The 57,671-nt window shown below is 65.9% G+C and carries 51 protein-coding genes and 3 rRNA genes (2 of these 54 cut by a window edge); 41 read left to right on the forward strand and 13 right to left on the reverse strand.

All coding sequences use genetic code 11. The features are described from left to right. From G6N09_RS14325 to G6N09_RS14415, 19 genes are all read left to right on the forward strand, one after another. Positions 1–1,077 carry the 3' portion of a homoserine dehydrogenase gene (locus tag G6N09_RS14325; protein WP_083027868.1) on the forward strand. 243 nt of this gene lie to the left of the window's left edge, so 1,077 of the gene's 1,320 nt are visible here — the last part of the coding sequence; its start codon lies off the left edge, out of view; it ends in the stop codon at positions 1,075–1,077. Beyond that, the gene (gene thrC / locus G6N09_RS14330) at positions 1,074–2,156 is read left to right on the forward strand and encodes a threonine synthase (protein WP_083027847.1); all 1,083 of its coding nucleotides are present in this window, start codon (positions 1,074–1,076) and stop codon (positions 2,154–2,156) included. Before G6N09_RS14325 ends, thrC begins: the two co-directional genes overlap by 4 nt. Beyond that, positions 2,156–3,103 carry a homoserine kinase gene (gene thrB / locus G6N09_RS14335; RefSeq protein WP_083027846.1) on the forward strand — a complete coding sequence of 316 codons (948 nt, stop codon included), beginning with the start codon at positions 2,156–2,158 and terminating at the stop codon, positions 3,101–3,103. Before thrC ends, thrB begins: the two co-directional genes overlap by 1 nt. 268 nt (positions 3,104–3,371) lie before the next feature. Then, a complete protein-coding gene (gene rho / locus G6N09_RS14340; RefSeq protein WP_083027845.1) occupies positions 3,372–5,396 on the forward strand; it encodes a transcription termination factor Rho in 2,025 nt (674 codons plus the stop codon). Positions 5,397–5,618: 222 nt separating this feature from the next. Beyond that, on the forward strand, positions 5,619–5,852 hold the full coding sequence (rpmE, locus tag G6N09_RS14345; protein WP_083027844.1) for a 50S ribosomal protein L31: 234 nt from the start codon (positions 5,619–5,621) through the stop codon (positions 5,850–5,852). Between the two features lie 72 nt (positions 5,853–5,924). Then, complete coding sequence (gene prfA, locus G6N09_RS14350) at positions 5,925–7,001, forward strand: peptide chain release factor 1 (protein WP_083027843.1); 1,077 nt, start codon at positions 5,925–5,927, stop codon at positions 6,999–7,001. 32 nt (positions 7,002–7,033) lie between these two features. Next, entirely contained in the window at positions 7,034–7,930 is an 897-nt protein-coding gene (gene prmC, locus G6N09_RS14355; protein WP_083027867.1) for a peptide chain release factor N(5)-glutamine methyltransferase, read from the forward strand. Then, positions 7,927–8,586 carry an L-threonylcarbamoyladenylate synthase gene (locus tag G6N09_RS14360; RefSeq protein ID WP_083027842.1) on the forward strand — a complete coding sequence of 220 codons (660 nt, stop codon included), beginning with the start codon at positions 7,927–7,929 and terminating at the stop codon, positions 8,584–8,586. Before prmC ends, G6N09_RS14360 begins: the two co-directional genes overlap by 4 nt. Next, positions 8,583–9,761, forward strand: coding sequence for a glycosyltransferase family 4 protein (locus G6N09_RS14365; RefSeq protein WP_083027841.1), 1,179 nt, complete (start codon positions 8,583–8,585; stop codon positions 9,759–9,761). The genes G6N09_RS14360 and G6N09_RS14365 overlap by 4 nt, the downstream gene beginning before the upstream one ends. Positions 9,762–9,875: 114 nt before the next feature. Beyond that, positions 9,876–10,322, forward strand: coding sequence for an ATP synthase subunit I (locus G6N09_RS14370; RefSeq protein ID WP_083027840.1), 447 nt, complete (start codon positions 9,876–9,878; stop codon positions 10,320–10,322). Further along, positions 10,315–11,070 carry a F0F1 ATP synthase subunit A gene (gene atpB, locus G6N09_RS14375; RefSeq protein WP_083027839.1) on the forward strand — a complete coding sequence of 252 codons (756 nt, stop codon included), beginning with the start codon at positions 10,315–10,317 and terminating at the stop codon, positions 11,068–11,070. The genes G6N09_RS14370 and atpB overlap by 8 nt, the downstream gene beginning before the upstream one ends. Positions 11,071–11,131: 61 nt before the next feature. Then, the gene (locus tag G6N09_RS14380; RefSeq protein WP_019735417.1) at positions 11,132–11,392 is read left to right on the forward strand and encodes a F0F1 ATP synthase subunit C; all 261 of its coding nucleotides are present in this window, start codon (positions 11,132–11,134) and stop codon (positions 11,390–11,392) included. 9 nt (positions 11,393–11,401) lie between these two features. After that, entirely contained in the window at positions 11,402–11,923 is a 522-nt protein-coding gene (locus G6N09_RS14385; protein WP_083027838.1) for a F0F1 ATP synthase subunit B, read from the forward strand. Positions 11,924–11,931: 8 nt separating this feature from the next. Further along, positions 11,932–13,269 (forward strand): F0F1 ATP synthase subunit B/delta, encoded by a 1,338-nt coding sequence (locus G6N09_RS14390; RefSeq protein WP_083027837.1) that lies wholly within the window; start codon positions 11,932–11,934, stop codon positions 13,267–13,269. Between the two features lie 69 nt (positions 13,270–13,338). Then, the gene (gene atpA, locus G6N09_RS14395; RefSeq protein ID WP_083027836.1) at positions 13,339–14,988 is read left to right on the forward strand and encodes a F0F1 ATP synthase subunit alpha; all 1,650 of its coding nucleotides are present in this window, start codon (positions 13,339–13,341) and stop codon (positions 14,986–14,988) included. Between the two features lie 7 nt (positions 14,989–14,995). Beyond that, entirely contained in the window at positions 14,996–15,919 is a 924-nt protein-coding gene (locus tag G6N09_RS14400; RefSeq protein ID WP_163752813.1) for a F0F1 ATP synthase subunit gamma, read from the forward strand. Positions 15,920–15,943: 24 nt separating this feature from the next. Then, positions 15,944–17,374 (forward strand): F0F1 ATP synthase subunit beta, encoded by a 1,431-nt coding sequence (atpD, locus tag G6N09_RS14405; RefSeq protein ID WP_083027834.1) that lies wholly within the window; start codon positions 15,944–15,946, stop codon positions 17,372–17,374. 34 nt (positions 17,375–17,408) lie between these two features. Next, positions 17,409–17,774 carry a F0F1 ATP synthase subunit epsilon gene (locus G6N09_RS14410; RefSeq protein WP_083027833.1) on the forward strand — a complete coding sequence of 122 codons (366 nt, stop codon included), beginning with the start codon at positions 17,409–17,411 and terminating at the stop codon, positions 17,772–17,774. Between the two features lie 13 nt (positions 17,775–17,787). Beyond that, a complete protein-coding gene (locus tag G6N09_RS14415) occupies positions 17,788–18,231 on the forward strand; it encodes a DUF2550 domain-containing protein (RefSeq protein ID WP_083027832.1) in 444 nt (147 codons plus the stop codon). A gap of 24 nt (positions 18,232–18,255) precedes the next feature. Here G6N09_RS14415 and G6N09_RS14420 read toward each other — a convergent pair whose 3' ends face one another. After that, a complete protein-coding gene (locus tag G6N09_RS14420) occupies positions 18,256–18,846 on the reverse strand; it encodes a cob(I)yrinic acid a,c-diamide adenosyltransferase (protein ID WP_083027831.1) in 591 nt (196 codons plus the stop codon). Positions 18,847–18,946: 100 nt separating this feature from the next. Between G6N09_RS14420 and murA the strand changes: the two genes are divergently transcribed. The 6 genes from murA to G6N09_RS14450 all read left to right on the forward strand — a co-directional run bounded on the left by murA (position 18,947) and on the right by G6N09_RS14450 (position 28,438). Next, on the forward strand, positions 18,947–20,200 hold the full coding sequence (murA, locus tag G6N09_RS14425; protein WP_083027830.1) for a UDP-N-acetylglucosamine 1-carboxyvinyltransferase: 1,254 nt from the start codon (positions 18,947–18,949) through the stop codon (positions 20,198–20,200). A 369-nt stretch (positions 20,201–20,569) separates the two neighbouring features. Beyond that, positions 20,570–22,104 (forward strand): 16S ribosomal RNA (locus G6N09_RS14430). Between the two features lie 347 nt (positions 22,105–22,451). After that, a 23S ribosomal RNA gene (locus G6N09_RS14435) occupies positions 22,452–25,570 on the forward strand. Between the two features lie 146 nt (positions 25,571–25,716). Then, positions 25,717–25,829, forward strand: a 5S ribosomal RNA gene (rrf, locus tag G6N09_RS14440). The 16S, 23S and 5S rRNA genes sit together here, the layout of an rRNA operon. Before the next feature lie 259 nt (positions 25,830–26,088). Further along, complete coding sequence (locus tag G6N09_RS14445; RefSeq protein ID WP_234807102.1) at positions 26,089–27,147, forward strand: PE-PPE domain-containing protein; 1,059 nt, start codon at positions 26,089–26,091, stop codon at positions 27,145–27,147. Positions 27,148–27,271: 124 nt separating this feature from the next. Continuing rightward, positions 27,272–28,438 (forward strand): PE-PPE domain-containing protein, encoded by a 1,167-nt coding sequence (locus G6N09_RS14450; RefSeq protein ID WP_234807101.1) that lies wholly within the window; start codon positions 27,272–27,274, stop codon positions 28,436–28,438. Positions 28,439–28,448: 10 nt separating this feature from the next. On the opposite strand, the gene G6N09_RS14455 is transcribed toward G6N09_RS14450, so the two are convergent. Both G6N09_RS14455 and G6N09_RS14460 read right to left on the reverse strand, forming a co-directional pair. After that, positions 28,449–28,937 carry a methylated-DNA--[protein]-cysteine S-methyltransferase gene (locus G6N09_RS14455; protein WP_083027622.1) on the reverse strand — a complete coding sequence of 163 codons (489 nt, stop codon included), beginning with the start codon at positions 28,935–28,937 and terminating at the stop codon, positions 28,449–28,451. Next, the gene (locus G6N09_RS14460) at positions 28,934–30,439 is read right to left on the reverse strand and encodes a DNA-3-methyladenine glycosylase 2 (RefSeq protein WP_083027630.1); all 1,506 of its coding nucleotides are present in this window, start codon (positions 30,437–30,439) and stop codon (positions 28,934–28,936) included. Before G6N09_RS14460 ends, G6N09_RS14455 begins: the two co-directional genes overlap by 4 nt. Positions 30,440–30,534: 95 nt before the next feature. Between G6N09_RS14460 and glsA the strand changes: the two genes are divergently transcribed. Continuing rightward, positions 30,535–31,809 carry a glutaminase A gene (gene glsA / locus G6N09_RS14465; RefSeq protein WP_083027621.1) on the forward strand — a complete coding sequence of 425 codons (1,275 nt, stop codon included), beginning with the start codon at positions 30,535–30,537 and terminating at the stop codon, positions 31,807–31,809. A 6-nt stretch (positions 31,810–31,815) separates the two neighbouring features. Here the strand turns inward: glsA and G6N09_RS14470 are convergent, their stop codons facing one another. Continuing rightward, a complete protein-coding gene (locus tag G6N09_RS14470) occupies positions 31,816–33,420 on the reverse strand; it encodes an adenylate/guanylate cyclase domain-containing protein (protein WP_083027620.1) in 1,605 nt (534 codons plus the stop codon). A gap of 46 nt (positions 33,421–33,466) precedes the next feature. On the opposite strand from G6N09_RS14470, the gene nucS reads away from it, so the two are divergent. The 3 genes from nucS (at position 33,467) to G6N09_RS20120 (ending at position 35,674) form a co-directional block, all read left to right on the forward strand. After that, positions 33,467–34,141 carry an endonuclease NucS gene (gene nucS / locus G6N09_RS14475; protein ID WP_083027619.1) on the forward strand — a complete coding sequence of 225 codons (675 nt, stop codon included), beginning with the start codon at positions 33,467–33,469 and terminating at the stop codon, positions 34,139–34,141. A 126-nt stretch (positions 34,142–34,267) separates the two neighbouring features. Continuing rightward, positions 34,268–35,296, forward strand: a complete 1,029-nt coding sequence (locus tag G6N09_RS14480; protein WP_234807104.1) for an oxidoreductase — start codon at positions 34,268–34,270, stop codon at positions 35,294–35,296. A gap of 24 nt (positions 35,297–35,320) precedes the next feature. Then, positions 35,321–35,674, forward strand: coding sequence for an Rv1322 family protein (locus G6N09_RS20120; RefSeq protein WP_083027618.1), 354 nt, complete (start codon positions 35,321–35,323; stop codon positions 35,672–35,674). A gap of 31 nt (positions 35,675–35,705) precedes the next feature. Here G6N09_RS20120 and mce read toward each other — a convergent pair whose 3' ends face one another. Next, complete coding sequence (gene mce / locus G6N09_RS14485) at positions 35,706–36,197, reverse strand: methylmalonyl-CoA epimerase (RefSeq protein ID WP_083027617.1); 492 nt, start codon at positions 36,195–36,197, stop codon at positions 35,706–35,708. Between the two features lie 82 nt (positions 36,198–36,279). On the opposite strand from mce, the gene G6N09_RS14490 reads away from it, so the two are divergent. Beyond that, the gene (locus tag G6N09_RS14490) at positions 36,280–37,461 is read left to right on the forward strand and encodes an acetyl-CoA C-acetyltransferase (RefSeq protein ID WP_083027616.1); all 1,182 of its coding nucleotides are present in this window, start codon (positions 36,280–36,282) and stop codon (positions 37,459–37,461) included. Between the two features lie 144 nt (positions 37,462–37,605). Continuing rightward, the gene (locus G6N09_RS14495) at positions 37,606–38,514 is read left to right on the forward strand and encodes a tetratricopeptide repeat protein (RefSeq protein ID WP_083027615.1); all 909 of its coding nucleotides are present in this window, start codon (positions 37,606–37,608) and stop codon (positions 38,512–38,514) included. A 16-nt stretch (positions 38,515–38,530) separates the two neighbouring features. Here G6N09_RS14495 and glgB read toward each other — a convergent pair whose 3' ends face one another. Continuing rightward, complete coding sequence (gene glgB, locus G6N09_RS14500; protein ID WP_083027614.1) at positions 38,531–40,747, reverse strand: 1,4-alpha-glucan branching protein GlgB; 2,217 nt, start codon at positions 40,745–40,747, stop codon at positions 38,531–38,533. Next, on the reverse strand, positions 40,744–42,783 hold the full coding sequence (locus G6N09_RS14505) for an alpha-1,4-glucan--maltose-1-phosphate maltosyltransferase (protein WP_207563601.1): 2,040 nt from the start codon (positions 42,781–42,783) through the stop codon (positions 40,744–40,746). The genes glgB and G6N09_RS14505 overlap by 4 nt, the downstream gene beginning before the upstream one ends. Positions 42,784–42,931: 148 nt before the next feature. Here G6N09_RS14505 and glgP point away from each other — a divergent pair, with 148 nt between their 5' ends. Then, complete coding sequence (gene glgP / locus G6N09_RS14510; protein WP_083027612.1) at positions 42,932–45,514, forward strand: alpha-glucan family phosphorylase; 2,583 nt, start codon at positions 42,932–42,934, stop codon at positions 45,512–45,514. Positions 45,515–45,628: 114 nt separating this feature from the next. On the opposite strand, the gene G6N09_RS14515 is transcribed toward glgP, so the two are convergent. The 3 genes from G6N09_RS14515 to G6N09_RS14525 form a co-directional block, all read right to left on the reverse strand. Continuing rightward, the gene (locus G6N09_RS14515) at positions 45,629–46,999 is read right to left on the reverse strand and encodes a neutral zinc metallopeptidase (RefSeq protein ID WP_272937509.1); all 1,371 of its coding nucleotides are present in this window, start codon (positions 46,997–46,999) and stop codon (positions 45,629–45,631) included. 212 nt (positions 47,000–47,211) lie between these two features. Next, the gene (locus G6N09_RS14520) at positions 47,212–49,194 is read right to left on the reverse strand and encodes an ATP-dependent DNA helicase (protein WP_083027627.1); all 1,983 of its coding nucleotides are present in this window, start codon (positions 49,192–49,194) and stop codon (positions 47,212–47,214) included. Between the two features lie 44 nt (positions 49,195–49,238). Next, entirely contained in the window at positions 49,239–49,613 is a 375-nt protein-coding gene (locus tag G6N09_RS14525) for a nuclear transport factor 2 family protein (RefSeq protein WP_083027626.1), read from the reverse strand. 71 nt (positions 49,614–49,684) lie between these two features. Between G6N09_RS14525 and G6N09_RS14530 the strand changes: the two genes are divergently transcribed. Beyond that, positions 49,685–49,948, forward strand: a complete 264-nt coding sequence (locus G6N09_RS14530) for a YdeI/OmpD-associated family protein (protein ID WP_083027611.1) — start codon at positions 49,685–49,687, stop codon at positions 49,946–49,948. 8 nt (positions 49,949–49,956) lie between these two features. Here G6N09_RS14530 and G6N09_RS14535 read toward each other — a convergent pair whose 3' ends face one another. After that, positions 49,957–51,210 (reverse strand): nicotinate phosphoribosyltransferase, encoded by a 1,254-nt coding sequence (locus G6N09_RS14535; protein WP_234807103.1) that lies wholly within the window; start codon positions 51,208–51,210, stop codon positions 49,957–49,959. Positions 51,211–51,319: 109 nt separating this feature from the next. On the opposite strand from G6N09_RS14535, the gene clpS reads away from it, so the two are divergent. From clpS to G6N09_RS14575, 8 genes are all read left to right on the forward strand, one after another. Continuing rightward, entirely contained in the window at positions 51,320–51,634 is a 315-nt protein-coding gene (gene clpS / locus G6N09_RS14540) for an ATP-dependent Clp protease adapter ClpS (RefSeq protein WP_083027609.1), read from the forward strand. Between the two features lie 30 nt (positions 51,635–51,664). Beyond that, positions 51,665–52,252, forward strand: coding sequence for an oxidative stress transcriptional regulator AosR (gene aosR / locus G6N09_RS14545; RefSeq protein WP_083027608.1), 588 nt, complete (start codon positions 51,665–51,667; stop codon positions 52,250–52,252). A 5-nt stretch (positions 52,253–52,257) separates the two neighbouring features. Continuing rightward, complete coding sequence (locus G6N09_RS14550) at positions 52,258–53,328, forward strand: P1 family peptidase (protein ID WP_083027624.1); 1,071 nt, start codon at positions 52,258–52,260, stop codon at positions 53,326–53,328. Between the two features lies 1 nt (position 53,329). Next, a complete protein-coding gene (locus tag G6N09_RS14555) occupies positions 53,330–53,989 on the forward strand; it encodes a rhomboid family intramembrane serine protease (RefSeq protein ID WP_179959840.1) in 660 nt (219 codons plus the stop codon). Next, a complete protein-coding gene (murI, locus tag G6N09_RS14560; RefSeq protein ID WP_083027607.1) occupies positions 53,986–54,792 on the forward strand; it encodes a glutamate racemase in 807 nt (268 codons plus the stop codon). Before G6N09_RS14555 ends, murI begins: the two co-directional genes overlap by 4 nt. A gap of 80 nt (positions 54,793–54,872) precedes the next feature. Continuing rightward, a complete protein-coding gene (locus G6N09_RS14565) occupies positions 54,873–55,649 on the forward strand; it encodes a cyclic nucleotide-degrading phosphodiesterase (protein WP_083027606.1) in 777 nt (258 codons plus the stop codon). 23 nt (positions 55,650–55,672) lie between these two features. Then, entirely contained in the window at positions 55,673–56,452 is a 780-nt protein-coding gene (gene rph, locus G6N09_RS14570; RefSeq protein ID WP_083027605.1) for a ribonuclease PH, read from the forward strand. Then, positions 56,449–57,069, forward strand: coding sequence for a non-canonical purine NTP pyrophosphatase (locus G6N09_RS14575; RefSeq protein WP_179959912.1), 621 nt, complete (start codon positions 56,449–56,451; stop codon positions 57,067–57,069). The genes rph and G6N09_RS14575 overlap by 4 nt, the downstream gene beginning before the upstream one ends. A gap of 113 nt (positions 57,070–57,182) precedes the next feature. Here G6N09_RS14575 and G6N09_RS14580 read toward each other — a convergent pair whose 3' ends face one another. Together G6N09_RS14580 and G6N09_RS14585 are read right to left on the reverse strand one after the other, a co-directional pair. Further along, positions 57,183–57,524, reverse strand: a complete 342-nt coding sequence (locus tag G6N09_RS14580; RefSeq protein WP_083027603.1) for a DUF3817 domain-containing protein — start codon at positions 57,522–57,524, stop codon at positions 57,183–57,185. Then, positions 57,521–57,671: the 3' end of a hypothetical protein gene (locus tag G6N09_RS14585; protein ID WP_179959841.1), read on the reverse strand. It continues 221 nt past the right edge of the window; the window shows 151 of its 372 coding nt (coding positions 222–372); its start codon lies beyond the right edge, outside the window — the gene reads right to left on this strand; its stop codon occupies positions 57,521–57,523. Before G6N09_RS14585 ends, G6N09_RS14580 begins: the two co-directional genes overlap by 4 nt.

Raw genomic sequence — 57,671 nt, forward strand, 5'->3', positions numbered from 1 at the left:
CCGGTCGAGCCGGCCCGCAAGGCGATCCTGTCGGCAATCGCGCACGGCAAGTCCGTCGTCACCGCCAACAAGGCCCTGCTGTCGCGGTCCACCGGGGAGCTGGCCGAGGCCGCCGAGAACGCGCGGGTGGACCTGTACTTCGAGGCTGCCGTCGCCGGCGCCATCCCGGTGATCCGGCCGCTGACCCAGTCGCTGGCCGGCGACACCGTGTTGCGGGTGGCGGGCATCGTCAACGGCACCACCAACTACATCCTGTCCGAAATGGACTCCACCGGTGCCGACTACACCGCCGCGCTGGCCGACGCGAGTGCGCTGGGCTACGCCGAGGCCGACCCGACCGCAGATGTTGAGGGTTACGACGCCGCGGCCAAGGCCGCGATCCTGGCGTCCATCGCCTTCCACACCCGGGTGACTGCCGACGACGTCTACCGCGAGGGCATCACCGGGATCAGCCCGGCGGACTTCACCTCGGCGCGCGCGTTGGGCTGCACCATCAAACTGCTGGCGATCTGCGAGCGCATCACCGGAAGTGATGGGCAGCAGCGGGTTTCGGCTCGGGTGTATCCGGCATTGGTACCGTTGACCCACCCGCTGGCGACGGTCAACGGTGCATTCAACGCGGTGGTGGTCGAGGCCGAGGCCGCCGGCCGGTTGATGTTCTACGGCCAGGGCGCCGGGGGTGCCCCCACCGCATCTGCGGTCACCGGTGACCTGGTGATGGCCGCGCGCAACCGGGTCCAGGGCGGGCGTGGGCCGCGTGAGTCCAAATACGCCGAACTGGCCATCGCGCCGATCGGCGACGTGCAGACCCGCTACTACGTGAGCATGGACGTCGCCGACAAGCCCGGCGTGCTGTCCACCGTGGCGGCTGAATTCGCCGCACACGGGGTGAGTATCGCCGAGGTGCGCCAAGAGGGCGTTGCCGACGGTGAAGGGCACCTGATCGGTGCCCGCATCGTGGTGGTCACCCACCGGGCCGCCGACGCGGCATTATCGAAAACCGTTGCAGCACTGTCGGATCTGGACGCAGTCCAGCGAATCGCCAGCGTGCTACGCCTGGAAGGAACAGACCAGTGAGCTCCACCCGGACACCGATCCACCGTCCCTGGCCCGGCCTGATCAACGCCTACCGCGATCGGCTTCCCATCGGTGACGACTGGACCCCGGTCACGCTGCACGAGGGCGGCACCCCGCTGATCCACGCCAAGCGCATCTCGGAGCAGACCGGCTGCACGGTGCACCTCAAGGTCGAGGGGCTCAACCCGACTGGTTCGTTCAAGGACCGCGGGATGACGATGGCGGTCACCGACGCGGTGGCGCGTGGCCAGCAGGCGGTGCTGTGCGCCTCGACCGGCAACACCTCGGCCTCGGCGGCGGCTTACGCCGCGCGTGCCGGTATCACCTGTGCGGTGCTGATCCCACAGGGCAAGATCGCCATGGGCAAGCTCGCCCAGGCAGTCATGCACGGCGCCAAGATCATCCAGATCGACGGCAACTTCGACGACTGCCTGGAACTGGCCCGCAAGATGGCCACCGATTTCCCGACCATCTCGCTGGTGAACTCGGTGAACCCGGTGCGCATCGAAGGCCAGAAGACCGCGGCATTCGAGATCGTCGACGCATTGGGCACCGCCCCGGACATCCACTCGCTGCCGGTCGGCAACGCCGGCAACATCACCGCGTACTGGAAGGGTTACCGGGAGTACTTCGCCGACGGCCTGACCGAGAAGCTGCCGAAGATGCTGGGAACCCAGGCCGCCGGTGCGGCGCCGCTGGTGCTCGGCGAGCCGGTCAAGAACCCCGAGACCATCGCCACCGCGATCCGCATCGGCTCGCCGGCGTCGTGGACCCAGGCCGTGGAAGCGCAGGTGGATTCGGGTGGCCGGTTCCTGGCCGCCACCGATGACGAGATCCTGGCCGCGTATCACCTGGTGGCGCGGTCCGAAGGCGTGTTCGTGGAACCGGCCTCGGCGGCCAGCATCGCCGGACTGCTCAAGTCGGTGGAGGACGGTTGGGTGCCGCGCGGTTCGACCGTGGTGTGCACCGTGACCGGCAACGGCCTCAAGGACCCGGACACCGCCCTTAAGGGCATGCCCGAGGTGACCGCCGTTCCCGTCGACGCGGCCGTGGTGGTCGCCGAATTGGGACTGGCCTAGTGGTCCAGCTGTTGCCCACCGGGTTGACGGCCAGCGTCGCGGTTGCGGCGTCGAGCGCCAACCTGGGGCCTGGTTTCGACAGCTTGGGTCTGGCACTGGGCCTCTACGACGAGGTCGTGGTCGAGACGGTCGAATCCGGCCTGTTGGTCCACGTTGAGGGGGAGGGTGCCGGGCAGGTGCCGCTCACCTCGGATCACCTTGTGGTCCAAGGAATCCTGCGGGGACTGCAGGAGGCCGGGGTAGCGGCGCCCGGAATGGTGGTGCGCTGCCGCAACGCGATTCCGCATTCGCGGGGCCTGGGATCGTCGGCCGCCGCGGTGGTCGGTGGATTGGCCGTTGTGAATGGTCTTGTCGCGCAACTTGATCGGCCCGGCTTGTCTCAGGCGCAGTTGATCCAGCTGTCCTCGGAGTTCGAGGGGCATCCCGACAACGCGGCGGCCGCCGTGCTGGGCGGCGCGGTGGTGGCCTGGACCGCCGAGGCCGCCGAGGGCGGGGCCGACTACTCGGCCGCATCCCTGCGCCTGCACCCCGATATCCGGCTGTTCCCGGCGATTCCGCAGCTGCGTTCGTCCACCGCCGAGACCCGTGCACTGCTGCCCGAGCAGGTCAGCCACCGCGACGCCCGGTTCAACCTCAGCCGGGCCGCGCTGCTGGTGGTGGCGCTCACCGAGCGGCCCGATCTGCTGATGGCGGCCACCGAGGACGTGCTGCACCAGCCGCAGCGTGGCGCCGCGCAGCCCGAATCGGCGGCATTCCTGCAGTTGCTGCGACGCCACGGGATCGCCGCCGTGCTGTCCGGGGCCGGACCTGCGGTTATCGCGCTGACCACCGCGGGGCAACTGCCCGCCGAGGTGCTCGCCTCGCCGGAGGCGCAGGCGTTCAACGTCACTGAGATGTCGGCCGGCCACGCGGTCAAATGGAACTCCGGGGTTGCGGTCGCCGGTTAAGGCGCGCCGGGCGGCATCTGTTGCGTCGAGCACAGAAGCGGGCTATCCTCGGTCCCGTCCCGCATTCGCGGCATTAGCACCTGAATCAGACTGCGATGTCAACCGGGATGCCACCAAATTCTTCCCGAAGTTGACGGTTTGCGTTATGACGCCGTCGATACGGGTAAACACCGTTAAAACAGTCGACGGTGACACGCACTCGGCGAGTCCGCTGAATGCAACCAAAGCCCCTCGCGTGAGAAAACCGACGAGGGAAGAAAGGAAATCCGTGACCGAAACGGACCTCTTCGCGGCTGAAGGCAGCACCGATCAGGAATCGCTGTCGACCCCCCCGAGCACTCCCGAGACCAGCCCGGACGTGGCTGCCGGCGGTAGTGACGCCGCACCGTCCGCCCCGGAAGAAGCGGCTCCGGCCCCGGCTGCCTCCGAGCCCGCGCCCGCCGCGGCGCCCGACAACGGCGCAGCTGCCCCGGATGCGGCCCTGTCGTCGATGGTGCTGCCTGAACTGCGTGCCTTGGCCAACCGTGTGGGCGTCAAGGGTTCCTCGGGGATGCGTAAGAGCGAACTGATCGCCGCGATCCGCGAGGTCAGCAACGGCGGTAGCGAAGCGCCGGCCGCGGCGCCCGCCGCCGAGCCGACCACCAATGGCGCCGCCAACGGTGCCGAGCCGGCCCAGGCCGACGCATCAGAGGCCTCGGCAGCACCTCGTCGTCGTGAACGCCGTGGTGCCAGCCGTTCGACCGGTGCCCCCGCGGCCAATGGTGCGGAGTCCGACAAGGCTTCCGAGCAGGACAAGGCGCCCGAGCAGGACAAGGCGCCCGAGCAGGACAAGCCCGCCGAGGCCGAGGCCCCAGCCCAGGGTGAGTCCCGTAAGCAGGGCCGGGCCGAAGACAAGACCGACAAGGCCGAGCAGGCCGGCGGACGTCGTGAGCGCGACGGCGCCAAGAACGACGCCAAAGCCGACGAGTCAGCCCAGTCCAAGAACGACGACCAGGGTGGCGAGCAGGGCAACCGCGGCGGCGGCGACGACGACGAGGGCCGCGGTGGCCGTCGCGGCCGTCGTTTCCGTGACCGGCGTCGCCGTGGCGAGCGTGGTGGCGAAGGCGGCGGGCCCGGCGGCGACGCTGAGCTGCGCGAAGACGACGTCGTGCAGCCGGTCGCCGGCATCCTCGACGTGCTGGACAACTACGCGTTCGTGCGTACGTCGGGCTATCTGGCCGGACCCAGCGACGTCTACGTCTCGATGAACATGGTCCGCAAGAACGGGCTGCGCCGCGGCGACGCGGTGACCGGTGCGGTACGGGTGGCCCGCGAGGGAGATGGTGGCGACAAGAATCCGCGGCAGAAGTTCAACCCGCTGGTGCGGCTGGACTCGGTCAACGGCGGCCCGGTGGAAGAGGCCCGGAACCGTCCGGACTTCACCAAGCTGACGCCGCTCTACCCGAATCAGCGGCTGCGGTTGGAGACCTCCGGGGACAAGCTCACCACCCGGATCATCGACCTGATCATGCCGATCGGTAAGGGACAGCGCGCGTTGATCGTGTCGCCGCCCAAGGCCGGTAAGACCACGATCATGCAGGACATCGCCAACGCGATCACCCGCAACAACCCCGAATGCCACCTGATGGTGGTGCTGGTCGACGAGCGCCCTGAAGAGGTCACCGACATGCAGCGCTCGGTCAAGGGCGAGGTCATTGCCTCGACCTTCGACCGACCGCCGTCAGACCACACCCAGGCCGCCGAGCTGGCCATCGAGCGGGCCAAGCGTCTGGTGGAGCAGGGCAAGGACGTCGTGGTGCTGCTGGACTCGATCACCCGCCTCGGCCGTGCGTACAACAACGCCTCGCCGGCGTCGGGCCGCATCCTGTCCGGTGGTGTGGACTCCACCGCGCTCTACCCGCCCAAGCGGTTCCTGGGCGCGGCCCGCAACATCGAGAACGGCGGCTCGCTGACGATCATCGCCACCGCCATGGTGGAGACCGGCTCGACCGGTGACACGGTGATCTTCGAGGAGTTCAAGGGCACCGGCAACGCCGAGCTCAAGCTTGACCGCAAGATCGCCGAGCGCCGGGTGTTCCCGGCCGTGGACGTCAACCCGTCCGGCACCCGTAAGGACGAGCTGCTGCTCTCGCCGGACGAGTTCGCGATCGTGCACAAGCTGCGCCGGCTGCTGTCGGGCCTGGATTCGCACCAGGCCATCGACCTGCTGATGAGCCAGCTGCGCAAGACCAAGACCAACTACGAGTTCCTGGTTCAGGTCTCCAAGACCACGCCGGGAATGGACAACGACTGATCGAGGTTCTTCAGCGTCGAGATTGCCGTCAGGGTCGTGGTCGCCACCGCGGCCACAGCCCTAGCGGCAAGCTCAACGTAGACGCCGGGAATTCGAGCGTCGCCCCCGGCGTTTTGGGGGGCGACAGCGCAGCTGGCATAATCAACCACCTCAGGTTCCGGTTCACGTTCGCCTCCACTTCGAAGGCGGGCGACCCGGCGGCCAACGATTGAAGAGGACATCATGAAAACTGGCATTCACCCTGCCTACGGCGAGACCACCGTGGTCTGCGGTTGTGGCAACAGCTTCACCACCCGCAGCACCAAGGAGAGCGGCCACATCGTGGTCGAGGTCTGCTCGCAGTGCCACCCGTTCTACACCGGCAAGCAGAAGATCCTCGACAGCGGCGGCCGGGTCGCACGCTTCGAGAAGCGCTACGGCAAGCGCACCGCCGGCGCAGCGACCGCCGACAAGTAGTTCCCTCACCGACGCCCGGAACGTGCCAGCACGTCACCCGGGCGTCGGCGTGCGTTCGGGGATGGAGGTGAGATGACCCAAAGCACTCAGGGGATCGACGCCCTGCTGGCTGAGCACGCCGCCCTGGAAACGCAGCTGTCCGATCCCGAACTGCACAACGATCCGGCCGAGGCGCGTCGAGCCGGGCGGCGCTTCGCGCAGCTGGCGCCCATCGTGGCGACGCATCGCAAACTCGAGGCCGCCCGTGGCGATTTAGAGGCTGCGCGTGAGCTGGCCGCCGACGACTCCTCTTTCGCCGATGAGGTCCGTGAGCTCGAGACCCAGGTCGTCGAGCTGGACACCGCGCTCACCGACATGCTGGCGCCCCGCGACCCGCACGACGCCGACGACATCGTGCTGGAGGTCAAATCCGGCGAAGGCGGTGAGGAGTCGGCGTTGTTCGCCGCCGACCTGGCCCGGATGTACATCCGCTACGCCGAACGCCAGGGCTGGAAGGTGACTGTTCTCGACGAGACCACCTCCGACCTCGGCGGCTACAAGGACGCCACCCTCACTATCGCCAGCAAGGGCGACAGCGCCGACGGTGTGTGGTCGCGGATGAAGTTCGAGGGTGGGGTGCACCGCGTGCAGCGGGTGCCCGTCACCGAATCGCAGGGCCGCGTGCACACGTCGGCGGCTGGGGTACTGGTCTATCCCGAACCCGAAGAAGTGGCCGAGGTTGCCATCGACGAGTCCGACCTGCGCATCGACGTCTATCGCTCCTCGGGCAAAGGCGGCCAGGGGGTCAACACCACCGACTCTGCAGTGCGGATCACCCACCTGCCGACCGGGATCGTCGTGACCTGTCAGAACGAGCGGTCTCAGCTGCAGAACAAGGCTCGTGCGCTGCAGGTCCTGGCTGCCCGGCTGCAGGCCGTGGCCGAGGAACAGGCGCAGGCGGACGCCTCCGCCGACCGGGCCAGCCAGATCCGCACCGTGGACCGCAGTGAGCGGATCCGCACCTACAACTTCCCGGAGAACCGGATCACCGATCACCGCATCGGCTACAAGGCGCACAACCTCGACCAGGTTCTCGATGGGGACCTCGACCCGATGTTCGACGCACTGGCGGCCGCCGATAGGGAAACCCGGTTACAGGGGACGGCGTGAGCCTCCGTCCGACGACGATGCAGAGCGAAGCGATGAGGTGGGGGCACCTCCCGCGCGCGGGGGCGAGTCGGACAATCGAACTCCGGGACGCCATCGACTCCGCCGCGGCACTTTTCGCCGATGCCGGGATCGACTCCGCCCGCTATGACGCCGAAGAGTTGGCTGCGCATGCCGCCGGCACCGAGCGAGGCCGGCTTGCGCTGCTGGACCCACCTGGAGACGAGTTCTTCCAGAGTTATCGGCAACTGGTCACCGCGCGCAGTTCGCGAATACCGCTGCAGCACTTGATCGGCACCGCTGCCTTCGGTCCCGTGCTGCTTGAGGTGGGACCGGGCGTCTTCACCCCGCGTCCGGAGACCGAGGCCCTGCTGGAGTGGGCTGTCAACCACGCCACGGCCCACAAGCTCGGCCCGGGTGCCGTGATCGTCGACGCCTGCACCGGTTCCGGGGCGCTGGCGATCGCGCTGTCCCGCAGTTTCCCCGAGGCCCGCGTGCTGGCCATCGAGGACTCCGAAGAGGCGCTGCACTACGCGCGACGCAACTGTGCGGGCACGGCAGTGGAGTTGATCCCTGCCGACGTCACCGGTGTCGGTGTGCTGTCGGAGTGGGACGGGCGGGTCGACATGATGGTCAGTAACCCGCCCTACATTCCAGAAGGTGCCGACCTCGATCCTGAAGTGGCTCAGCATGATCCGCATCACGCACTGTTCGGCGGTGCGGACGGCATGTCGGTGATCACGCCGCTGGCTGCCCTTGCCGGGCGGCTGCTGCGCACCGGCGGTCTGTTCGCCGTCGAACACGATGACACCACGCCGGAAGCCACAGTCCATACCGTATGCGGCACCGGACTTTTCGATGAAGTAGTGTCCCGGCCCGACCTGACTGGGCGGCTCCGGTTCGTGACAGCGATCAGGAACGGTCAACCATGACAGAGGTTTTCGACTGCACCGACACCGACCAGCGCGCGGCGGGGATCGCGGCGGCGATCGACGCCGTCCGGCGTGGTCGTCTGGTGGTGCTGCCTACCGACACCGTGTACGGCATCGGCGCGGACGCCTTCAACGCCGCCGGAGTCACCGCGTTGCTGGCTGCCAAGCGGCGCGGCCGTGACATGCCGGTGGGCGTCCTGGTCGGTTCGTGGAACTCCATTGACGGGCTGGCGCTCATCGTGCCCGACGCCGCCCGCGAGCTGATTCGGGCGTTCTGGCCCGGAGCCATCAGTCTCATCGTCACGCAGGCGCCGTCGCTGCAGTGGGATCTGGGTGAAGCCCGCGGCACCGTCATGGTGCGGATGCCGCTGCATCCGGTGGCCCTCGAGGTCCTCATAGCGGTGGGCCCGATGGCGGTGTCCAGTGCCAACGTCTCCGGTGGCTCGCCCGCGGTCGAGGCTGCCGAGGCGCAATGCCAGCTGGGGGAGTCCGTCGAGGTCTACCTCGACGCGGGACCAGCCGAGCAGGGCGAGGCCTCGACGATCGTCGATCTGACCGGTCCCGCCCCCAGAATCGTGCGAACCGGCCCGGTCTCCGCCGAACAGATCGGGGCGGTGCTGGGTTTGGATCCGGCTGCGCTGACGGCGGCGCCGTGACCAGCCTGCTGGCGCTGGCCGATCGCGGCGCCGGGGTGCCGTTGCGGGAGCTCGCACTGGTCGGACTGACTGCCGCGATCATCACCTACTTCACCACTGGGCCGGTCCGCTGGATGGCCACCCGGATCGGTGCGGTGGCCTATCCGCGCGAGCGCGATGTACACGTGCAGCCAACCCCGCGGATGGGGGGGCTGGCCATGTACGTCGGCATTGTCGCCGGGATCTTCCTGGCCTCGCAGCTGCCGGCACTGACCCGCGGCTTCGTGTACTCCACCGGTATGCCCGCGGTGGTGCTGGCCGGCGGCGTGATCATGGGGATCGGCCTGCTCGACGACAAGTGGGGGCTGGACGCCCTGACCAAGTTCGCCGGCCAGATCACCGCGGCCAGCGTGCTGGTCACGATGGGCGTCGCATGGAGCGTGCTCTACATCCCGCTCGGCGGCGTCGGCACCGTGGTCCTCGACCAGGTGTCGTCGATCCTGCTCACGCTTGCGCTCACGGTCTCGATCGTCAACGCGATGAACTTCGTCGACGGTCTCGACGGGCTGGCCGCGGGGTTGGGACTGATCACGGCGTTGGCGATCTGCATGTTCTCCGTAGGCGTGCTGCACGACCACGGCGGCGACGTGCTGTTCTACCCGCCCGCTTTGATCTCGGTGGTACTGGCTGGGGCCTGTCTGGGGTTCCTGCCGCACAATTTCAGCCCCGCGAAGATCTTCATGGGCGACTCCGGCTCGATGTTGATCGGCCTGATGCTGGCAGCGGCGTCCACCACCGCGGCAGGACCGATCTCCCAGACCGCCTACGGCGCGCGCGACGCGTTCGCGTTGTTGTCGCCGTTCCTGCTGGTGGCCGCCGTGATGTGCGTGCCGGCCCTGGACGTGCTGCTGGCGATCATTCGCCGCACACGTGCCGGACTGAGTCCTTTCAGTCCGGACAAGATGCACCTGCACCACCGATTGCTGCAGATCGGACATTCCGACCGCCGGGTGGTCCTGCTGATCTATTTGTGGACGGCGATCGTCGCGTTCGGGGCGGCCGGCACCATATTCTTCGATCCGCGCTACACCGGCGCGGTGATGCTGGGTGCGATGCTCATCGCGATTGTGGTTACGCTCATCCCGTTGCTACGCCGGGATGGCGACCCCGAAGACGGCCCCTACGACGCGCGGTAGTAGCACCGTCTAGGATGGTGTCGTAGGTGGTTCCAGAGTGCGTTCGGGCATCCGATACGCTCGGCGGGCGACTTCACGATCACGACGCAGAGCAGACTCAGATTGGGGTGAGCGGTGACGACACCAGCGCAGGATGCGCCGTTGGTGTTGCCGTCGGTGGTATTCCAGCCGATTCGGCTGCTGGTGATCTGTCTCGTACTGACCGGTGCCGCGATCGCCGCCGCCGCCCAGTTCGGCCGACCGCTGTTCGGAGTGTTCTTCGGACTGGGTCTGGCGCTCGGGTTGGGCAATGCGCTGCTGATCCGCCGGTCGGCACTGAAGATCACCGCCTCGGACCACCCGCTGAAGAAGAAGATGGCGCTGAATTCGGCGTCGCGTCTGCTGGTCATCAGCGTGATCGGTCTGGCGATTGCTTACCAGTTCCGACCGGAGGGCCTCGGGGTCCTGTTCGGACTGGCCCTGTTCGAGGTAGTGCTGGTGCTGAGCACCATGCTGCCAGTGGTAAAAAAGCTCCGCGCGCAAGCGTCAGAGTCAGGCGCTGAAGGGACGGAAAATGACTGAGTCGATCCTGGCCGAGGGAGCCATCGAGGTCGGCCACCACGAGACCGCGGTGTGGCCGCTGGTCGGTGAGGTCAACATCGACACCATCACCTCCACCGCGATCGCCGCGGTGATCGTGATCGCCTTGGCGCTGTTCCTGCGCGCCAAGGTCACCTCGACCGGCGTCCCCAGCGGGGTGCAGCTGTTCTTCGAGGCGATCACCATCCAGATGCGCAACCAGATCGAAGGCGCCATCGGCATGAAGATCGCGCCGTTCGTGCTGCCGGTGGCGGTCACCATCTTCGTGTTCATCCTGGTCTGCAACTGGCTGTCGGTCCTACCGGTGCAGTACGGCGACGAGCACGGTGTCCACGAATTGCTCTCCTCTGCCGCTGCCGATATCAACTTCGTGCTGGCGCTGGCCATGTTCGTGTTCGTCGGCTACCACCTGGCCGGCTTCTGGCGTCGCGGCTTCATCGGCCACCCGCTGCGGGTGCTCAAGGGCCACGTCGCGGTCCTGGCGCCGATCAACCTGGTCGAGGAGATCGCCAAGCCGGTCTCGCTGTCCCTGCGTCTGTTCGGCAACATCTTCGCCGGCGGCATCCTGGTCAGCCTGATCGCGCTGCTGGGACCGGTCTTCATGGTGGCGCCCAACGCCATCTGGAAGACCTTCGACCTGTTCGTCGGACTGATCCAGGCGTTCATCTTCGCGCTGCTGACCATCCTGTACTTCAGTCAGGCCATGGAGCTCGAAGAAGACCACCACTAGAACCACCTGTACGACCACATCAGACCTGGTAGAGCACTACCAGCTAGCAAGGAGGAATGAAATGGCAGATCCCAATCTGATCGGACTTGGTGCCCTCATCGGCGGCGGTCTCATCATGGGCGGCGGCGCCATCGGCGCCGGTATCGGTGACGGCATCGCCGGTAACGCGCTGATCGCTGGTATCGCTCGTCAGCCCGAAGCTCAGGGTCGCCTGTTCACCCCGTTCTTCATCACGGTTGGTCTGGTCGAAGCGGCCTACTTCATCAACCTGGCCTTCATGGCGTTGTTCGTCTTCGCCACCCCGATCGCTGCGCAGCAGTAACGCAACACGATGGGTGACATGAGCGTTGCTGTCCTCGCGCTGAGCGAGGCAGCTGAGGAAGGCCCGAAGAAGAGCTTCCTCATTCCCGACGGCACCTTCTTCGTCGTACTCGCGATCTTCGTGATCGTTCTCGGCGTGATCAGTACCTTCGTGGTGCCGCCGATCATGAAGGTGCTGCGGGAGCGCGAGAACATGATCACCAAGACACTCGCCAACAACCGGGAGTCCGCCGAGCAGTTCGCGGCCGCCGACGCCGACTACGAAAAGCAGATGGCGGCGGCGCGCCTGGCGGCATCCTCTGCGCGAGACGAAGCTCGGGCCGAGGGCCGCAAGGCGATCGACGAGCAGCGGGCGGCGGCAGAGGCGGAGGTGGCCTCGACATTGCAGGCCGCCAACGACAAACTCAAGCAGGAAGGCGATGCGGTGAGTGAGCAACTGCAGGCCCGGGTGGAGACGTTGTCAGCCACCCTGGCCAGCCGGATCCTCGGCGTTGACGTCGAGGCACTCTCCGCGGCGAGCACGGGGCGGTAGCAACAGAGATGTCGATATTCATCGGGCAGCTGGTCGGCTTTGCCATCATCGTATGGCTGGTGGTCAAGTTCGTGGTGCCGCCGGTCCGCAAGTTGATGGCCGACCAGCAGGAGTCGGTGCGCAAGGAGCTGGAGGAGGCGGCAGCCGCCGCCGCCCGCCTGACTGAAGCCAGTCAGGCGCACTCCACGGCGCTCGCCAATGCTTCCGCCGAGGCGAAGCAGGTCACCGCGGAGGCCGGCTCGGACGCCGAGCGGATCGCCGAGCAACTGCGTGCTCAGGCCGGTGTCGAGGCCGAACGGGTCAAGACCACCGGCGGACAGCAGGTCGGTCTGATGCGGAACCAGGTCATCCGTGAACTTCGCTCGGGCCTCGGTGCGGAGTCGGTGCAGCGGGCGGCCGAACTGGTTCGGGCCCACGTTGCCGACCCGCAACGGCAGTCCGCCACGGTCGACCGGTTCCTTGACGAGCTTGAGGCCATGGCGCCGAAGTCCGTCGAGGTCGAGTCACCGATCCTGGTCCGGATGCGCTCGGCCAGCCGTCAGGCCCTGGCCGGCCTGCTGGACAAGTTCGGCGAGGTAGCCGGTGGCCTGGACCAGCAGGGCCTGGCCGCGCTGGCCGGTGACCTGACTGCGGTCGCCGAACTGCTGGGGCGCGAGAGCGTGGTTGCGCGCCACCTAACCGAGCCGACCGAGGACGCCGCACCGAAGGTGCGCCTGGTGCAGCGGTTGTTCGCCGACAAGATCGGTGCTGCTGCCCTGACCGTGGTGACCGAGGCCGCCTCGGCTCGGTGGTCCAACGGTGCCGACGTGGTGACCGCCGTCGAGCACGTCGCTCGGCAGGCGCTGCTGCTGTCGGCCGAAGGTGCGGGCACCGTGGATGAGGTGGAGGACCAGCTGTTCCGGTTCTCCCGCCTGCTGGACGCACAGCCCCGGCTGGACATTCTGCTCGGTGACACCGTCACCCCCGCCGACCGCAGGGTTGGTCTGCTGCGCAATGTCCTCAGCGGTGCCGGTGGCGCCAACTCGATCACGGCAGCCCTGCTGGAGCAGACGGTTCGACTGCTGCGTGGTCAGTCCGCGCATGAGGCGATCACCGAGCTTGCGCAGATCGCCGTGGCCCGCCGCGGTGAGCTGGTGGCGCAGGTCGGTGCGGCTGCTGAACTCAGTGACGCCCAGCGCACCCGGCTGAACACCGTGTTGAGCCGGATCTACAGCCACCCGGTCCGGGTGCAGGTCGGCCTCGACCCGGCTTTGCTGGGCGGGTTGACGATCTCGGTCGGCGACGAGGTCATCGACGGCACGCTGTCGTCGCGTCTCGCAGCCGCCAAGACGCAATTGCCCGACTGATCAAGACCTACCCGGACCTACCCGGTCTCAGAGCCCAATACCCATTCGAAGGCAGGAAGACGAAAAGCCATGGCAGAGTTGACAATCTCCTCTGACGACATTCAGGGGGCGATCGAGGAGTACGTGAGCTCCTTCAGCGCCGAAACCGCGCGCGAGGAGGTCGGCACCGTCATCGACGCCGGTGACGGCATCGCACACGTCGAGGGCCTGCCTTCGGTGATGACCCAGGAGCTCCTCGAGTTCCCCGGCGGGGTGCTGGGCGTGGCCCTGAACCTCGACGAGCACAACGTCGGTGCGGTCATCCTGGGTAACTTCGAAAACATCGAACAGGGCCAGCAGGTCAAGCGCACCGGCGAGGTGCTCTCGGTTCCGGTCGGCGACGGCTTCCTGGGCCGCGTCGTGAACCCGCTGGGCCAGCCCATCGACGCGCGCGGCGAGATCGAGGCAGAGACCCGCCGTCCGCTGGAGATGCAGGCGCCCTCGGTGGTGGAGCGCCAGAGCGTCAGCGAGCCGCTGCAGACCGGCATCAAGGCCGTGGACGCCATGACCCCGATCGGTCGCGGCCAGCGCCAGCTCGTCATCGGCGACCGCAAGACCGGCAAGACCGCGCTGTGTGTGGACACCATCCTCAACCAGCGCAAGAACTGGGAGACCGGCGACCCGAAGCAGCAGGTCCGTTGCGTGTACGTCGCCATCGGCCAGAAGGGCACCACCATCGCCAGCGTGCGTCGCGCGCTGGAAGAGGGCGGCGCCATGGACTACACCACGATCGTCGCCGCACCGGCCTCGGACTCCGCCGGCTTCAAGTGGCTGGCCCCATACACCGGCTCGGCGATCGCCCAGCACTGGATGTATTCCGGCAAGCACGTGCTGATCGTGTTCGACGACCTGACCAAGCAGGCCGAGGCCTACCGCGCCATCTCGCTGCTGCTGCGCCGCCCGCCGGGCCGCGAGGCCTACCCCGGCGACGTGTTCTACCTGCACTCGCGTCTGCTGGAGCGTTGCGCGAAGCTCTCCGACGAGCTGGGTGGCGGTTCGCTGACCGGCCTGCCGATCATCGAGACCAAGGCCAACGACATCTCGGCCTACATCCCGACCAACGTCATCTCGATCACCGACGGCCAGTGCTTCCTGGAGACCGACCTGTTCAACCAGGGCGTTCGTCCGGCCATCAACGTCGGTGTGTCGGTGTCCCGTGTTGGTGGCGCCGCGCAGATCAAGGCGATGAAGGAGGTGGCCGGCTCGCTGCGTCTGGATCTGTCGCAGTACCGCGAGCTGGAGGCCTTCGCCGCGTTCGCCTCTGACCTGGACGCAACCTCCAAGGCGCAGCTTGAGCGCGGTGCCCGCCTGGTGGAGCTGCTCAAGCAACCCCAGTACGCTCCGCTGGCCGTCGAAGACCAGGTCATCTCGATCTTCCTGGGAACCGAAGGACACTTGGACTCGGTACCGGTCGAGGACGTGGGCCGCTTCGAGACCGAGCTGCTCGATCACATCCGGGCTTCGGAGAGTGAGCTCCTCACGGGCATCCGCGAGACCAAGAAGCTCTCCGATGAGGCCAACGAGAAGCTGGTCGCGGTGATCAACCAGTTCAAGAAGAGCTTCGCCGCCTCCGACGGCAGCTCGGTGGTGCCCGACGAGCACGTCGCGGCGCTGGACGAGGACAAGCTCGGCAAGGAAGCCGTGCAGGTCCACAAGGCCGCGCCGGCGAAGAAGAAGTAACGCCGCTATGGCAGCCACACTTCGCGAACTACGCGGGCGGATCCGCTCAGCTGGGTCGATCAAAAAGATCACCAAGGCTCAGGAGCTGATCGCCACATCGCGTATCGGCCGGGCTCAGGCGCGGCTCGAAACGGCACGCCCCTATGCCGTCGAGATCACCCGGATGCTCACCACCTTGGCTGCGGAAGCGGCCCTGGACCACCCGCTGCTGGTCGAGCGCAGCGAGCCCAGACGGGCGGGGGTCCTGGTGGTGTCGTCCGACCGTGGTCTGTGTGGCGGCTACAACGCCAACGTCTTCCGGCGGGCCGAGGAGCTGTTTGCCCTGCTGCGGTCGGAGGGCAAGGACCCGGTGCTCTACGTCGTGGGCCGTAAGGCGCTGGCCTACTACTCCTTCCGGAACTGGGCGGTCACCGATTCCTGGACCGGCTTCTCGGAGCAACCCACGTACGAGAACGCCGCAGCGATCGCCTCGACTCTGGTCGAGACTTTCCTGGCCGGTGCAGACGATGACGGCAGCCACCCGGGTGCCGACGGCATCCTGGGCGTTGACGAGCTGCACATCGTGTCCACGGACTTCCGCTCGATGTTGTCGCAGTCGGCGGAGGCCCGCCGGATTGCCCCGATGTTGGTGGAGTACGTGGGCGAGGAGACCGGTCCGCGGACGCTGTACTCCTTCGAACCGGACGCCACGGCGCTGTTCGACTCGTTGCTGCCGCGGTATCTGACCACCCGCGTGTACGCAGCATTGCTCGACTCGGCGGCGTCGGAGCTGGCTTCACGCCAGCGCGCGATGAAGTCGGCGACCGACAACGCCGACGACTTGATCAAAGCGTTGACCCTTGAGGCCAACCGTGAGCGCCAGGCTCAGATCACCCAGGAAATCAGCGAAATCGTCGGCGGTGCGAATGCCCTCGCCGACGCCGCCCGGTAAGTCCCCAAGGAAGCGAAGAAGATAATGACTGTTACCGCTGACAAGACAACCGCCGGCCGCGTGGTGCGCGTGACCGGGCCCGTCGTCGACGTCGAGTTCCCCCGGGGCGCGGTGCCCGAGCTGTTCAACGCGCTGCACGCCGAGATCTCCTATTCTGAGCTGGCCAAGACGCTGACCCTGGAGGTCGCCCAGCACTTGGGTGACAACCTGGTCCGCACCATCTCGATGCAGCCCACCGACGGCTTGGTGCGTGGCACCGAGGTCACCGACACCGGGGCAGCGATCTCGGTGCCCGTGGGCCACGAGGTCAAGGGCCACGTGTTCAACGCACTGGGCAACTGCCTGGACAAGCCGGGCTACGGCGAAGACTTCGAACACTGGGGCATCCACCGCAAGCCCCCGCCCTTCAACGAGCTGGAACCGCGCACCGAGATGCTCGAGACCGGTCTGAAGGTCGTCGACCTGTTGACCCCGTACGTGCGTGGCGGCAAGATCGCCCTGTTCGGTGGCGCCGGCGTGGGCAAGACCGTGCTGATCCAGGAGATGATCAACCGTATCGCCCGTAACTTCGGTGGCACCTCGGTGTTCGCCGGCGTGGGTGAGCGCACCCGTGAGGGCAACGACCTGTGGGTCGAGCTCGAGGACGCCAACGTGCTCAAGGACACCGCTTTGGTGTTCGGTCAGATGGACGAGCCGCCGGGCACCCGTATGCGCGTGGCCCTGTCCGCACTGACCATGGCCGAGTGGTTCCGCGACGAGGCCGGCCAGGACGTGCTGCTGTTCATCGACAACATCTTCCGGTTCACCCAGGCCGGCTCTGAGGTATCCACCCTGCTCGGCCGTATGCCGTCGGCCGTGGGTTACCAGCCGACGTTGGCCGACGAGATGGGTGAGCTGCAGGAACGCATCACCTCGACCCGTGGCCGGTCCATCACCTCGATGCAGGCCGTGTACGTGCCTGCCGACGACTACACCGACCCGGCGCCGGCGACCACGTTCGCTCACCTGGACGCGACCACCGAGCTGTCCCGTGCGGTGTTCTCCAAGGGCATCTTCCCCGCGGTGGACCCGCTGGCCTCCAGCTCGACCATTCTGGACCCGGCCATCGTCGGTGACGACCACTACCGCGTTGCCCAAGAGGTCATCCGGGTGCTGCAGCGTTACAAGGACCTGCAGGACATCATCGCGATCCTCGGTATCGACGAGCTGTCCGAAGAGGACAAGCAGCTGGTCGGTCGGGCGCGGCGTATCGAGCGTTTCCTGAGCCAGAACATGATGGCGGCCGAGCAGTTCACCGGTCAGCCCGGCTCGACGGTTCCGCTGAAGGAGACTATCGAAGCCTTCGACCGCCTGACCAAGGGTGACTTCGACCACCTGCCCGAGCAGGCGTTCTTCCTGATCGGCGGCCTCGACGACCTGGCCAAGAAGGCTGAGAGCCTGGGCGCCAAGCTGTGACCGAGAATCCAGTGACGGCGAAAGGCGGTGGGTAATGGCAGAGCTTGACGTTGACATCGTCGCGGTCGACCGCAAGGTGTGGTCGGGCAAGGCCACGTTCATCTTCACTCGGACCACCGTCGGTGAGATCGGCATCCTGCCGGGCCACATCCCGGTGGTTGCCGAGCTCGTCGATGACGCCATGGTCCGGGTGGACCGCGTCGAGGAGGGCGAGCTGCGGCTGGCCGTCCACGGCGGATTCCTGTCGGTGACCGACGAGGGTGTCAGCATCCTGGCCGAGGCGGTCGACTTCGCCGCAGAGATCGACGAGGCGACCGCACGGCACGAGGCCCAGTCCAGCGACCCGAAGACGGCCGCACAGGGACGGGCCAGGCTGCGCGCCCTGGGTGTGATCGACTAATAGGCGTGAACCGATGAGCACGCCCATGATCTGCATGGTCGTGCTCGTCGTCGTTCTCCTCAGTGCCGTTGTGGCACTCAGCTACCGCTTGTGGAAGCTGCGGCAAGGAGGCACGGCGGCGATCATGCGCGACCTTCCGGCTGTCGGCGGACACGGCTGGCGCCACGGTGTCATCCGCTACCGCGGCGGAGAGGCTGCCTTCTATCGACTCTCCAGTGTTCGGCTCTGGCCGGACCGCAGACTGAGTCGTCGCGGTGTGGAGGTAGTCTCGCGCCGTGCGCCCCGTGGCGACGAGTTCGACATCATGACCGACGAGATCGTGGTGCTGGAACTGTGCGACGTCAGCCAGGACCGTCGGGCCGGCTTCGAGATAGCCATGGACCGCGGCGCACGGACGGCGTTCCTGTCGTGGCTGGAGGCACGCCCGTCGCCGCGGGCCCGGCGTCAGAGTTATTGATCAGGTCGAAATTGTTGGCCCGTACTACTTTTCGGGGCGGTCGGTGCGATCGCCGCCGGGCATCCACAGCACGTCGCCGTCGGTGTTGGCCACTCGGCACAACACAAACATCAAGTCCGACAACCGATTCAGGTACTTAGCCGGCAGGATGGACACCCCATCCGGGTGGGCCTCGATCGCGGCCCAGGCCGAACGTTCGGCCCGGCGCACCGCGGTGCGGGCAACATGTAGCAACGCCGACAGGGGTGAACCGCCCGGCAGGATGAACGAGTCCAGTGCGGGCAGCTGTGCGTTGTATTCGTCACAGGATGCCTCGACCCGGGCGATGTAGTCCGCGGTGATCCGCAGCGGCGGGTACTCGGGGTTCTCGGCAACCGGCGTGGCCAGGTCCGCGCCCGTGTCGAACAGATCGTTCTGGATCTGTAGCAGGGTGGCACGCATCGAATCGGCGGGCTTGCCCAACGCCACAGCGACGCCGATGGCCGCATTGGCCTCCTCGACGTCGGCATAGGCCACCAGCCGCTCATCGGTCTTGGGCACACGGGAGAAGTCGCTGAGGCCGGTTGTGCCGTCGTCGCCGGTACGGGTGTAAACGCGAGTGATGTGTACGGACATAGGTCCTAGATTAGCGCGCAGGGTCGTCGCCACGAGGTCGTAGTTCGTGGGAGTCCGGATTGGTCGGGATCAGGCTCGTGTCGTCACTACACTGACCCGAGTGGGAGAGCGTTTTGTTGTTACCGGGGGTAGCCGCCTGTCCGGTGAGGTGGCCGTCGGTGGGGCTAAGAACAGTGTCCTGAAACTGATGGCCGCGGCCCTGTTGGCCGAGGGCACCAGCACGATCACTAATTGTCCGGACATCCTCGACGTACCGCTGATGGCCGAGGTACTGCGCGGGCTGGGCGCCAATGTCGAACTGGACGGCACCACGGTGCGCATCACCTCCCCGGACGAGCCCAAGTACGACGCGGACTTCGCCGCGGTGCGGCAGTTCCGGGCTTCGGTGTGTGTGCTCGGGCCACTGGTGGGCCGTTGTCTGCGGGCGAAGGTGGCGTTGCCCGGTGGCGACGCGATCGGTTCGCGGCCACTGGACATGCACCAGGCCGGCCTGCGGCAGTTGGGTGCCACCTGCAATATCGAGCACGGATGTGTGGTGGCGCACGCCGATAAGTTGCGTGGGGCGGAGATCCAGCTGGAGTTTCCATCGGTCGGAGCCACCGAGAACATTCTGATGGCTGCGGTCCTGGCCGAAGGCGTGACGACCATCCACAATGCTGCGCGCGAGCCTGATGTCGCCGACCTCTGCATGATGCTCAACCAGATGGGGGCGCAGATCGAAGGTGCGGGGACTCCAACCCTGAAGATCACCGGCGTGCCGCGTCTTCATCCGACCGAGCACCAAGTGATCGGTGACCGGATCGTCGCCGCGACCTGGGCGATCGCTGCGGTGATGACACGCGGCGATATCGCGGTCACCGGTGTGGACCCATCGCACCTGCAGCTGGTGCTGCACAAGCTGCACGACGCGGGTGCCACGGTGACGCAGTCCGATAACGGGTTCCGGGTGGTCCAGTACGACCGGCCCAAGGCCGTCAACGTCGCGACCCTGCCGTTTCCGGGATTCCCCACTGATCTGCAGCCGATGGCGATCGGCCTTGCGGCTGTCGCGGACGGCACGTCGATGATCACCGAGAACGTCTTCGAAGCGAGGTTCCGGTTCGTCGAAGAGATGATCCGGCTGGGCGCCGATGCTCGAACCGACGGCCACCACGCGGTGATTCGTGGTCTGCCGCAGCTGTCCAGCGCACCGGTGTGGGCCTCCGACATTCGGGCCGGCGCCGGGTTGGTCCTTGCGGGCCTGGTCGCGGACGGAGAAACCGAGGTCCACGACGTTTTTCACATCGATCGCGGATACCCGTTATTCGTTGAGTATCTAGGCGATTTGGGCGCTGAGATAGAACGTGTAATATAGGTCAAGCAGGCGGGCCGCGGGAGCGGAACAGCCGGCAGTCTGGAACTCCTTCTGGAAGCCCCGAAAATCTCGGAGTTGACTTCAAGTCAGCGAAAGAGTATAGTAGCGGGGTTGCCTGAAGCCAGGTAGCAAGACTGGAACTCCTTCTGGAAGCCCCGAAAATCTCGGAGTTGACTTAGCGCCAACTCGAGAGTATAGTAGTGGGGTTGCCTGAAGCCAGGCAGGCGTGTTGTTTGAGAACTCAATAGTGTGTTTGGTGAAATTTTTTGTTGTTGTTTTTGCCATGCCTTTGGCGCCCCGTGTTGGGGGTGTGGCGTTTTTTGATGTCAGTTTTTGACTGATGTTTTGGGATTGTTTCCAAATAGTTTTTGTTTGGAGAGTTTGATCCTGGCTCAGGACGAACGCTGGCGGCGTGCTTAACACATGCAAGTCGAACGGAAAGGCCCCTTCGGGGGTACTCGAGTGGCGAACGGGTGAGTAACACGTGGGTGATCTGCCCTGCACTTTGGGATAAGCCTGGGAAACTGGGTCTAATACCGAATAGGACCGCATGCTTCATGGTGTGTGGTGGAAAGCTTTTGCGGTGTGGGATGGGCCCGCGGCCTATCAGCTTGTTGGTGGGGTAATGGCCTACCAAGGCGACGACGGGTAGCCGGCCTGAGAGGGTGTCCGGCCACACTGGGACTGAGATACGGCCCAGACTCCTACGGGAGGCAGCAGTGGGGAATATTGCACAATGGGCGCAAGCCTGATGCAGCGACGCCGCGTGGGGGATGACGGCCTTCGGGTTGTAAACCTCTTTCAGTATCGGCGAAGCTCCAAGGTTTTCTTTGGGGTGACGGTAGGTACAGAAGAAGCACCGGCCAACTACGTGCCAGCAGCCGCGGTAATACGTAGGGTGCGAGCGTTGTCCGGAATTACTGGGCGTAAAGAGCTCGTAGGTGGTTTGTCACGTTGTCCGTGAAAACTCACAGCTTAACTGTGGGCGTGCGGGCGATACGGGCAGACTAGAGTACTGTAGGGGAGACTGGAATTCCTGGTGTAGCGGTGGAATGCGCAGATATCAGGAGGAACACCGGTGGCGAAGGCGGGTCTCTGGGCAGTAACTGACGCTGAGGAGCGAAAGCGTGGGGAGCGAACAGGATTAGATACCCTGGTAGTCCACGCCGTAAACGGTGGGTACTAGGTGTGGGTTTCCTTCCTTTAGGGATCCGTGCCGTAGCTAACGCATTAAGTACCCCGCCTGGGGAGTACGGCCGCAAGGCTAAAACTCAAAGGAATTGACGGGGGCCCGCACAAGCGGCGGAGCATGTGGATTAATTCGATGCAACGCGAAGAACCTTACCTGGGTTTGACATGCACAGGACGCCGGTAGAGATATCGGTTCCCTTGTGGCCTGTGTGCAGGTGGTGCATGGCTGTCGTCAGCTCGTGTCGTGAGATGTTGGGTTAAGTCCCGCAACGAGCGCAACCCTTGTCTCATGTTGCCAGCACGTAATGGTGGGGACTCGTGAGAGACTGCCGGGGTCAACTCGGAGGAAGGTGGGGATGACGTCAAGTCATCATGCCCCTTATGTCCAGGGCTTCACACATGCTACAATGGCCGGTACAAAGGGCTGCGATCCCGTGAGGGTTAGCGAATCCTTTAAAGCCGGTCTCAGTTCGGATTGGGGTCTGCAACTCGACCCCATGAAGTCGGAGTCGCTAGTAATCGCAGATCAGCAACGCTGCGGTGAATACGTTCCCGGGCCTTGTACACACCGCCCGTCACGTCATGAAAGTCGGTAACACCCGAAGCCGGTGGCCTAACCCTTGTGGAGGGAGCCGTCGAAGGTGGGATCGGCGATTGGGACGAAGTCGTAACAAGGTAGCCGTACCGGAAGGTGCGGCTGGATCACCTCCTTTCTAAGGAGCACCATTTTCCCCCGTCCCCGCAACAGTGCGGGATGTGATGGTTGGGATATTTTTCGCTGGTGGCCTGTAGTGGGTTGCTGGTGGTGCAGATTGTTTTTAGAAGCAACAACTTTTTTGATCACCAACTGGCGGGTTTTCCTGTCGGCCGGCTTTCGGGTTGGGCACACTGTTGGGTCCTGAGGCAACAGGCCTGTTTTGCCCCGTTGTGGGGTGGGTGTGTTGTCGCTCCATCTTGGTGGTGGGGTGTGGTCTTTGTTTTGTGAATAGTGGTTGCGAGCATCTAACAAGCAAGATTTTTGTCTTGTTTGTTTTGCAATTTTTGTTCTTGGTTTTTGTGTTTGTAAGTGTTTAAGGGCGCATGGTGGATGCCTTGGCATCGAGAGCCGATGAAGGACGTAGGAGGCTGCGATATGCCTCGGGGAGCTGCCAACCGAGCGTGGATCCGAGGATGTCCGAATGGGGAAACCCGGCACGAGTGATGTCGTGTCACCAACTGGTGAATGTATAGCCAGTGGGGAGGTAACGCGGGGAAGTGAAACATCTCAGTACCCGTAGGAAGAGAAAACAAAATGTGATTCCGTGAGTAGTGGCGAGCGAAAGCGGAGGATGGCTAAACCGTATGCATGTGATACCGGGTAGGGGTTGTGTGTGCGGGGTTGTGGGAGCGTCATGTCTGGGTCTACTCGCCTGGAGGACAGTGAAAAAGTGTTGTGGTTAGCGGAAGTGGCTTGGGATGGCCTGCCGTAGACGGTGAGAGCCCGGTACGTGAAAACCCGATACCTGTCTTGTGACGATTTCCCGAGTAGCAGCGGGCCCGTGGAATCTGCTGTGAATCTGCCGGGACCACCCGGTAAGCCTGAATACTACTCGATGACCGATAGCGGATTAGTACCGTGAGGGAATGGTGAAAAGTACCCCGGGAGGGGAGTGAAATAGTACCTGAAACCATGTGCCTACAATCCGTCAGAGCCCTCTCTTAGTAGTGGGGTGATGGCGTGCCTTTTTGAAGAATGAGCCTGCGAGTCACCGGCACGTCGCGAGGTTAACCCGTGTGGGGTAGCCGTAGCGAAAGCGAGTCTGAATAGGGCGTATCCAGTCCAGAGGGGCTGGTGTAGTGGCGTGTTGTGGACCCGAAGCGGAGTGATCTACCCATGGCCAGGGTGAAGCGCGGGTAAGACCGCGTGGAGGCCCGAACCCACTTAGGTTGAAGACTGAGGGGATGAGTTGTGGGTAGGGGTGAAAGGCCAATCAAACTCCGTGATAGCTGGTTCTCCCCGAAATGCATTTAGGTGCAGCGTTGCGTGTTTCACCGGAGGTAGAGCTACTGGATGGCCGATGGGCCCTACTAGGTTACTGACGTCAGCCAAACCCGAATGCCGGTGAGTGTAAGCGTGGCAGTGAGACGGCGGGGGATAAGCTCCGTGCGTCGAGAGGGAAACAGCCCAGATCGCCGGCTAAGGCCCCAAAGCGTGTGCTAAGTGGAAAAGGATGTGCAGTCGCATAGACAACCAGGAGGTTGGCTTAGAAGCAGCCACCCTTGAAAGAGTGCGTAATAGCTCACTGGTCAAGTGATTGTGCGCCGATAATGTAGCGGGCTCAAGCACACCGCCGAAGCCGCGGCAATACGTAAGTATTGGGTAGGGGAGCGTCCTGCATCCGGTGAAGCCACAGAGTGATCTAGTGGTGGAGGGTGTGGGAGTGAGAATGCAGGCATGAGTAGCGATGAGGCAAGTGAGAACCTTGCCCGCCGAAAGACCAAGGGTTCCTGGGCCAGGCCAGTCCTCCCAGGGTGAGTCGGGACCTAAGGCGAGGCCGACAGGCGTAGTCGATGGACAACGGGTTGATATTCCCGTACCCGTGTGTGAGCGTCCCTGATGAATCCATTCTGCTAACCACCCAAATGGTGGACGACTTTATCCTTCGGGATGAGGCGTTTATCGGCTGCGTGGGACCCGGGTGGGTAGTAGTCAAGCGATGGGGTGACGCAGGAAGGTAGCCGTACCAGTCAGTGGTAATACTGGGGTAAGCCCGTAGGACGTCAGATAGGTAAATCCGTCTGGCATATAGTCCGAGAGGTGATGCATAGCCGATTGCGGCGAATTCGGTGATCCTATGCTGCCAAGAAAAGCCTCTAGCGAGCACGCACACGGCCCGTACCCCAAACCAACACAGGTGGTCAGGTAGAGAATACCAAGGCGTACGAGTTAACTATGGTTAAGGAACTCGGCAAAATACCCCCGTAACTTCGGGAGAAGGGGGACCCCCATACCGTCAACACCCTTGCGGTGGGCAGCGGGAGAGGGTCGCAGAAACCAGTGAGAAGCGACTGTTTACTAAAAACACAGGTCCGTGCGAAGTCGCAAGACGATGTATACGGACTGACGCCTGCCCGGTGCTGGAAGGTTAAGAGGACCGGTTAACCCTTCGGGGTGAAGCTGAGAATTTAAGCCCCAGTAAACGGCGGTGGTAACTATAACCATCCTAAGGTAGCGAAATTCCTTGTCGGGTAAGTTCCGACCTGCACGAATGGCGTAACGACTTCTCAACTGTCTCAACCATAGACTCGGCGAAATTGCATTACGAGTAAAGATGCTCGTTACGCGCGGCAGGACGAAAAGACCCCGGGACCTTCACTATAGCTTGGTATTGATGTTCGATGCGGTTTGTGTAGGATAGGTGGGAGACTGTGAAACCCGCACGCCAGTGTGGGTGGAGTCGTTGTTGAAATACCACTCTGATCGTATTGGACCTCTAACTTCGAACCATGAAACTGGTTCAGGGACAGTGCCTGGTGGGTAGTTTAACTGGGGCGGTTGCCTCCTAAAATGTAACGGAGGCGCCCAAAGGTTCCCTCAACCTGGACGGCAATCAGGTGTTGAGTGTAAGTGCACAAGGGAGCTTGACTGTAAGACTGACACGTCAAACAGGGACGAAAGTCGGGACTAGTGATCCGGCACCCCCGAGTGGAAGGGGTGTCGCTCAACGGATAAAAGGTACCCCGGGGATAACAGGCTGATCTTCCCCAAGAGTCCATATCGACGGGATGGTTTGGCACCTCGATGTCGGCTCGTCGCATCCTGGGGCTGGAGCAGGTCCCAAGGGTTGGGCTGTTCGCCCATTAAAGCGGCACGCGAGCTGGGTTTAGAACGTCGTGAGACAGTTCGGTCTCTATCCGCCGCGCGCGTCAGAATCTTGAGGAAACCTGTCCCTAGTACGAGAGGACCGGGACGGACGAACCTCTGGTATACCAGTTGTTCCACCAGGAGCACGGCTGGATAGCTACGTTCGGACAGGATAACCGCTGAAAGCATCTAAGCGGGAAACCTACTCCAAGACCAGGATTCTCACCCTTTTAGAGGGATAAGGCCCCCCGCAGACTACGGGATTGATAGACCAGACCTGGAAGCACCGTAAGGTGTGCAGGGAACTGGCACTAACCGGCCGAAAACTTACAACACACAAGAAACAACAATTGTGTTGCCCGCAACCACAAACCACAATTCATAACCACACCCCACCACCAAACTACAAAGCTTTGGTGACACGGTGGAAACAGCCCACCCCCAAAACCGGGGGTCGGCCCACCCAACAAAAAAATAGAGTTACGGCGGAAATAGCGACAGGGAAACGCCCGGTCCCATCCCGAACCCGGAAGCTAAGCCTGTCAGCGCCGATGATACTGCCCTATCGGGTGGAAAAGTAGGACACCGCCGAACACAATTTAGTGAAACGCCCCCCGACTATGTCGGGGGGCGTTTCCATTTTGTGGGCTACCTGGGGTTCGCAGAGCTTGCCGGCGAGAGGGATCGGGTGTTTGCTGTTGCGGGATACGAGGCGGAACTATAGCGTTAAGCCGCAGTTAAGCTGCTTAACAGGAGGATTCGCGTGCACCCACAACTTTGCCTGCCACTCGTCGCGAGTGTTGCAGCTGCCGGCCTCGTCGCGGGCGCACCCGCCACATCGTCGGCCTCCTCCGTGCACACGTCAGCCTTCACGCTCACCGGCAACGGCACGTCGCTCGGTGACGGTATCGCCTACATCATGGGCGGGACCGGGATGCCGCAACCGTCGGAGCGGTTCCTCGACGCGGTTGACGAGCTTTACCTGCAACCCCACGGATTCGGCGGCGAGCTGTTCTCGTTGTGGACCCCGGAGAACGTCAGTTCGACCTCCCAAGCGGTCGGCGGCCAGATCCTCTACAACGCGGTCATGGGCCAGATCAACGGCGGCGAAGTGGACGCCGACAATCCGGTGGTGGTCTTCGGCTACTCGCAGAGCGCCTCGATCTCCGTCCGCCTGATGGAGCGCCTCGCCGACGAAGGTGTATCCGACGACTTGGTCCGGTTCGTACTGATCGGCTCCCCGGGAACCAGCGGCGTTCCCACCGACCTCTACCACACCGACGTCTACAACTATGAATACGATCCGGTTGCCTTCCAGCCGACCTACTTCAACCCGTTGTCGTATGTCAACGCCGCGCTCGGATTCCTCTACGGGCATTCGGTGTTGTTGAGCGCGACTCCCGAGCAGGTGGCCTCGGCGATTGAACTGCCGACCTCGGACCCTGATTCGCTGGCCAGCTTCTACATGATTCCCTCGGAGTTTCTTCCGGTATTGGCGCCGCTGCAGCTCATCCCGATTCTGGGGCAGCCCCTGTACGAGTTGCTGGAACCCGTCACGCGGATCATGGTGAACCTCGGCTACGGCAATATCGAGAACGGCTGGCCGCCAGGCGCCGTCGATGCACCGGGCGGTTCCGGGCTGTTCCCCAACGTCGACCTCGGCGAGCTGCTCTCCGCGCTGGGCAACGGCGTGCAGTCGGGAATCACCAACGCGATCGACACCTTGCTGGACCCGGACAACTACCAGATCATTCCCCTGATCGAGCACCCCTCGCTTGCGGCGATCATTCAGGAGGGCTACATCGTGGGCGCCATCGACTCGCCGACCCCGACGTTGAGTGAAGCCCTGACGGGTCTGGTCGAGTTCTTCCAGGGTTTCACCGACACCACCGAATACCCGATGCCGGCGTAGGTATGGGGCGCCCGGTGGTCGGTTGCCGTGCACCGTGCCCGGTGAATCCGCCGCTGCTATTGCACGGGTATTTACTGCGCAGTACCGTTCAGGTCTGACTCAGTAAATTTCTAGGGGGTCTGGCGTGCGGGTTTACTCTTGCCTACCGCTGGTGGCCAGTGTCGCGGCCGCGAGTGTCATCGCCGGACCGCCGTTGGCGTCGGCGGCGAGCCCCCAGGCTCCCGCGGTTGCACTGACCGGCAACGGAACGTCCTTGGGGGACGGGATTGCGTTGGTCATGGGCGGGACCGGTATTCCTCAGCCCCCTCCGGCGTATCTGGACGCGATCAACGAGCTGTACCTGCAGCCCCACGGATTCGGAGGTGAGACGGTCTCGCTGTTCACGCCGGAGAATGTCAGCGACACGTCACGTGACGTAGGCCTGCAGCTGCTGAAGAACGCGGTGGCCACTGAGCTCAACAGCGGGGAAGTAGACGCCGACAATCCGGTCGTGGTGTTCGGCTACTCGCAGAGCGCCGGCATCTCCGTGGGATTGATGCACTGGCTCGCCGAGAATGATGTCTCCAATGACCTGGTGCGTTTTGTGCTGATCGGTTCGACGGTCACCAGCTCTGTCCCGACCGACCTGTACCACACCGACGTCTACAACCATGAATACGACCCGGTCGCCTTCCGGCCGACGTACTTCAACCCCTTGTCCGATCTCAATTCCACGCTGGGCTTCATCTACGGTCACTCGGTACTTCCGAGCGTGACGCCCGAACAGATCGCCTCGGCGATCGAGCTGCCGGTCTCGGACCCCGACTCGCTGACCACCTTCTACATGATCCCTTCGGAGATCTTGCCGCTCCTGGCTCCGTTGCAGTTGATCCCGATCCTGGGCCAGCCACTCTACGAATTGTTGGAGCCCGTCACTCGGATCCTGGTGAACCTGGGGTACGGCAGCATCGAGAACGGCTGGCCGCCGGGGGACGTCGATGGGCCCGCGGCTTCGGGGCTTTTCCCCACCGATATTGACCTGGGCGAGCTTTTCACTGCGCTCGGCAGGGGCGTTTTCGACGGGATCAGCAACTCGATCAGCAGCTGGTTCGACCCCGACACCTACATGATCTACTCGCTCGAGGATCACCCGTCGTTGGCTGGGATCATCAACACGGGCTACCTCGCGGGGTACCTCGACTCCCCGAATCCGCCGTTGGGCGAAGCGCTCACGGGACTGGCCAACTTCTTGGCGGCGTTCACCGATACCACTCCGTACCCGATGCCCGATCCGGTAGACCTGTTGGGCTGACAGTCCTCGGTCAGAACAAGGTGGCGTGGGTACGCCGGCGTTCGAGTTCAAGCAGCGACTTCTTGCGGTCAATGCCGCCTCCGTAGCCGGTCAGGCTTCCGTTGCTGCCGATGACGCGGTGGCACGGCACGATGATCGAGATCGGGTTGCGGCCGTTGGCCAGACCGACTGCACGCGACGCGGCGGGCGATCCGATCTGGCCGGCCAGCTCCCCATAGGACCGTGTCTGGCCATAGGGAATGGTCAGCAGGGCGGTCCACACCCGGCGCTGGAAGTCGGTGCCCACCAGCGCGTAGTCCACATCGAATTCGGTGAGCTGGCCCGCGAAGTAGGCCGACAGCTGCTCCACCACATCGGGAAACACGGTGTCGTCCCGCTCCCAGCTGCTTCGGCTGGGAGCGTGCGCATGGTCGAGCATGAGCAGATGGCTGAGCCTGCCGTCGTCACCGGCCAGCGTGAGCGGGCCGATCGGACTGTCGATCGTGCGATAAGAGGTCATGCGATCTCCTTCGATACCGGGGGCCAGCGGTTGACGGCGTGGTCGAGGCTGGTCCAGAGATGTTGGGTGGCATAGGAACGCCACGGTCTCCAGCGTGCGCTGCGTTGGACCAAGGCCCGCGGACTGTGCGGCAGTCCATGGTGGCGGGCGGCCACGTGAAGCCCCAGATCGGTGACGGGAAAGGCGTCGGGGTCGCCGAGGCCGCGCATGGCGACCACCTCGGCGGTCCATGCTCCTATCCCGGGCACGGCCATCAGGTCGTGGCGGGCGCGTTCCCAGTCGCATCCTGCGCTCAGTTCGAGGGTGCCTTCGGCCAAGCGCTCGACCAGCGCGAGGAGGGTCCGCCGGCGAGCCCGGGGAAGGGCAAGCTGCTCTGGATCGAGATCGGCGAGGCGCTCCGCCGGGGGAAAGACGTGGGTGAGGCCGCCGTCGGGATCGTCGATCCGCTGACCGTGCGCAAGCACCAACCGGTGGGCGTGGGTGCCCGCGGCTTTGGTTGATACCTGCTGACCGAGCACCGCGCGTATCGCGAGCTCTTCCTCGTCCACGGTCCGTGGAATGCGTTGTCCCGGTGCCTTGGCCACCAACGGGGCCAGTTCGGGGTCGCCGGTGAGGGCCTCGACGACGGCTTGCGGGTCGGCGTCGAGATCCAGCAGTCTTCGGCAACGGGTGATCGCCGCTGTGAGGTCGCGAAAGTCGTCGAGGACCAGCCGGCAGCGGACGTGATCGGGGGCGGGCCACAGGCTGGCCACCCCATTGCCGTGGGGCAGGCGCAGGGTGCGCCGGTAAGCGCCGTCACGGATCTCCTCACAGCCGGACACTGCGCATGCCGCCAGATGACCGAACACGCCCTCGAACGCGAACGGGGTCCGAACCGGTAGGCGCAGCGAGATCACACCCGGCCCACGGACGTCGTGGCCTGAGCCTGCTCGTGATCGCCCCACGGCAGTGCCTCGCAAAGCGGTGGGAGTGGTCGCGCACACCGTTCGGATGGTGTCGTTGAACTGCCGAATGCTGGCGAAGCCGGCAGCGAAGGCGACATCGCTCAACGGCAGATCTGTGGTCTCGATCAGGACGCGTGCGGCCTGGGCACGCTGCGCGCGGGCCAGCGCCAGCGGACCCGCACCGACCTCGGCCTGCAGCAGACGCTGCACTTGGCGGGCGGAATAGCCGAGGCGATCGGCGAGCCCGACCACGCCGTCGCGTTCGACGGTGCCGTCGGCGATCAGGCGCATTGCTCGCCCCACCACATCGCCGCGGACGTTCCATTCCGGCGAACCCGCCGCGGCGTCCGGCCGACACCGCTTACAGGCGCGGAAGCCGGCACGCTGGGCCGCGGCGGCGGTGGGATAGAACTCCACATTCGGCCGCAGCGGGGTGCGCGCCGGGCAGCTGGGCCGGCAATAGATTCGCGTCGTACGTACGGCGGTGATGAACCAGCCGTCGAACCGGCCGTCCTTGGACTGCACGGCGCGGTAGCGGCGGTCGAAGTCGTCGTGCACGCCTTCCACGATGACACGACGCGGGTGGCAACACTAGCGGGAAAACGACAACGCAGTGCGGGGCCGTACTGAGCGGTGGGGGCTAGCATCGGTGCGTGGCGGCGCTGGTGCAGCAGTACTTGGACGGGATCCTGGCTGAGCACGCTGGAGCCAACCATGGGGCCCTGGCCAGTTATATCCCCGAGCTCGCCCAGGTAGACCCGACGAAGTACGGCCTCGCGCTGTCGTCGTCGGATGGCTATGTCTACCAATGCGGCGATGCCGAGGTGCCGTTCACGATGCAGTCGATATCCAAGCCGTTCACCTATGCGCTGGCGCTCGATCAGCTCGGCCACGCCGACGTCGACGCCCGAATCGGGGTGGAGCCCTCCGGGGAGGGCTTCAACAAAATCAGCGTCGATCAGGTCACCAATGTGCCGAAGAACCCGATGATCAACGCCGGCGCGATCGTGGCGTGCTCGCTGATACCGGGCAAGACCGTCGAGGACAGGTTCGACCTCGTTCGGGAGTTCTTCAGCGCCTGCGCCGGGCGCACCCTGGACTTCGACGAAGCCGTCTACGACTCGGAGCGGGCCAGCGGCAGCCGCAACCGCGGGATTGCCTATCTGCTGGACAGTTTCGGGGCACTGGGTGCTGACCCCGACGATGCTCTGGATCTCTACATCCGCCAGTGCTCACTGAAGGTCACCAGTGTCGACCTGGCCCGGATGGGGGCCACCCTAGCCCGCGGCGGACTCAACCCGTTGACCGGGCGACAGGTGACCGATGCCGCGGTGGTGCGGCGCACCTTGTCGGTCATGGTCACCTGCGGCATGTATGACGCGGCGGGCGCGTGGGTCAGTGCAGTCGGGCTGCCGGCCAAAAGCGGTGTGGCCGGCGGGATCGTGGCGGTGCTGCCCGGCCAGCTCGGCATCGGCGTCTATTCGCCGCGGATCGACGCCAAGGGCAACAGTGTGCGCGGGATGCTGGTGTGTCGCAGTCTTTCCCAGCAACTGGGGCTGCACTTCCTGACGGTCAGCAGTGAGGCTCATGCGGCTATTCGCGGGGTGTACATGCCGCGGCCGGGTGTAAGGGTCTATGAGGTGCATGGCGATCTGCTCTTCGCGGGGGCCGAACAGGTGGCCCGCACCGCGACCCGCGACTGCGGTGAATACGACACCGCGATTCTCGATGTCTCCCGGTTGCACACCATCAGTGAGCCGGCGCGGGGCCTGCTCGCGGGCTTGTCGGAGGAGCTACGGGCACTGGACAAGCAGGGACTCCTGGTCGATCCCGACGGATCGGTGACGCCCGACTCATCTGCCTATGCCGGGCTGGTTTTCGCCACCGTCGAGGACGCGTTGGGCTCCACCGAGACCTGGGCGGAGTAGCCGGGACTACAGCGGGCTGGCGAGCACGGTGGGCTGCTCGTAGCCGCGCAACACAATCGAGTCACCCACGACCCAGTGGGCCTGTTCGCTGATGCTGGCCGCGTACATGGTCTTTGCGGTGGTCAGCAGCTGTACGGGTTGGGTTTTGGCCAATTCGCACAGCCGGGCGGCCTCGTTGACCGGTTCCCCGATCACGGTGTATTCGAACCGCTCCTTGGCGCCGACGTTTCCGGCGACCACCTGTCCGGCGGCCACGCCGATACCCGCCCGGATCTCGGGCACTTCGTCGGCCAGGCGATAGAGGATGCCCCGCGCTGCCGCCAGGGCCTCTTCCTCGGGCTGGTCGAGGTGGTTGGGGGCACCGAAGATCGCCAACGTGGCGTCCCCCTCGAACTTGTTGATCAGGCCCTGGTGGCGGTCGACCTCATCGACGACCACCGCAAAGAACCGATTCAAGAGATTGACGACTTCGGTCGCGGGTTTGGCGGTGACGATCTGTGTCGAGCCGACGATGTCGACGAAAACCACGGCGACGTGGCGCTCCTCGCCGCCAAGCTGGATCTGGTCACGTTCCGCGGCGGCCGCCACCTCGCGCCCCACATGGCGGCCGAACAGATCGCGCACCCGCTCGCGCTCTCGTAGGCCGTGCACCATCGCGTTGAAACCGCTCTGCAGCTCGCCGAGTTCGGTTCCGTCGAAGACCACCAGGTCGCCTTGCAGATTGCCCTGCTCGATGCGCTTCAGAGCAGCGCGCACCACCCGTACCGGGGTTGCGGTGAGCCAGGACAGGATCAACATCAGTAAGAAACCGAAGATCAGGGTTGTCACCGACGCGATCAGCACGGCGACACCGAACTGGGTCAACGTCAGGTTCTTGAGCACCACCGCGAACAGTGCCGCCAGGGCAATACCCATGATCGGCACACCCGAGGTGAGAAACCAGACCAGCATGGTCCGGCCCATGATCCCGGACAGGATTCGCCGCGGCGGTGGGCCGGCGGCGAGCGCCTGGGCGGCCACCGGTCGCAACGCGAATTCGGTGAAGAGGTAGCAGGCGGTGGCCACCAGGATGCCGCAGACGCTCATGGTGAACCCGATGATCGGGATGAAGATCTTGTCGTACATCCCGTAGAGCACGGTGAACACCACCGTCGCCACACCCCATAGGGCCAGTACCACCTGGGCGATCCGCCATGGGGTCAGGAAGGCGTTGCGTTCATCCTCCCGCGTCGGCGGCTGTTCCTTGATGGCCCAACGCAGTTTTTTGATGGTGCGCCGGGTGATCACGTACGTCCCGCCGATCAACGCGGTCACCACGTAGGCCGGCACCAGCCCGAACGTGAGCCATGCCGGCGCGTCGTCGAACACATTGGGGACCGGGAACGCCACCGTCACCAGCAGCACGTCCACGGCGACGCCCAGCAGGTTTGTGCCCACCATGACGACGGTCAGGATGAACTGGATGCGAATCCGCCGTAGGTACTGGCTTTCTGACACCTGACCCAGCAGCCAGGAGCCGTATTCGGGTGTCTCGGGCAGCCGACCGCTCTGACGGGTGAGCATCTCCAATGCTCGGCCCAGGCGTTGTGCGGTTGTCTTCGGCGGCTTCATCGTGGCGTAAGAATAATTGCTCGGCGCTGCCCTTAAGGTGGATCGGATGCGACTCGTGATCGCCCAGTGCACCGTTGACTATGTCGGCAGGCTCACCGCGCACCTGCCCTCTGCCCGGCGACTGCTGCTGTTGAAGGCCGACGGTTCGGTCAGCGTGCACGCCGATGACCGTGCCTACAAGCCGCTGAACTGGATGAGCCCGCCATGCCGTCTCACCGAGGAGACCGGCGGCGAATTGCCGGTGTGGGTGGTGGCGAACAAGAAGACCGGCGACCAGCTGCGAATCACCATCGAGGAGATCGAGCACGACTCCAGTCACGAACTCGGCATTGACCCCGGTCTGGTGAAAGACGGCGTCGAGGCCCAACTACAGGTGTTGCTTGCCGAGCACGTCGAGCTGCTGGGCGAGGGCTACACGCTGGTGCGTCGCGAGTACATGACCGCGATCGGACCGGTCGACCTGTTATGTCGCGACGAGCAAGGCCGAGCGGTCGCAGTGGAGATCAAACGGCGCGGCGAGATCGATGGCGTAGAGCAGCTCACCCGATACCTAGAACTGCTCAACCGCGACAGCCTGCTGGCGCCGGTCAGCGGGGTATTCGCCGCTCAGCAGATCAAGCCACAGGCCCGCACACTGGCCACCGACCGCGGTATTCGTTGCCTGACACTGGATTATGACGCGATGCGTGGCATGGACAGCGACGAGTTCCGGCTGTTCTGATCTGCCCGCCCCGGAATAGAAGCAGACGGGGCGGCGTTGGACGCACTCGTGGCAGTCAATCCCCGATTCCAGGACCTGTTCCAGCCCCTGACCGTGCGCTCGCTGACCGTGCCCAATCGGTTCGCCATGGCGCCGATGACCCGTCAGTCATCGCCGAACGGCGTTCCCGGCGATGACGTGGCGCAGTACTACCGACGGCGTGCGGCAGGCGGTGTCGGGTTGATCATCACCGAGGGCATCCGGTTGCCCGACCCGGCCGCGGGATTTCCGGCCAGCGTGCCGACGATCGCCGGTGATGAGGTGCTCACCGGGTGGACGCGCGTGGTCGACGGCGTCCATGCCGAGGGAGCCACGATCGCCGCGCAGCTGTGGCATCAGGGGGTTGAGCGCCGCGACGACGACGGGGTCCAACCCGTCGGCCCGTCGGGCGTGGACGGCCACGGTGAGCCGCGTGGGCGCGCGCTGCATGCCGACGAACTGGCGGAGATCGCCCAGCAGTACGCCGACAGTGCCGCCACCGCCCGTGATATCGGTTTCGATGCCGTCGAGATCCATGGAGCCCACGGCTACCTGTTGGACGAGTTCTTGTGGGAGCGCACCAATTTGCGTACCGACGGTTACGGCGGATCGTTGGCGGCCCGCACCCGATTTCCTGCCGAAGTGGTTGCCGCGGTCCGTGCAGCGGTCGGCCCGGACTACCCGATCATCTTCCGCTTCTCGCAATGGAAAGGCGTGGACTATGCGGCATCCATCGCCGACGACCCATCGCAGCTCCAGGAACTGCTGACTCCGTTGGTCGAGGCAGGGGTGGATGCGCTGCATCCGTCCACGCGCAGACACTACGTTCCCGGATTCCCCGACCATGACCGTGATTTGAGCCTCGCCGGGTGGACCAAGAAAGTCACCGGAAAGCCGGTCATCGCAGTGGGATCGGTGGGACTGGAGACGCAGTTCCGTAGTGAGAAGCGGGGTCAGGTGATTGCGCCCGCTCCCATCGACCGCGTTGTGGAGCAGTTCGAGGCCGGCGAATTCGATGTCATCGCGATCGGGCGTGCGCTGCTGGCCGACCCGAACTGGGTGAATCGCCTCCGCGACGGCTCCCTGGACGGGTTCTCCGGCTACGACGCGGCGGCCGCACTGTCCAAACTGGCCTGATGCCGACTCACTAGGCTGGTCGGCATGGCTCGTCGTCGCAGTTCCCCGCGCCGGCAACAGCCGTCAGGGCCGTTGCCGCTGCACCAACGCGTGGAGGCCGGCCCTGACGGCTACGACTACATCGTCGTGCCGATAGCGGGCTCGCGGGCCCGCAAGGTCTATCGATGCCCGGGTTGCGATCACGAGATCCGTTGCGGAATAGCCCATGTGGTGGTGTGGCTGGCTGGCTTCGGCGGTTCAGCCAGGTTTGACGCAGGAGAGGCGAAGCCGGGACCGCGGCATGGGCACGGTGACGATGCCGGTGATGACCGGCGGCACTGGCACACGCCGTGTTGGGCTAACCGGAATAACCGGAGTCCCACACGGAAATGGTCCTAAGTAGCCCCGACCACGAAGTGGTCCTAGTGGCTCAGTGCGCTTCGGCGTTCGCGGCCGGTTCGACCAACTCGACCAGCACGCCGCCGGCGTCCTTGGGGTGAATGAAGTTGATCCGCGAGTTCGACGTACCCCGCCGCGGCGCTTCGTAGAGCAGCCGGACGCCCTGCTCACGCAGGCGCTCGGAGAGCGTGTCGATGTCGCTGGTGCGGTAGGCGAGCTGCTGCAGGCCGGGACCGCGCTTGTCCAGGAACTTGGCGATCGTCGACGACTCGTTGATCGGAGCCATCAGCTGAATCTGGGCGCTGCCGACCGGGGCGCCGCGTACCGCCAGCATCGCTTCCACGATGCCCTGCTCCTCGTTGACCTCTTCGTGCAGCACGATCATTCCGAGCTGGTCGTGGTACCACTTTTTGGCCACTTCCAGGTCTGGGACCGCGATACCGACATGATCGACGGCCGTGACCAAGGCGGAAGCCAGGGCGGGGCGTGTCTCAAGGGAGTCAGCGACGGATTCGGTCGTCATAGGACTAACGGTAACCTGAGCGCAAACATCGCGTTGCGCCGACCGGAAAGATCGGCCCCTCATACCCGCCCTGGAGGTAGTCATGACGACATCGGTGATCGTTGCTGGGGCTCGGACCCCGATCGGTCGATTGATGGGTTCGCTGAAGGATTTCTCCGGCAGTGACCTGGGGGCTGTGGCGATCGCCGGGGCGCTGGAGAAGGCTCAGGTACCGGCGTCGCTGGTGCAGTACGTGATCATGGGCCAGGTGCTGACCGCGGGCGCGGGCCAGATGCCGGCTCGCCAGGCGGCGGTGGGCGCCGGCATCGGCTGGGACGTGCCGACACTGACCATCAACAAGATGTGCCTGTCTGGCATCAACGCCATCGCGATGGCCGATCAGCTGATTCGCGCCGGTGAATTCGACGTGGTGGTGGCCGGTGGCCAGGAGTCCATGACTCAGGCGCCGCACCTCCTGATCAAGAGCCGTGAGGGCTACAAATACGGCGACGTCACGGTGCGCGACCACCTCGCCTACGACGGCCTGCACGACGTGTTCACCGACCAGCCGATGGGCGCACTCACCGAGCAGCGCAACGACGAGGACAAGTTCACCCGGGCCGAGCAGGACGAGTTCGCGGCCGAATCGCACCGTAGGGCGGCCGCGGCGTGGAAGGACGGCGTGTTCGCCGGCGAAGTGGTGCCGGTGAAGATCCCGCAGCGCAAGGGGGATCCGCTGGAGTTCGCCGAGGACGAGGGCATCCGGGCCAACACCACCGCGGAGTCGCTGGGCGGCCTCAAGCCGGCTTTCCGTAAGGACGGCACCATCACCGCCGGCTCGTCGTCGCAGATCTCCGACGGCGCCGCGGCAGTGGTGGTGATGAGCAAGGCCAAGGCGCAGGAGCTGGGTCTGGACTGGTTGTGCGAGATCGGGGCCCACGGCGTGGTGGCCGGACCGGATTCGACTCTGCAGTCGCAGCCGGCCAACGCCATCAAGAAGGCGATCGAGCGCGAGGGGATCTCGGTCGACCAACTCGACGTGGTGGAGATCAACGAGGCGTTCGCCGCGGTGTCGCTGGCCTCGACCAGAGAGTTGGGCCTGAACCCCGAGCTGGTCAACGTGCACGGCGGTGCGATCGCCGTCGGGCACCCGATCGGGATGTCTGGGGCGCGGATCACCCTGCATGCGGCACTTGAGCTCAAGCGGCGCGGTTCGGGCTACGCGGTGGCCGCGCTGTGCGGTGCCGGGGGCCAGGGCGACGCGCTGATCCTGCGCGCGGGCTAACAGCCGCCCTACGGTTGCGTAGGTTGCTGGCGATGCGGGCCGGCCTGCCGCGATCACAAGATGTGATCTTGGTCATAGTTGCGGGTGCGGGGCGGGAAACGGCCGTCGGCGTCGCCGCGGGCGCGGCGTGACAGACTTGACGGCGTGACGCGTCCTCGACCCCCGATCGGCCCGGCGTTGGCCGGCGCAGTGGATTTGTCCGGCCTCAAGCAGCCGGCGCAGTCCGGCGGTGCCGCCGGTAGTGCCGCGGCCCCGCCCGGCGCCACCGAGATCACCGAGGCCAACTTCGAAGACGAGGTATTGGTCCGGTCCAACCAGGTGCCGGTGGTGGTCCTGCTGTGGTCGCCACGCAGCGAGGCCTGTATCTCGCTGGCCGACGCCCTGGCCGCGCTGGCCCAGGCCGACAACGCCGATGGCGCGGCCAGGTGGTCGCTGGCCACCGTGAACGTCGATGTCGCCCCGCGGGTGGCCCAGGTATTCGGTGTGGACGCCGTACCGACCGTGGTGGCGCTTGCCGCCGGGCAGCCCCTCACCAGCTTCCAAGGTGTGCAGCCGCCCGATCAGCTCCGCCGCTGGGTGGACTCGCTGATAGCGGCCACCGCAGGCAAATTGGCCGGTGGGGACGCTGAGCAGCCGGAGCCGGTGGACCCGGTTCTGGCGCAGGCCCGTGAGCACCTCGACGCCGGTGATTTTCCGGCGGCGCGCGCGGCTTATCAGGCGTTGCTGGAGACTGACCCCAACCACGTCGAAGCCAAGGGTGCGCTGCGCCAGCTCACCTTCCTGGAACGGGCCACCGGCCGGGACCCCGACGCACCGGCGCGGGCTGATGCGAACCCGGATGACGCCGAAGCCGCATTCGCCGCCGCTGACGTACAGATCCTCAACCAGGACGTCACGGCCGCCTTTGACAGGCTGATTGCCCTGGTGCGCCGGACCGCCGGCGACGAGCGTGCCGCCGTGCGGACCCGGCTGGTTGAGCTGTTTGAGCTGTTCGACCCCGCGGACCCGGAGGTGGTTGCGGGTCGGCGCAACCTGGCCAACGCGCTCTACTGATCGCTGAGGGGCCGCGCTACTCGGGCGCCAGCCATACCGCGGACAGGGCCGGCAGGACCAGCACCGCCGAGGCCGGGCGACCGTGCCAGGGTGCGTCTGTTGCCTCGACACCACCGAGGTTGCCTTGGCCCGATCCGCGATAGCCGGCAGCATCGGTGTTGAGCACCTCACGCCAGCGGCCCGCCTGAGGCAGTCCCAGGTGATAGTCGGCGTGGGTCAGGCCGGCGAAGTTGAACACGCATGCCAGTACCGAACCGTCGGCGCCGTAGCGCAGAAAACTCAGCACGTTGCTGGCAGAGTCGTTGGCATCGATCCAGGAGTAGCCGCGTGGGTCGGCGTCCTGACTCCACAGAGCCGGCAGAGCCCGATAGTGGGCATTGAGGTCGGAGACCAGGCGCAGGATCCCGGGTGAATAACCTTCGGGCTCGCGCCCGGGGTCGAGCTGGAACCAGTCGACGCCGCGCTCGTTGCACCACTCGGCCCGCTGGCCGAACTCCTGGCCCATGAACAGCAACTGCTTGCCGGGATGCGCCCATTGGTAGGCCAGCAGTGTCCGCAGGCCGGCTGCCTTGTGGTGGTCGTCTCCGGGCATCCGGGTCCACAGTGTGCCTTTGCCGTGTACGACCTCGTCGTGGCTGATCGGCAGCACGAAATGCTCGCTGAACGCGTACAACATGGAGAAGGTCATGTTGTGGTGGTGGTAGCTGCGGTGCACCGGATCATGACCGAGGTAGGCCAGGGTGTCGTGCATCCAGCCCATGTTCCATTTCATCGAAAAGCCCAGTCCGCCAAGACCGGTGTCGCGGGTGACTCCCGGCCACGAGGTGGACTCCTCGGCGATGGTGACGCTGCCCGGCGCCACCCGATGGGTGGTCGCATTCAGTTCCTGCAGGAACTGCACCGCCTCCAGATTCTCGCGCCCACCGTGAATATTCGGTGTCCACCCGCCGTGGGGCCGCGAATAGTCCAGGTAGAGCATCGATGCCACGGCATCCACCCGCAGCCCGTCCACATGGAACTCGGTGAGCCAATACAGCGCATTGGCGACCAGGAAGTTACGGACCTCTGGGCGGCCGAAGTCGAAAACATAGGTGCCCCAGTCGAGTTGCTCGCCACGTCTCGGGTCGGAGTGCTCATACAGCGGTGTTCCGTCGAATCGGCCGAGAGCCCACTCGTCCTTGGGGAAGTGTGCCGGAACCCAGTCCACGATGACGCCGATGCCGGCGGCGTGCAGCGCATCCACGAGCGCGCGGAAGTCATCAGGACTGCCGAAGCGGGCTGTCGGGGCGTAGTAGGAGGTCACCTGGTATCCCCACGAGCCGCCGAACGGATGCTCTGCGACCGGCAACAGCTCGACATGGGTGAAGCCCTGCTGCACAACGTATTCGGTCAGATCAATCGCGAGCTGGCGGTAGCTCAGCCCTGGCCGCCATGAGCCCAGGTGCACCTCGTAGGTGCTCATCGGCTCGTTGGCCGGAGCACGTCGGGCGCGTTGCGCCATCCAGGCGGAGTCGTTCCAGGTGTAGTCGCTGGCCGTCACCACCGATGCGGTGCGCGGCGGCACCTCGGTGGCGTAGGCGAACGGGTCGGCGCGCTCACTGACGGCACCGTCGGCGCCGTGCACCCGAAACTTGTAGAGGCCGGCGGTGGGGAAGTCGGGCCAGAACAGCTCCCAGACGCCGGACGAACCCAACGACCGCAGCGGGGCGTCGTCCCCGGCCCAGCCATTGAAATCTCCGATCAGGCTGACTCCGGTGGCGTTGGGCGCCCACACCGCGAAAGACACGCCGGACACCACGCCGTCGGGCGTTGTGAACGTGCGGTGGTGCGCCCCCATCACCTCCCAAAGCCGTTCGTGGCGCCCTTCGGCGAACAGATACAGGTCCAGTTCGCCCAGAGTCGGTGCAAACCGATAGCCGTCGGCGACGGTGTGCACACCGGTGGGCTCGGCGAAGTCGGCCGTTTCCGGGTAGTGCACCTCGAGGCGGTAATCGATGAGATCGGTGAACGGCAGACTGGCTGAGAACAGGCCGGAACCCAGTTCGCGCAGGACAAAACGCTCGTCGCCGACGAGCGCCACCACGCGGCGGGCGCGCGGGCGCCATGTCCGGATGACGGTGGTCGCCCCGTATTCGTGGGCGCCCAGGATGGAGTGCGGATCGTGGTGTTCACCGGCGAGTAACCGGGCCAGCTCCGGGGGAGCTGGCGCCAGGTGTCTGGTCAGCGTGTTCATGATCGACGCAGCATTTCGGAGCGGGCGGCGGCACTGATCGGCGGCATGGTGACGATGTGGGCGACCGCGTGCGCCGGGTCCAGGCGCACGTAGTTGTCCTGACCCCAGTTGTAGTCTTCGCCGCTGACCTGATCACGCACCCAGAATCGTTGGTAGTCCGGCATGCCCAGCGCCCACATGTCCAGGCGCAGCATCGCCTGCTCGGCGCCGAACGGGTTCAGCGTCACGACCACCAAAACGGTGTCACCGGAGGCCGGGTCGAACTTGCTGTAGGCCAACAGTGCGTCATTGTCGACATGATGGAAATGCACGGTGCGCAGCTGGTCGAAGGCCGGATGCAGGCGGCGGATCTCGTTGAGCCGTGCAATGAACGGCTCCAGCGATCGGCCTTCGGCGAGCGCACCGACAAAGTCACGGGGACGCAGTTCGTACTTCTCCGAGTCGAGGTACTCCTCACTGCCCTCATGTAGGGCGCGGTCCTCGAACAACTCGAACCCCGAGTAGACGCCCCAGGTGGGGCCCAGTGTCGCGGCCAGCACTGCGCGGATGGCGAACATCCCGGGGCCGCCGTACTGCAGGCTGGCGTGCAGGATGTCGGGGGTGTTGACGAACAGATTCGGGCGGCGGTAGTCGGCTAGCTCGGCGATCTGGCATCCGAACTCGGTGATCTCCGATTTCGTGGTCCGCCAAGTGAAGTACGAATAAGACTGGGTGAATCCCAGCTTGGCCAGGCCGTATTGGCGGGCCGGGGGAGTGAACGCCTCGGAGAGAAACAACACGTCGGCGTCGATGTTCTTCACGGCGGCGATCAGCCAGAGCCAGAAGTCCGGCGGTTTGGTGTGTGGGTTGTCGACCCGAAAGATCTTGACTCCGTGATCGATCCAGAATCGGACCACCCGCAACACTTCCCCATACAGGCCTGCCGGGTCGTTGTCGAAGTTCAGCGGGTAGATGTCCTGGTACTTCTTCGGCGGGTTCTCCGCGTAGGCGATGGTGCCGTCAGGCAGTTCGGTGAACCATTCCCGATGCTGCGACGCCCAGGGATGGTCGGGTGCGCACTGCAGTGCCAGGTCCAGCGCAACCTCCAGGTCGAGGCGGCGCGCTGCGGCGACGAAGCCGTCGAAGTCGCCGATGTCGCCCAGTTCCGGATGTATTGCGTCGTGTCCACCCTCGGCGCTCCCGATGGCCCACGGCGACCCGACATCGCCGGGCTCGGCGGTCGCGGAGTTGTTGCGGCCCTTGCGATGAATCCTGCCGATCGGATGCACCGGTGGCAGGTACACCACGTCGAAACCCATCTGCGCGATCCGGGGCAAAGCTTTGGCCGCGGTGGCGAAGGTACCGTGCACCGGACGGCCGTCGGGGTCCCAGCCGCCGGTCGAGCGCGGAAACATCTCGTACCAGGCACCGCTGCGCGCCAGCGGCCGATCGACCCAGACCTGGTGTTCGACGCCGGAGGTGACCAGCTCCCGCAAGGGGTAGCGGGCCAGCAGCTCCTCGAGCTCTGCCGAGAGCGCCTGCGCAGCCCGCGAGACCGCATCTCCCGAAGCCCGCAGTGCCGCCGCCGCCGCCCGCACGGGTTTGCGCTGTGCCGAGGGCACCCCGGCCGCGGCGCGGTCGAACAACCCGGCGCCGATCAACAAGTCATTGGACAGCTCTGTCGAACCTTGGCCCGCATCCAGCTTCGCGGTCACTGCGTGCCGCCAGCTCTGCAGGGGGTCACCCCAACCTTCGACCCGAAAGGTCCACAACCCGACGGTGTCGGGGGTAAAGGCGCCATGAAAGACATAGGCGTCGAATCCGGTCTGCATGGGCAGATGCAACGCCGAACCGGCTGAGGGCACCGCCGGAGGATCGCCGGGCAGCGGGTAGCGGCGCCCGACGTAGCGCACCACCAGCGTGGCGGCAACCGCCTCGTGGCCTTCGCGCCACACCGTGGCCTTGACCGGGACGATCTCACCGACCACGGCCTTGGCCGGGTAACGGCCGCAGGAGATGACCGGTTCGACATCGTCGACCTCGACTCGGCCAGCCACCGCGCTCCGTTCGTCGTCATTCGCCTTCGGACTACTCCGCCCACGGTAGCCGTCGACCAGGGGCCCGGCATCACGCAACATGTTCGCAACCCAATTGTCAGATCTAGGCGACAGTTCCAGATCCGCGTCGCCGGTAGTGTGGTCAAGCGTGAAGGCCCTCCGCCGGTTCACCGTTCGCGCCCACCTCCCCGAGAGGCTGCTTGCGCTTGAGCAGCTGTCGATGAACTTGCGCTGGTCCTGGGAGCAGCCCACCCAAGAGCTGTTCGCCGCGATCGACCCCGAGCTGTGGCACAGCTGCGGCCGCGATCCGGTGGCACTGTTGGGCGCGGTCAGCCCCGATCGGCTCGAAGCGCTGGCCGCCGATGAGGCGTTCACCGCCCGGCTCGATGCGTTAGACGCTGACCTGACCGAGTACCTGACGGAGCCGCGGTGGTACCAGGCCCAGCAGGACGCCGGTGCCGCACTCCCGGCCGCGATCGCCTACTTCTCCATGGAATTCGGCGTCGCCGAAGCGCTGCCCAACTACTCGGGTGGGTTGGGGATCCTGGCCGGGGATCATCTGAAGTCCGCATCGGACCTGGGTGTCCCGTTGATCGCGGTCGGGCTGCACTACCGATCCGGCTATTTCCGCCAGGCACTGACCGGCGACGGTTGGCAGCGGGAGACCTATCCGGCGCTTGACCCGCAGGGTCTGCCGTTGCGGCTGTTGGTCGAGACTGACGGCAAGCCGGTCCTGATCGAGGTGGCGTTGCCCGGAGCCGGCCAGCTACGGGCCCGCATCTGGGTCGCGCAGGTCGGCCGAGTTCCGTTGTTGCTGCTGGATTCCGACATCGGCGAGAACCCGCACCAACTGCGGGGCATCACCGATCGGCTCTACGGTGGCGACCAGGAACACCGGATCCGTCAGGAGATCCTGGCCGGAATCGGCGGGGTGCGGGCCATCCGCGAGTTCACCCGATTGCAGGGCGTACCGGCACCCGAGGTGTTTCACATGAACGAGGGCCACGCGGGGTTCCTCGGCGTCGAACGCATCCGTGAGCTGATCGCCGAACAGGGCCTGGACTTCGACACCGCGCTGACGGTGGTGCGTTCGGCGACGGTGTTCACCACCCACACTCCGGTCCCGGCCGGGATCGACCGGTTCCCGGCGGACATGGTGCGCCGCTACTTCGACGACGGCGATGACGCGCTGGCCGCCGGGGTGCCCCTGGAACGCATTATGGAACTGGGGGTCGAACAGGACCCCGGCACGTTCAACATGGCGCACATGGGTCTGCGACTTGCGCAGCGTGCCAATGGTGTCTCGCGGCTGCACGGCCGGGTCAGCCGAGGCATGTTCGACGATCTGTGGCCGGGATTCGACGCCGACGAGGTACCGATCGGGTCGATCACCAACGGTGTTCACGCGCCCAGCTGGGCGGCGCCGCCATGGCTGCAGTTGATCCGCGGTGTGGCCCCGCCCGACTCGTTCAGCGAACCGGCCACGTGGCAACGGCTGGAGCAGGTGGACTCGGTGACGCTGTGGTCCATTCGGTCGCAGCTGCGCTCGCTGCTCGTCGACGAGGTCCGGCTGCGACTGCTGCAGTCCGGCCTGGAGCGGGGCTCTTCGGAAGCCGAGCTGGGCTGGATCGCTACCGCGTTCGACCCCGATGTGTTGACGATCGGCTTCGCCCGCCGCGTACCGACATACAAGCGGCTGACGCTGATGTTGCGCGACCCCGAGCGGCTCGAGCAGCTGCTGCTCGATGAGCGGCGGCCCGTGCAGTTGATCGTGGCCGGTAAGTCTCATCCGGCCGACGATGACGGTAAGGCGCTGATCCAGCAGGTGGTGCGGTTCGCCGACCGCCCCGAGGTGCGGCACCGCATCGCTTTCCTGCCCGACTACGACATGTCGATGGCGCGGCGCCTCTACGCCGGATGCGATGTCTGGCTGAACAATCCGCTACGCCCGCTGGAGGCCTGCGGAACCTCGGGAATGAAGAGCGCACTTAACGGCGGGCTGAACCTGTCGATTCGCGACGGCTGGTGGGACGAGTGGTTCGACGGGGAGAACGGCTGGGCGATTCCGACCGCAGATGGGGTCGCCGACGACAATCGCCGCGACGACCTGGAAGCCGCGGCGCTCTATGACCTGCTGGCGGCCTCGGTGGTCCCGAAGTTCTACGAGCGTGACGAGCAGGGTGTGCCACCGCGCTGGATCGAGATGGTGCACCACACCTTGCAGACGCTGGGCCCCAAGGTGCTGGCCTCGCGGATGGTGCACGACTATGTGCAGCAGTGCTATGCCCCGGCCGCCCAGTCGTCGCGGCGCACCTGTGAGCCCGTCGACGGCGTTCCTTACGGCGCGGCACGGCAGCTCGCCGACTACCGGCGCCGAGCCGAAGCGGCCTGGCCACACATCCAGATCACCGATGTCGACAGCACGGGTCTGCCCGACGCGCCGTGGCTGGGGTCGGAGCTGACGCTGACCGCCGCGGTGCGCCTGGCTGGGCTGCGGCCCGACGAAGTGGTGGTGCAGGCGGTGCTGGGCCGGGTGGATTCCGGCGACACCCTGCTGGATCCGGTGACGGTGGCCATGACGCATGCCCACACCGATTCCGACGGCACCGAGGTCTTCTCCACGACCAGCCGGCTACCTGTTGCCGGTGCGGTGGGCTACACCGTTCGGGTGCTGCCCAGCCACCCGTTGCTGTCCGGTGACGCCGAACTGGGGCTGGTCACGCTGGCCTGAACCCGCGCGCCGCGTGAGGTTTCCTGCGGTGAGATTGCGTTCAGGGTCGCCGCTTGGCGAAACCTACGACCTTCAGTGCACTCTGAAAGGCTCGCGGGCCGGCGGAAGACCGGATCACGGGAAGCGGGCCAGGCAGCGGTCGAGATCGCCGAGCACGCCGGTGCGGTAGGCGTCGATGCGGGAAAAGCCCGCCGGTACCGATTCGCCGTTGACGTCGCCGGCGGCCAGCCCATTGGTCAGCAGCCCAGCGACCGCTTCGTCGAGGTCGCCCGCGGTCAGTGCGATCCTGCCACCGTTGGAGGTGGTGACGCCCTGGGACAGTCGGGTGGTGGCCACGCCGGTCAGGCAGGCGGTGCGCAGCGCCGCGGCGGCGTTGTCCAGCACCAGTCCGCCGTGTTCGATCTGAACCCGCTGCAGGTACCGCGAGACCAAAGCCGAATAGGCGGTGTTATCCCCGGACAGTGTCGCCAGCTTCTGATCTTTGCTGGGCGTGCCCATGGTCTGCAGGGCCGGCAGGTCCACCGCGATGGTGTTGGTGGCCGGGCAGTAGGAAGCCGGCGGGCTGGGGCGGGCGTCGGGGCACGTGGCAGCGGTCGCGGCGTCGAAGGTCAGCTGCGGCGGCTCGGTAGGCGCATACGCGGTGTTCATCGCGTCGATGACAAGCTGCACCGACTCCTCGCTGACCGCTACCTCACCCGTCTCGTTCTGCTGCAACTGCACGGGCAACTCGCCGCGTCGCTGCTCGATCTCCTGGGCATCGATGGCCGCACACGAGTCGGCGCCGTCGGTGAAGCCGAACTGGAAGGCCGAGATCCGCTCGAAGGCCGAGCCGTGCTCGTTGCCGCCGATGGTCTCGTCGGGACCCAGCAGCGGATCACGCAGGGCCAGCATCGCGGCCAGCACGCCGTTGAGCCCGTCGCCGGTGCTCAGCGTGAAGCGCGGGGAGTCACCTTGTGCCACCCAGCGCAGGTAGACACCGGCCAGGCAGTCGGCCTGTTGTTCGGCTACCAGGGTGGGCGTCTGGCGTCGTTTGGTGATGCCGGCCGTCCGGGCGATCGCATGGCCGTACTCGTGGGCGAGCACCATGGTGACGGCCATGTCGCCGTTGGCGCTGCGCAGCGCGGGCAGCAGCAGCCGGCGGTCCCAACCGATGGTGTTGTCCAGGTAGCAGTAGGCGGCGTTAACCAGCAGGAAAGTGCGGTTGTCGCAGAACTTTCCGCGGAGCTGCCCGGGATCCCACGACAGCAGTGACTTCGCCGGTCTGAATTCGCCGTCGAAGGTGTTGGGGTAGGTGGTGGTCCAGAACGCCTCAAGGTCGCTGACCGACTGTGCGGCGAGTTGATCGATGCGTCCGCCATCGGTGCCCTCGACCTCGCGCGTCGGCGGTGGGGCGTCCGGGCGCAGTCCGGTCGGGCCGTCGACGGCCTGCAGACCACCCACCCGGAAGGGGTCGGCGAAGACCGACACCGGCGAGCCGTCCAACATCCGGGCGCAACCGCTGAGCAACAGCACCAGGATGCAGGCGGTGACGAGAACTCGGTGGTTCAGCGAGCCTCGACGAAGGAGAGTCGAAGCTGGGGCCGCCGCATGGGCACGGTGGTTCAGCGAGCCTCGACGAAGGAGAGCCGAAGCTGGGGCCGCCGTATAAGCACGGCGCCGTCGGCGGGCAGGTCGCATGAGGTACCAGGATAGTGCGCTCATCCACCGCGCAGCCGCTGCAGCGCCAGCTGCACCTTGCCCGCATCGGTGGTACCCCAGAACGGCGGCAGCGACGCCCGCAGGTAGCCGGCGTAGCGGGCGGTGGCCATCCGCGAGTCGAGTATCGCCACCACGCCGCGATCCTCGGTCCCACGCAGCAGTCGCCCGGCGCCCTGGGCCAGCAGCAGAGCGGCGTGGTTGGCGGCCACTGCCATGAAGCCGTTGCCGCCGTGGGCGGTGATCGCGCGCTGCCGTGCGGTCAACAGCGGATCGTCGGGGCGCGGAAAGGGGATGCGGTCGATGAGCACCAGCGACAGTGATGGTCCGGGCACATCCACGCCCTGCCACAGTGACAGCGTGCCGAACAGCGACGTCTCGGCGTCGTCGGCGAACTGCTGAACCAGCGTGCCGGTGGTGTCGTCGCCCTGGCACAGCACCGGGGTGTCGAGGCGTTCGCGCATCGCCTCGGCTGCGGCCTTCGCCGCCCGCATCGAGGAGAACAAGCCCAAGGTACGGCCGCCTGCCGCGGTGATCAGCGCGGTGATCTCATCGAGCTGCTGGTCTGTCCCGGTGCCGTCGCGCCCGGGCGGGGGCAGATGCGCGGCGATGTAGAGGATTCCCGACTTGGCGTGTTCGAAGGGCGAGCCGACATCGAGGCCGCGCCAGCGGGCCGCCTGGGCGTCGGCGCCCCGCCGCAGGCCCCAGTCACCGGCCATGGCGTCGAAGGAACCGCCGACCGTCAGCGTCGCCGAGGTCAACACCGTGGTGGCCCGCGCGAACAGTCGCTCGCGTAACAGGCCGGCCACTGACAACGGGGCCACTCTCAACACGGCCCGCACCGAGCCCCGATTCTCCTCGTGATTGAGCCAGACCACGTCGTAGCGCTCGGGGATGGCCGGTTCGAAGGAGGTCAGGATCCGGGCCGCGGTGTCGGAGATCTCGGTCAGTGCCGCGACGGACTCCTTGCGGGCGGCCGCGACCTTGGGGTCGGCGGGCGCGGTGTCGATGGCCGCGCGTGCGGCACCGGCGGCATCACGCAGCGCGGCCAGGTAGGTGGCCAGTTCCTCGTCGAGGTGGTCCATCCGGCCTGGCGTGCCGTCGTGGATCGCCGAACCGAACGTCAGCGTCGCGGCATCGAGGCGCTGGACCAGTTCGGGGGAGACCAGCCGGGCGACGCGGCGCACTGCGACGCTGAGCATGGCGGCACTCAGCTCAGCGGTAGCCACCGACGTCACCCGATCGGCAAGTTCGTGTGCCTCGTCCACCACCAGGAGGCGGTGCTCGGGTAGCACGGTGGTGTCGGAGATGGCATCGATGGCCAGCAGTGCATGGTTGGTGACGACGACGTCGGCGTCGGCGGCGACGCCGCGGGCCCGCTCGGCAAAGCAGTCCGTGCCGTATTGGCAGCGGACGGCGCCCACGCACTCGCGGGCTGAGACGCTGACCTGGGACCAGGATCTTTCCGGTACACCAGGTTTGAGGTCATCGCGGTCACCGGAGTCGGTCTCCTCAGCCCACGCGGTGAGTCGCTGCACGTCGCGGCCCAGTGCGCTCGCCGCAAACGGATCGAACAGTTCGGCCTGGGGCGTGTCGTCGGACTCCTCGGCGATTCCGGTATGGATCTTGTTCAGGCACAGGTAATTCCGCCGGCCCTTGAGCAGCGCGAAGGTCGGCCGTCGGGGCAGTACCTTTTCCAGGGCGCCGGCCAGCCGCGGCAGGTCGCGATCCACCAGCTGGCGTTGTAGGGCGATGGTCGCCGTGGAGACCACTACCGGGCTCTCGTCGGCCAAAGCCCGCGCTATCGCCGGGACCAGGTACGCCAGCGACTTGCCGGTGCCAGTACCGGCCTGCACGGCCAGGTGCTCGCCGGTCTCGAAACAGCGCGTCACCGCCTCGGCCATGCGCACCTGGCCCTCACGTTCGCGGCCACCCAGCGCGGCTACCGCCGCGGCGAGCAGCTTGGATACGGACGGGGCAGCCATGGTGTGCACACGTTAGCCCGCTTTGAGATTCGCATGCTCATTGCTTAGGCCGTGGCGGCGGGCCGGGCCACCAGATAGGTTCCATGCCCTTCGATGACCAAGCCGTCATCGGCGAATCGCAGCACCTCGTTGACCAGTCCACCGTTCTGGTTGCGGTAGTTGATCACGAGGGTGTCGATACCCCGGTAGACGTCTTCGACCACGAATAGAAGTTCCGGGATGCGTTGCAGAGCGCCCGACCAGTACCGGCGTAGTTCGGACTTGCCGCGGATCACTCCTGCTGTCTCGGGATACATCTGTGCTGCCACCGGGGAGGTGAACACCACGTCGTCGTGAAAATGCGCCAGCACGGCCTCCACGTCGTGGCTGTTCCACGCTCGCACCCAGTCGCGGCTGAAGGCCAGCGCATCGATGTCCATCTTGTGCACGGTAGTGACACCACCGCCGCTGCCCCACCCAATTTCCCGCCGACCGCCGTTAGCCTGAAACGATGACCGAGCGATTGCCAGGCGGCGCGGTGCATCAACTTCCCGACGACCTGCGTGACGGACTGACTGTCAGCGCCGCGGCATTATCTGCGTGGCTGGACATCACACCCTTGGCGCGCAACGAATTCATCTGCTGGGTCGAAGACGCCAAGCAGCAGGCCACCCGTGAGCGCCGGATCCGCCGCACCCGCGAGGAACTCGAAGAAGGCAAGCGGCGCCCCTGCTGTTGGCCCGGTTGCAAGCACCGAGAACGCAACGGCAAGTAGGTCAGCTCTCAGTCGCCCCCGACCAGCCGGGTCGGGATTGCCGGCTCACCATGCGCGAGCTTGAGCCCCTCCCAGGGCAGGCTGTCCAGTCCCGAAGCCACTCGCTCACGCGCCTCGGCCAGCGCCGCGACGCCGGTGTCGGCCACCACGTCACCGCCGTGCACCAGCGGCACCGTCAACGTCCGGGCCCATGCGTCCACCGCCGGTGGGCGACCGGCGGGGTAGATGACCTCTTCGGTGACGATGCCGCTCTCCCGGGCAACCCGCAGTGCCTGTTTGCGCCCGCCCCGCGTCTGCTTGCCGGCGCTGCGCTTGTGCACCGGCTGGCCGTCGACCTCAACCAGTTTGTAGACGAACCCGGCCGCGGGCACACCCGATCCGGTGACCACCGAAGTGCCCACGCCGTAGCTGTCCACCGGTGCGGCCCGCAGCGCCGCGATGCCGTACTCGTCGAGATCGCCCGAGACCACGATCTTGGTTCGAGTAGCGCCCAACCGGTCCAGCTGGTCGCGAACCTGCTGAGCCAGCACCGCCAGTTCCCCGGAGTCGATGCGGACCGCGGCCAGTCCCGGCCCGGCCGCCGCGACCGCGTTGGCCACTCCGGTGGCGACGTCATAGGTGTCTACCAACAGCGTGGTGTCGACACCTTGAGCGGCGACCTGGGCTCGGAACGCCGCCGACTCTCCATCGGGGCCGGTATGCAGCAGGGTGAAGGCGTGCGCGCTGGTACCCAGCACAGGCACACCGAACCGGCGGTGCGCTTCCAGGTTGGACGTTCCGGCGAACCCCGCCAGGTAGGCGGCCCGGGCAGCGGCCACCGCGGCCTGCTCGTGCGTACGACGGGAACCCATCTCGATCAAGGGCCTGCCACCAGCGGCGTTCACCATCCGTGCGGCCGCCGAGGCGATTGCGGTGTCGTGGTTGAAGATCGACAGCAGCAAAGTCTCCAGCACGACGCATTCGGCGAAGGTGCCGCGCACGCTCAAGATCGGAGAGCCGGCGAAGTGCAGCTCGCCTTCGGGATAGCCGTCGATGTCGCCGCGGAAGCGGAAGTCTGCCAGGAAAGCCACCGTCTGGGAGTCCAGGAACTCTTCCAGAAGGCCCAGCGAGCTGTCATCGAAAGTGAACTGGCCCAGCGCTTCCAGAAACCGACCGGTGCCGGCGACCACCCCATAACGACGCGCTTCGGGCAGGCGGCGGGTGAACATCTCGAAACCGACCCGCCGGCCGGCCGTGCCGTCGCGTAGTGCCGCGGCGAGCATGGTCAGCTCGTATTTGTCGGTGAGCAGCCCGCCATAGCGGGCCGAGGAGTGCACCCGTCAACCGTATCGACTGGACCGCACCCCACGTCGGCTCGGTATCCTGACCGGTATGGCCAGGTCAGTACCGACGTCCGCCCCGGTGAAACCGCAGGGCACCGGGCAGCGGCACGCCGACCCGGTCGAGCAGACGACATCGCCCTGGGTGACCATCGTCTGGGACGACCCGATCAACCTGATGACGTATGTGACCTACATCTTCCAAAAGCTGTTCGGCTACAGCGAGCAGCACGCGACCAAGCTCATGCTGCAGGTGCACCACGAGGGCAAGGCGGTGGTGTCGTCGGGCAGCCGGGAGTCGATGGAGGTCGACGTGTCCAAGCTGCACGCCGCCGGGCTGTGGGCGACCATGCAGCAGGACCGCTGAGACTCAACCGAAGGGAACCGGGACTTCACCGTGCAGAAATGGAAGCGGGTTGAGACCGGCGACGGACCCCGCTTCCGGTCTGCGCTGGCGGTGCATGAGGCCGCGTTGCTCCGGAACCTTGCCGGTTCGATCGTCGGCATGCTCGACGCACGAGAGTCCGAGTCGCCCCCGGATGAGCTGGAACAGATCACCGGTATCCGGACCGGGAACACCAGCACACCGCGCGACGCCACCACGCTGCGGCTGCTCCCGGACTTCCATCGGCGCGAAGACTGTGCGGGTGAACTTCCGGTCGATGCAGACGGCCTGAACTCTGCGCTGCGCAGCCTGCACGAACCGGGGATCATCGACGCCAAACGTGGCGCTGCACAACAAGTGCTGGCCACCGTTCCCGAACGGGGCGGGCGCTTCGAGCTGACCGAGGACCAGGCGAATGCCTGGATCGCGGCGGTCAACGACATCCGCCTCGCTCTGGGCACCGTGCTCAAAATCGGCCCCGAGGGACTCGACCAGTTGCCCGCCGACGATCCGATGGCTGCGCAGCTGAACGTGTATCAGTGGCTCACCGTGCTGCAGGAGTTCCTCCTGGTCGCGCTGATGGGAAGGCCCCGACGATGACATTCATGGGTTCGATCACCGATGTCGCCGGCATTCGGGTGGGCCATCACCAGCGGATCGATTCGGACGCGACGCTCGGCTCCGGCTGGGCCACCGGCGTCACCGTCGTGCTGGCGCCCCCCGGGACCGTCGGCGCCGTCGACGGCCGCGGGGGCGCACCGGGCACCCGCGAGACCGATCTGTTGGATCCGGCCAACAGCGTGCGTTGGGTGGATGCGGTGGTGCTTTCCGGCGGCAGCGCCTACGGATTGGCGACCGCCGACGGCGTGATGACCTGGCTGGAGGAGCAGGGCCGCGGCGTCGCGCTGGACGGCGGCGTGGTGCCGATCGTGCCGGCCGCAGTCATCTTCGACCTGCCCGTAGGCGGCTGGGACAAACGACCCACCGCCGAATTCGGCTACGCGGCTGCGGCCGCCGCCGCCGGACCCAACGGTGCCCAACCGGCATCGGGCAGCGTCGGCGCCGGAGCCGGAGCGCGCGCCGGGGTGTTCAAGGGCGGCGTGGGTACCGCGTCGACGACGCTGGAACTCGGCGAGCACGTGGTCACCGTCGGCGCGATCGTGGTGGTCAATCCCACCGGCGAACTCATCGACGCCACCACGGGATTGCCCTGGTCGAACCTGCTGATCGAAGAGTTCGGTCTGACGGCGCCCCCGTCGGAGCAACTGGCGATACTCGCGGGGCTGGAACCCAAATCTTTGTCGCTCAACACCACCATCGCCGTGGTGGCCACCGACGCCGCACTCAGCCCGGCCGGCTGTCGCCGGATGGCGGTGGCCGCGCAGGACGGGCTCGCCCGCGCCATCCGGCCCAGCCACACCCCGGTGGACGGCGACACGGTGTTCGCGTTGGCGACCGGGACCGTCGAGGTACCACCGCTGCCCGGAACCCCGGACGCCATGTCCCCGGAGACGGGCCTGATCAGTGTGGTCGGCGCGGCCGCGGCGGATTGTCTGTCCCGGGCCGTCCTGTGTGGATTGCTGGCCGCCGATCCTGTGGCGGGCATCCCCACCTACCCGGGCACGGTGCCGGGGGCATTCGGCGAACGGCTCACCGGCGGTATGGGAAGGCCATGACGTGGACGTGATTCCCCGCGGCGGAACACCCCCCGCGCCGCAGCCCGACCGGCACTCCGCCTGGCGTACCGGCGGCGCCACGATCATCGCCTTCGTCGGGCTGCTCTATCTCGTCGAAGCCGTGGATCAGGTGGGCGGCCATCGGTTGGACCGCAACGGCATCCGGCCGCTGGAGGCCGATGGCCTGTGGGGTGTGCTGTTCGCCCCGCTGCTGCACGCCAACTGGGCACACCTGCTGGCCAACACCGGACCCGCGCTGGTACTCGGCTTTCTGCTGACGCTCACCGGGCTGTTCCGGTTTGTCCTGGCCACGGCGATCGTGTGGATCCTCGGCGGACTGGGCACCTGGCTGATCGGCAACATCGGATCGTCGTGTGGCCCGACCGACCACATCGGCGCCTCTGGCCTGATCTTCGGCTGGCTGGCCTTCCTGCTGGTGTTCGGCTGGTTCACCCGCCGGATCTGGCAGATCCTGGTCAGCGTCGTGGTGCTGTTCCTCTACGGCGGCATTCTGTGGGGGGCCGTGCCGGTGCTCAACGTCTGCGGCGGGGTGTCCTGGCAAGGACACCTGTGTGGGGCGCTGGCCGGCGTCGTGGCCGCCTACTGGCTGGCCGGACCCGAACGCAAGGCCCGCGAACGCCGCCGGGGGGTTGCTGCGTGAGCCCGATCGGAATCTTCGACTCCGGTGTCGGAGGGCTGACCGTCGCCCGGTCCATCATCGATCAGTTGCCCGACGAGGACATCATCTACGTCGGTGACACCGGCAACGGACCCTATGGCCCGTTGACCATCCCCGAGGTTCGTGCCCATGCCTTGGCCATCGGCGACGACCTCGTCGAGCGCGGAATCAAAGCACTGGTGATCGCCTGCAACACCGCGTCGGCGGCCTGCCTGCGCGACGCCCGGGAGCGCTACGACGTACCGGTCATCGAGGTGATCCTGCCGGCGGTGCGACGGGCGGTGGCCACCACGCGCAACGGCCGCATCGGGGTGATCGGGACGCAGGCGACGGTTGCCAGCCACGCCTACCAGGACGCTTTCGCCGCGGCGCGTGACACCGAGATCACCGCGGTGGCCTGCCCGCGTTTCGTCGACTTCGTCGAGCGTGGCATCACCAGTGGCAGGCAGGTGTTGGGTCTTGCCGAGGGTTACCTGGAGCCCTTGCAGCGTGCCGGGGTCGACACTCTGGTGTTGGGCTGCACGCACTATCCGCTGCTGTCGGGATTGATCCAGTTGGCGATGGGTGACCAGGTGACGCTGGTGTCCAGCGCCGAGGAGACGGCCAAGGAGCTGTTGCGGGTGCTCACCGAGCGCGATCTCCTGCGTCCTCATGAGGCCGCGCCGGCAACGCGGGTCTTCGAGGCCACCGGTGACCCGGAGGCGTTTGCTGAACTGGCCACCCGATTTCTGGGGCCGGCCATCAGCGGCGTCGGCGCGGTGCACCGTCACGCACCCCTGCATTAGCCGGTGATTTCAGTGACGAATCGTGGGCAAAGCGCCGGTGTCTTCGTCATGGCCGCGACGAACATGGCACAGTAGGGAACGTGCGACTGACCGTGCTCGGCTGCTCCGGGAGTGTGGTGGGTCCGGACTCGCCGGCATCGGGATACCTGTTGCAGGCGCCGGACACGCCACCGCTGGTTATCGACTTCGGCGGCGGGGTGCTGGGCGCCCTGCAACGCCACGTCGACCCGGGATCGGTGCATGTGCTGTTGTCACACCTGCACGCCGACCACTGCCTGGATCTGCCCGGATTGTTCGTCTGGCGCCGCTACCACCCGTCGGTGGCGATCAAGCCGTTCGACAAGGGTTTGTTGTACGGGCCCAGCGACACCTGGTCTCGGATGGGGGCCGCGTCGTCTCCGTACGGCGGCGAGATCGACGACATCACCGACATCTTCGACGTCCGCCCCTGGGTGGACGGTACGCCGGTCACGTTCGGCGCGCTGAGTGTGCAGCCCGAGCTGGTCTCGCATCCAACCGAGTCGTACGGGATGCGGATCACCGATCCGTCCGGGGCAACGCTGGTCTACAGCGCCGACACCGGCTACTGCGACGCGGTGATCGAGTTGGCCCGCGGAGCCGACGTCTTCTTGTGCGAGGCCTCGTGGACCCATGAGGGCAACCGCCCGCCGAACCTGCACCTGTCGGGAACCGAGGCTGGGCGTATCGCCGCGGCCGCCGGTGTCGGACAGCTGCTGCTGACCCACATCCCGCCGTGGACCTCGCGCGAGGATGTCATTGGTGAGGCCAAGGCCGAGTTCGACGGTCCGGTGCACGCCGTGGTGTGCGACGAGTCCTTCGACATCACGCGGTCCTGACCTGACCCGCTAGGGTTATCCGCGTGTCCAAACGAGAAGACGGTCGCCTCGACGACGAGCTGCGCCCGGTCGTCATCACCCGCGGATTCACCTCGAATCCGGCTGGGTCGGTCCTGGTCGAATTCGGCAACACCCGGGTTATGTGTACCGCCAGTGTCACCGAGGGAGTTCCACGCTGGCGGAAGGGCTCCGGTCGCGGGTGGCTGACCGCGGAGTACGCCATGTTGCCCGGCGCCACCCACACCCGCTCGGACCGCGAATCGGTCAAGGGCCGAGTCGGCGGGCGCACCCAGGAGATCAGTCGGCTGGTGGGCCGCTCGCTGCGTGCCTGCATCGACCTGGCTGCGTTGGGGGAGAACACCATCGCGATCGACTGCGACGTGTTGCAGGCTGACGGCGGCACCCGCACCGCGGCGATCACCGGGGCCTATGTGGCCCTCGCCGACGCGGTCACCTACCTCTCGGTCGCCGGCAAGTTGTCCGATCCGCGTCCGCTGTCGTGTGCGATCTCCGCCGTCAGCGTCGGCGTGGTCGACGGCCGGGTTCGCGTCGATCTGCCCTACGAGGAGGACTCGCGCGCCGAGGTCGACATGAACGTCGTTGCCACCGACACCGGAACCCTGGTGGAGATCCAGGGCACCGGCGAGGGGGCCACGTTCCCGCGCTCGACCCTGGACAAGATGCTCGATTCTGCGCTGGCCGCCTGCGAGAAACTGTTCGTGGTCCAGCGCGAGGCCCTGGCGCTGCCCTATCCCGGGGTGTTGCCGGAGGGCCCGGCACCGAAGAAGGCGTTCGGCAGCTGAGTGCACCGGTGACGCAACTGCTGGTGGCCAGCCGTAACCGCAAGAAGCTGGCCGAGCTCAGTCGGGTGCTGGAGTACGCCGGAATCTCCGGCGTGCAGCTGGTCTCACTCGATGAGGTGCCACCGTATCCCGAAGCGCCGGAGACCGCGGCGACGTTCGAGGGCAACGCCTTGGCCAAAGCTCGCGACGGCTATCTCGCGACCGGTTTGCCCTGTGTCGCAGACGATTCCGGCCTTTCTGTCGGTGCGCTCAACGGCATGCCGGGAGTGTTGTCGGCGCGCTGGTCGGGCAGCCACGGAGACGACGCAGCCAACACCGCACTGTTGCTGGCGCAACTGCACGACGTGCCCGACGAGCGCCGAGGCGCGGCATTCGTCTCCGCGTGCGCGCTGGTCTGGGGTGACGGGCCCGAGCACGAGGTGGTGGTGCGCGGCGAGTGGGCCGGGCACATCGCCCGCGAACCGCACGGCGAGGGCGGGTTCGGTTATGACCCGGTGTTCGTTCCGGCGGGAGGTGACCGCACTGCCGCGCAGCTCAGCCCAGCCGAGAAGGATGCCGCTTCGCACCGCGGCCGGGCGCTGGCACTGCTGCTACCGGCCCTGCGCACGCTTGCCTGACACGGCATGGGCCCTCAGCCGGCCGACAATCCTCGTCTGCCGAGCGTGAAGTTGGCTTCACTCTGAGTGGTCGAGCGTGAAGCTGGCTTCACGCTCGGCACAGGTGCGAGGCCTCAGAGGTTGAACTGGGCCTTGATCTTTCGGGTCTGGAAGTGCTCGACGATGATCCCGAGCAGCGGAATGGTGCCCGACAGCAGCACCCCCAGGGTCTTGCCCAGCGGCCAGCGGACCTTGACGGCCAGGTTGAGCGTCGCCATCAGGTAGGCGAAGTACACCCAGCCGTGCACCACGCCGATCCAGACCGGCGGGTTGTCCACCTTGACCGCGTAGCGCACCACGACCTCGTAGCACAGGGCGATCAGCCAAAGACCGGTCGTCCACGCCAGCACCCGGTAGGGCAGCAGCGCGCTGCGGATCTTCTCGGCGGGAGCGGCCTGGGCGGGGGAGTCGGTCATGCACTGTTCCTGTTCTGTCGATCGTTCTCGGAGAGCTCGGCCAGGTAGGCGTTGTACTCCTGCATCACGGGGTCATTGGTGGGTGCGGCGGCGGTGGGTCGTTCCGGCAGCAGCCCGGCTGGGATCTCGGTCACCGCATCGGCGGGG

The organism is Mycolicibacter minnesotensis (assembly GCF_010731755.1).
GTDB classification, from domain to species: domain Bacteria; phylum Actinomycetota; class Actinomycetes; order Mycobacteriales; family Mycobacteriaceae; genus Mycobacterium; species Mycobacterium minnesotense.

Bases quoted from the DNA above. Each gene is read 5' to 3' on its own strand.
- rpmE (WP_083027844.1), top strand. From the start codon at position 5,619: ATGAAAACTGGCATTCACCCTGCCTACGGCGAGACCACCGTGGTCTGC.
- prfA (WP_083027843.1), top strand. From the start codon at position 5,925: ATGACCCAAAGCACTCAGGGGATCGACGCCCTGCTGGCTGAGCACGCC.
- prmC (WP_083027867.1), top strand. From the start codon at position 7,034: ATGAGGTGGGGGCACCTCCCGCGCGCGGGGGCGAGTCGGACAATCGAA.
- G6N09_RS14360 (WP_083027842.1), top strand. From the start codon at position 7,927: ATGACAGAGGTTTTCGACTGCACCGACACCGACCAGCGCGCGGCGGGG.
- atpB (WP_083027839.1), top strand. From the start codon at position 10,315: ATGACTGAGTCGATCCTGGCCGAGGGAGCCATCGAGGTCGGCCACCAC.
- G6N09_RS14380 (WP_019735417.1), top strand. From the start codon at position 11,132: ATGGCAGATCCCAATCTGATCGGACTTGGTGCCCTCATCGGCGGCGGT.
- G6N09_RS14385 (WP_083027838.1), top strand. From the start codon at position 11,402: ATGGGTGACATGAGCGTTGCTGTCCTCGCGCTGAGCGAGGCAGCTGAG.
- G6N09_RS14390 (WP_083027837.1), top strand. From the start codon at position 11,932: ATGTCGATATTCATCGGGCAGCTGGTCGGCTTTGCCATCATCGTATGG.
- atpA (WP_083027836.1), top strand. From the start codon at position 13,339: ATGGCAGAGTTGACAATCTCCTCTGACGACATTCAGGGGGCGATCGAG.
- G6N09_RS14400 (WP_163752813.1), top strand. From the start codon at position 14,996: ATGGCAGCCACACTTCGCGAACTACGCGGGCGGATCCGCTCAGCTGGG.
- atpD (WP_083027834.1), top strand. From the start codon at position 15,944: ATGACTGTTACCGCTGACAAGACAACCGCCGGCCGCGTGGTGCGCGTG.
- G6N09_RS14410 (WP_083027833.1), top strand. From the start codon at position 17,409: ATGGCAGAGCTTGACGTTGACATCGTCGCGGTCGACCGCAAGGTGTGG.
- G6N09_RS14415 (WP_083027832.1), top strand. From the start codon at position 17,788: ATGAGCACGCCCATGATCTGCATGGTCGTGCTCGTCGTCGTTCTCCTC.
- G6N09_RS14420 (WP_083027831.1), bottom strand. From the start codon at position 18,846: ATGTCCGTACACATCACTCGCGTTTACACCCGTACCGGCGACGACGGC.
- G6N09_RS14455 (WP_083027622.1), bottom strand. From the start codon at position 28,937: ATGACCTCTTATCGCACGATCGACAGTCCGATCGGCCCGCTCACGCTG.
- G6N09_RS14470 (WP_083027620.1), bottom strand. From the start codon at position 33,420: ATGAAGCCGCCGAAGACAACCGCACAACGCCTGGGCCGAGCATTGGAG.
- nucS (WP_083027619.1), top strand. From the start codon at position 33,467: ATGCGACTCGTGATCGCCCAGTGCACCGTTGACTATGTCGGCAGGCTC.
- G6N09_RS14480 (WP_234807104.1), top strand. From the start codon at position 34,268: ATGGCGCCGATGACCCGTCAGTCATCGCCGAACGGCGTTCCCGGCGAT.
- G6N09_RS20120 (WP_083027618.1), top strand. From the start codon at position 35,321: ATGGCTCGTCGTCGCAGTTCCCCGCGCCGGCAACAGCCGTCAGGGCCG.
- mce (WP_083027617.1), bottom strand. From the start codon at position 36,197: ATGACGACCGAATCCGTCGCTGACTCCCTTGAGACACGCCCCGCCCTG.
- G6N09_RS14490 (WP_083027616.1), top strand. From the start codon at position 36,280: ATGACGACATCGGTGATCGTTGCTGGGGCTCGGACCCCGATCGGTCGA.
- glgB (WP_083027614.1), bottom strand. From the start codon at position 40,747: ATGAACACGCTGACCAGACACCTGGCGCCAGCTCCCCCGGAGCTGGCC.
- G6N09_RS14515 (WP_272937509.1), bottom strand. From the start codon at position 46,999: ATGTTGGACGGCTCGCCGGTGTCGGTCTTCGCCGACCCCTTCCGGGTG.
- G6N09_RS14520 (WP_083027627.1), bottom strand. From the start codon at position 49,194: ATGGCTGCCCCGTCCGTATCCAAGCTGCTCGCCGCGGCGGTAGCCGCG.
- G6N09_RS14525 (WP_083027626.1), bottom strand. From the start codon at position 49,613: ATGGACATCGATGCGCTGGCCTTCAGCCGCGACTGGGTGCGAGCGTGG.
- G6N09_RS14530 (WP_083027611.1), top strand. From the start codon at position 49,685: ATGACCGAGCGATTGCCAGGCGGCGCGGTGCATCAACTTCCCGACGAC.
- G6N09_RS14535 (WP_234807103.1), bottom strand. From the start codon at position 51,210: ATGCTCGCCGCGGCACTACGCGACGGCACGGCCGGCCGGCGGGTCGGT.
- clpS (WP_083027609.1), top strand. From the start codon at position 51,320: ATGGCCAGGTCAGTACCGACGTCCGCCCCGGTGAAACCGCAGGGCACC.
- G6N09_RS14550 (WP_083027624.1), top strand. From the start codon at position 52,258: ATGGGTTCGATCACCGATGTCGCCGGCATTCGGGTGGGCCATCACCAG.
- G6N09_RS14580 (WP_083027603.1), bottom strand. From the start codon at position 57,524: ATGACCGACTCCCCCGCCCAGGCCGCTCCCGCCGAGAAGATCCGCAGC.